We start from the raw sequence: 55,987 nt of genomic DNA, 5'->3' as shown, positions 1-55,987 counted from the left end.
TGGGCTCAGACGGTTTCGTGAGGGCTGGCCGGCAGCAACGAGTCGGCCGGCGCCTGGCCCGCGGGGGCTGCAGGTTCGGCGGCGTCCCCCGCCTGCAGCTGGCGCCAGAGCCGCCCGAGGTAGGGATCATCGACGCCGTTGGTGGCCAGCCCCAGCAGGGTTTGCTGCAGGTATTCGCGTGCCGGGCCGTAGAGGCCGGCGGCGTGGCGCAGCCGTTCCACCACGCTGGCGTCGGGCAGCCGGCCGGCGTAGGCCTCGTGGGAGCGGTTCATGACGAAGGCCAGCGCGCGCTGCTCCGGCGCGCCGGCGGCGCCGACGCGGATGCGCAGCCAGCGCGGATGGTAGGCGCCGGTCAGCATCTCGCGGCGCCACAGCACCCGGAACTCCTGCTCGACCACATGGCTGGGCACGCGGAAGGCCATGCCGTGGCAGCAGCCGCCGCGGTCCAGCCCGAGCACGAGCCCGGGATTGTCCCAGGTGCCACGGTTGATGCGGGAATAGAGGTAGAAGCCGCGGTGGTAGCCGTGCACCGTGGCGCGCTGGCGCTCGGTGTGCACCACCATCGGGTTCCAGATCAGCGAGCCGTAGCCGAATACCCAGACATCGCCGCCCAGCGCGGGATCGTCGGGGCGGTGCGCCAGCGTATCGGCAAGCGACTGCTCCAGCGCGGCCTCGGGCAACAGCGAGGACGCAACCGGGGTGCTGCACAGCGAGGTGCGCAGCCGGTCGGATTCGAGGTCCTGTCGCGTGATGCCCATGCTGCAAGCATAAATCAAAGCGGCGTCCCGGGCGGGCCGGGGAAATGCCACAAGTGGCACTTTTAATCGGAATTGTCCGAGTCAGCGGTCGCGGTGTGGGCGCCAGACAACGGTCGCAGCCGCGTGCCGCCGTTGCCACGCGCGACGGCCGTGCGGCGCCGCGCCTTGTCGTTGGTCAGGCCGGCGCGAAATGCCGGCAAGAATTGCGCGCCGCTGGCGCCGCCGAGTCCTTACAATGGGGCCTCATCCAACCCAGGGGGAACCTGCGATGGCACGTACGCTTACGGTGGTGTTCGGCAGCGGCAAGGAATATGACTTCACGATCGGCACGGACGAGCTGGCCGCGGTCACCGAGGATGCCGCCTGGCGCTGGTTCGACCGGGAATACACCGAGCTGGACTGCCAGGCATCGAGCCCGGTGGGCAAGGTGCTGGTGATCGACAAGATCCTGAATGTCGCCAAGTTCTCGGGAGAAGCACGCTTCTCCGGCAATGCTGCCTGGGCCCAGGACTATGCGCGCCATGCGGCGCGGCTGCTGGACCGGGACAAGGTCCGCGTCGACGTCGGCAACGCCGCCATCGGTTTCTGAGCGCGCCCGGGCAGGGCGCCCGGGCACTTGAATCGCCAGCTTCAGACCGCCAGCAGTTCCACTTCAAACAGCAGCGTCGCGTTCGGCGGGATCACGCCGCCGGCGCCGCGCGCGCCGTAGCCCAGGTCCGCCGGGATCACCAGGCGGCGCACGCCGCCGACCTTCATGCCCTGCACGCCCTCGTCCCAGCCGCGGATCACATGGCCGGCACCCAGCGGGAACACGAACGGGTCGTTGCGGTCCTTGCTCGAATCGAACTTGCGGCCGGCCTGGCCGTTCTCGTACAGCCAGCCGGTGTAGTGCACGGTGACGTGCTTGCCGGCGGTGGCTTCGGCGCCGGAGCCGACGGTGGTGTCTTCGTATTGCAGGCCAGAGGGCGTGGTTTGCATGGCGTGGTTTCCTTGCGATGGAAAAGACGTGGACAGGGAAGATGAGCGCAGCGCCGCTGCGCTCAGGCTTGGGCGCGCTGGAGCACTTCCAGCGTCAGTTGTACGTTGCGGTCGTCGTCGGCTACCCAGATATCGCCGTCCTGGATCGTCACCGACAGGCGCATGGCGCGTTGCGCCAGCGCGGCCAGCGCGTCGACGGCCTCTGCCGGGACATTGTAGACGGTGACGTTGCGCAGCTTGCCGGCCTTGCCTGCCATGCCCTTCCACCATTCGCGCGCGCTCGCGGCATTGTAGGTGTAGACGGTCACGCGCTCGGCGCGGGCCGCGGCGCGTTTCAGGCGGGCTTCGTCGGGCTGGCCCAGTTCGACCCAATGCGCGATGTCGCCTGTCAGGCGCTTGTCCCACAGGTCGGGCTCATCGGGTTCGTCGAGGCCGCGGGTAAAGGCCAGGGTTTCACTGGCCTCGCAGGCAAAGGCGAGCAGGCGCACCATCATGCGCGCGTCGTTCTCTGACGGGTGCTGGGCGATGGTCAGGCTGTGGCTGCCGTAGTAAGGCCGGTCCATGTCCGACACGGACAGTTCGGCCTTGAAGATGGTGGATTTGAGCGCCATGAGGTGAGGTGAGCGGCAGGCGCCCCGGGCTGGGGTGCGTACGACGCAAAAGGCCGCATCATACGCGATTCAATGCCGGCGATTCAAAGCCGGCGATTCAAGGCCCGCGCCTCAGCGCTTGCGGTATTCCTTCAGGTAGAAGCGTAGCAGCGCCGACACCAGCAGCGTGCCGAGGAAAGCCGCCGCCACCACCAGCGCCTGGCCCGGCGGGGTATCGATCTGGCCCGCCAGCCCGAGGCGGAACAGCCAGGTGCCGACCATCATCGCCAGGAACGGCATCAGCAGCGCGCCGCGCCCGTAGGTGCGCACCGCCCACAGCGGGAAGCGGCGCAGGAAGTCGCCCGGAATGCTGCAGGCCAGGCAGGCCCCGGCAGCTGCCAGCGCGGCGGCCACGATGTCGCCGGAATGAATCTCGAACATGGTCTCTGTCTCGCGTCGCCGCACACGCGCACGAAGCGTGGCAGGGATTTTGCAAAGCGCTGATTCTACAAGAGAAATTTGTGGCGCAGGTGACGAGTAGGGTAAGCGCGGGGTTGGCGGCCGGCTAGCGCGGAACGCTTGCCGCGGGCGATGCCTCGACCGCCACTTGCAGCGTCACGAGGTCGCCGACCTCGGGCAGGAAGCGGGTCATGCCGAAGGCACTGCGCGGCACTTCGGCGCGGAAGTCGCCGCCGCAAACCTGCCGGCTCACGCCGAACAGTGTGACCTCGCCGCAGCGGAAGCGCTCGGCCAGCAGGCGCACCGGGCGGGTCACGCCATGCAGCGTCAGTTCGCCCTCCACGGCGGCGAGGCGGCCGGCTTCGGTCAGGAACCGGTCGGCGCGCAGCCGTGCCACCGGGTGCTCGGCAATATCGAAGAACTGCGCCGAGCGCAGCACGCCGTCCAGCGTGCGGTTGCCGGTATCGACCGAGCCCAGGTCCACGGTCACGTCGATGGCGCCGGCACCGCTGTCCGCGTCATAGAGCAGGCGGCCGTCGATCTTGCCGAAGCGCCCGCGCACCGAGCTGCGCTCGAAATGGCTCGCCGAGAAATAGACGGTGGTATGGGCCGGATCCAGGGTGTACTCGACCGGCGCCGCGTGGGCGGCGGTGATCCCGGTGGCGGCCATAAGCACCAGCGCGCGCAGGGCCATGGGCATCAGTGGACAAAGACCGGCAGCAGGAAGATCCCCACCACGGTCAGGTAGCCGATGGTCCAGCACAGCGTGCGCAGCGTGGCGCGGTCGGTGATGTAGCACAGGGTGTAGAGCACGCGCACCGCGATAAAGGCCATCGCCAGTTCGTCGACGCGGGCCTGCGGCGCCTGCAGGTAGGTGGCGCTCAGCACCGCCGCGGCAAAGAAGGGGAAGGCCTCGAAATGGTTGCGGTGCGCGAGGTCGGCGCGGCGTGCGCGACCGGATTGCCGGTCCAGCCAGCCGCGCGGGTCATGGTTGTCGTAGCCCGGCGCGCTGGCCTTGGCGATGGCCACCGTCGCCAGCGGCAGCACGCCGGCCAGCAGCACGCACCAGAAAGCGATCGGCATGGTCATCCTTTCGGTTGCTGTGCCGGCGCCGGCCGCAATGGGCGGCGCGCCGGCCTTCCGCGGGCTCAGGCGGCGACCACGCGGATCTCGATGCCGGCCAGGCGCACCACCTGCCCGGCGCGGATCTTCGCAGTCTTGCGCGATTCGGGCGCGCCGTCCACCGAGACTTCGCCGGCCGCGACCAGCGCCTTGCCGGCGCCGCCGCTGTCGCACACGCCCGCCAGCTTGAGCAGGTCATTGAGGGCGATGAACTCGCCCTCGAGCGGGAAGGTGATGGTCTGCACCGTTGCCTTGCCAGCTCTTGCCATCACTTGCCCCAGCTGTCTTTGAGGCCGACGATGCGGTTGAACACCGGCTTGCCCGGCATCGAATCGCTGCGGTCGGCGACGAAGTAGCCATGGCGCTCGAACTGGAAGCGGTCTTCCGGCTGCGCCTCGCGCAGGCCCGGCTCCAGGTAGGCGGTGATCACCTGCTTGGAATCCGGGTTGAGCGCATCGAGGAAGTTCTTGCCGCCGGCATCCGGGTTGGGATCGCTGAACAGGCGGTCGTACAGGCGCACCTCGGCTTCATACGCATGCGCCGCGCTGACCCAGTGGATCACGCCCTTGACCTTGACGCTGTCGGCGCCCGGCGTGCCGCTCTTGGTGTCGGGCAGGTAGTTGGCGTGCACCGCCACGACGTTGCCGTCGGCATCCTTGTCCACGCCGGTGCACTCGATCACATAGCCGTACTTCAGGCGCACCTTGTTGCCGGGGAACAGGCGGAAGTAGCCCTTGGGCGGGGTCTCGTTGAAGTCCTCGCGCTCGATCCACAGCTCGCGCGACAGCGGGAACACCCGCTTGCCCAGTTCCGGCTTCTTGGGGTGGACCGGCGCCGAGCATTCCTCGCTCTGGCCTTCGGGATAGTTGTCGATGATCAGCCTGAGCGGATCCAGCACGGCAACGCCGCGCGCGGCGCGGCCGTCGAGATCGTCGCGCACCGAGCCTTCGAGCGTGCTCATGTCGATCCAGCTGTCGGCCTTGGCCACGCCGACGCGGTCGCAGAACAGCTGGATCGATTCCGGGGTGTAGCCGCGGCGACGCACGCCCACCAGCGTGGGCATGCGCGGATCGTCCCAGCCGTCGACGCGCTTTTCGTCGACCAGCTGCTTGAGCTTGCGCTTGCTGGTGATGGCGTAGGTCAGGTTCAGCCGCGCGAATTCATACTGGTGCGGCAGCGGGTCGCGGAACACGCCGCTGTCGCGCAGGTGCTCCAGCACCCAGTCGTACAGCGGGCGGTTGTTCTCGAACTCCAGCGTGCACAGCGAGTGGGTGATGTTCTCCAGCGCGTCCGAGATGCAGTGCGTGAAGTCGTACATCGGGTAGATGCACCACTTGTCGCCGGTGCGGTGGTGATGCGCGTGGCGGATGCGGTAGAGCACCGGGTCGCGCATGACGATGTTGGGCGCGGCCATGTCGATCTTCGCGCGCAGCACGTGTTCGCCGTCGGCGTACTTGCCGGCGCGCATGTCGCGGAACAGCTGCAGGTTTTCCTCGACGCTGCGGTCGCGGTAGGGCGAGGGCTTGCCCGGCTCGGAGAAATTGCCGCGGCTGGCGGCGATCTGCTCGGCCGACTGGCTGTCGACGTAGGCGGCGCCGCGCTCGATCAGCGTCTCGGCGAAGGCGTAGAGCTGGTCGAAGTAGTCGCTGGCGTAGTACAGGTGCGGCTGCGCGGCGCCGTCCTTGCCGGTGCTGTCCCAGGAGAAGCCGAGCCAGTGCACGGCGTCGATGATGGAGTCGACGTATTCGGTGTCTTCCTTGACCGGGTTGGTGTCGTCGAAGCGCAGGTGGCAGCGGCCGCCGTAGTCGCGCGCCAGCCCGAAGTTCAGGCAGATGCTCTTGGCATGGCCGATATGCAGGTAGCCGTTGGGCTCCGGCGGGAAGCGGGTGATGACGGTCGGCAGCGGCTCGCCTTGCTTGTCCTGGCGGCCGGCGTAGGTGCCGGCGGCGAGGTCCTGGTCGATGATGCTGCGCAGGAAGTTGGAGGCGGCTGGGGTGCTGTCGGTAGGCTTGTTGTCGTGGCTCATGATGGCGCCGGTTGGCCGGCCGCAAGCGCCTGCAAGCGCGCCTGCAGGGCGTGGGGCCGGGTCTTCGGATTGCGTGGCGGAATGCCAATAGCGGGATTTTACCGTGCCGGCGGCGCCGCACGCCGTGAGCATCGGCTCATTTTGTGGTCTTGTCCGTTGCCGGCACGAGTTGCGCGCACCGAAAGTGATGTGTCGGAGTAGCATGGAGACCCGTGCCGGCCACGGCCGGCAGTCACCCCATCGCAGCAGGAACGCCCAGGAACGACCATGACCGCCCCCACCGCTGCGGCACAAGTGCCGCCCATGCCCCTCGATGTCGTTGGCGCGCTGTGGCGCGATGCCGGCCTGCCCGCCGAGGCACTGGCCCACCTGCGCCTCGATGGCACCGAGCCGGTGCTGCCATCGAGCTTTGCCGTGGGCACCGCGGCGCAAGCCAGCGTGGCCGCGTCGGCGCTGGCCGCGGCCACGCTGTGGCAAGGCCGCAGCGGCCGCTGGCAGCAGGTCGGCGTCGACATGCGCCATGCCATCACCGAGTTCCGCAGCGAGCGCTACCTGCGCGTCGATGGCGGCCCGGCACCGGAGCTGTGGGACAAGATCGCCGGCATCTACCGTTGCGGCGACGGCCGCTGGGTCCGCCTGCACACCAATTTCCCGCATCACCGCGACGGCGTGCTGCGCCTGCTGGGCTGCGCCCATGACCAGGCGGCGGTGCAGGCGGCCCTGGAAAAATGGGAAGCCGAGGCGTTCGAAACGGCCGCGTCCGACGCCGGCCTGGTGGTCGCGGCGCTGCGCAGCTTCGACCAATGGGACCGCCACCCGCACGCTGCGGCGCTGCGCGGCCTGCCGCCGGTGACGCTGGAGCGGATCGGCGACGCCCCGCCGCAGCCGTTGCCGGCGCCAGGGTCGGCGGATGCGCAGCCGCTCTCGGGCGTGCGCGTGCTCGACTTCACCCGCATCATCGCCGGCCCGGTGGCGGGCCGCACGCTGGCCGTGCATGGCGCCGACGTGCTGCTGGTGACCGCGCCGCACCTGCCGTCGATCGCGCCGCTGGTGATCGACACCGGCCGCGGCAAGCGCAGCTGCCAGCTGGACCTGCGCGACGCCGACGACAAGCGCACGCTGCACAAGCTGCTGCACGGCGCCGACGTGCTGGTGCAAGGCTACCGGCCCGGCGGCCTGGCCGGACTGGGCGTAGGCCCGGAGGCCGCGGCGCGGGCCCGTCCGGGCATCGTCTATGTGTCGCTGAGCGCGTACGGCCACGTCGGGCCGTGGGCACACAAGCGCGGCTTCGATTCGCTGGTGCAGACCGCCACCGGCTTTAACCACGCCGAGGCGGAAGCCGCGGGCAGCGACACGCCGCGCCCGTTGCCGGCCCAGGTGCTGGACCACGCCGCGGGCTACCTGCTGGCCTTCGGCGCCATGGCCGCGCTGCACCGGCGCGCGGTGGAGGGCGGCAGCTGGCATGTGCGCGTGTCGCTGGCGCAGGTGGGGCAGTGGCTGCGCGGGCTGGGGCGTGTGCCCGACGGGCTCGGGGCGCCCGAGCAGAAGATCGACGACGTGGCCGACCTGCTCGAAGCGGTGCCGTCCGGCTTCGGCATGCTGACGGTGGTGCGCCACGCCGCGCACCTGTCCGAAACGCCGGCGCGCTGGACGCTGCCGTCCGAGCCGCTCGGCACGCACGCGCCGGAGTGGCTGCCGCGCTAGTAGAGGGTGGTGCGCTGCCGCTCGGGCAGCTCGCGGTCATAGGCGGCGCCGTCGATGGCGTTGCCGCTCAGCGTGGCCAGGATCTCGCCGTTGCTGGGCAGCGACTGGCGCGCGACCTGCGACTGCGCGGCCCACAGCCGCGAGCGGATCAGCGCGCGGGCGCACTGGAAGAACACCGCCTGCACCGTGATCACCAGCACCGTGGTCGGGGCCTTGCCGTCGACCACGCAGCGCGCGATCAGCGCCGGGTCGACGCTGATCTGTGCGGTGCCGTTGACGCGGATGGTCTCGTTGATGCCGGGGATCACGAACAGCAGGCCCACGCGCGGATCGGCAACGATATTGCGCAGGCTGTCGATGCGGTTGTTGCCGCGCCGGTCCGGCAGCAGCAGCGTGCGCGGGTCCAGCACCTGGACGAAGCCGGGGGCGTCGCCGCGCGGCGAGCATTCGGCCCAGTCCTGCCCCACCGTCGACAGCAGGCAGAACGGCGCCGCTTCGATAAAGGCCTGGTAGTGCGGGTGCAGGTAATCGACTTGCTTGGACAGCGACGGCGCCGCCGGTTGCGCGTAGAGCGCTTCCAGTTCGGCCAGCGTGGTGATGGCGTGCGAGGTCATGGCAGGCTGGGCAGTGGGGGCGAAAGCGTCAATGTAACGCACAATTTTCGCGATGCCGCTTGCAGCAAGCTCCCCTCGCCCGCTTGCGGGAGGGGCGGGGGAGAGGGCGGGAGCGTCAATGGCTGATGCCCGTGGGTGAAAACCGAAGGCTTCGCTTGATGGGGCTCGTTGCTAGCCCACCCCTCACCCCGGTCCCTCTCCCCATGAGGGGAGAGGGATAACACCTTGCTCAGGCGAGTTCGGGCGGCTTGGGAGCACGCAAAACCGCGCTCCTTTTTTTGGCTTTAGAACCCCACCGCCTGCCCGTCGCGCCGGCTGTCGCTGGCGGCGACGTAGCCATGCTCGGCGTCGTCCGACAGGCGCCAGATGAACTGGCCCGAGCCGAAGTCCATGTACGGGTCGTCCACCGACTTGAGCTGGTGGCCGCGCGCCTTCAGGCCCTCGACCGTGGCCGGGTCCATGGTGCCTTCGACGTCCAGCGTGAAGTCGCGGTTGACCTTCCAGCGCGGCGCGCAGCAGGCCGCCTGCGGCTGCTGGTTGTAATCGAGCATGCGCACCACGGTCTGCACGTGGCCCTGCGGCTGCATGTCGCCGCCCATCACGCCGAAGCTCATCACCGGCTGGCCGTTCTTGGTCAGGAACGCCGGGATGATGGTGTGGAACGGACGCTTGCCGCCCGCGACCACGTTGGCGGACCTGGGATCCATCGAGAAGCCGACGCCGCGGTTCTGCAGGCTGATGCCGGTGCCCGGCACCACCACGCCCGAGCCGAAGCCCATGTAGTTCGACTGGATGAACGAGATCATCATGCCGTTCTCGTCCGCCGCGGTCAGGTAGATGGTGCCGCCGACCTTGGGCATGCCGAAGTTGAAATGCGTGGCGCGCTGCATGTCGATCAGTTTGGCGCGCGACTTCAGGTAGGCGTCGTCCAGCATCTGTTCGGGCGTGACCTCCATGCTGCGTGGGTCGGCCACGTACTGGTACAGGTCGGCGAAGGCCAGCTTCATGGCCTCGATCTGCAGGTGCTGCGAATCGACCGAATCCACCGGGATCGAGGCCAGGTCGAACTGGTCGAGGATGCCCAGCGCGATCAGCGCGGCGATGCCCTGGCCATTGGGCGGGATCTCGTGCAGTTCATAGCCGCGATAGGACTTGCTGATCGGCTTGACCCAGTCGGGCTGGTAGTTGCGCAGGTCGTCGAGCGTCATCGCGCCGCCGCACTGCTTGCTGAAGGCGGCGATCTTCTCGGCGATCGCGCCTTCGTAGTAGGCACGGCCGCGGGTCGCGCCGATCTGGCGCAGGGTCTCGGCGGCGTCCTTCATGGTGAACTTCTCGCCCACCGCCGGGGCGCGGCCGTTGGGCATGAAGGTGTCGGCGTAGCCGGGTTGGTCTTTCAGTTCCGGCACCGCGGCGGCCCACTTGTGCGCCACCACCGGCGGCACGGCGTAGCCGCGCTCGGCGATCTCGATCGCGGGTTCCATCAGGTCGGCGAACGGCAGCTTGCCGAAGCGCTCGTGCAGCGCGGCCCAGCCGGCGACCACGCCGGGCACGGTGACCGAGTCCCAGCCGCGGATCGGGCGCTTGGCGAGGCCGTTGGCGTCGGTGCCGTACTTGGCCTTGAAGTATTCCGGGCTCCATGCCGCCGGCGCCACGCCCGACGAGTTCAGGCCATGCAGCGACTTGCCATCCCACAGGATGGCGAAGGCGTCGCTGCCCAGGCCGCACGACACCGGCTCGACGATGGTGATCGCGGCGGCCGCGGCGATGGCGGCATCGACGGCATTGCCGCCCTTGAACAGCATGCGCAGGCCGGCCTGCGCGGCCAGCGGGTGCGAGGTCGAGACCACGTTGCGCGCAAACAGCGGGATGCGCACGGACGGGTAGGGGTTGGTCCAGTTGAAGTTCTGCATGGATGAGTCCTTTGTTCTCGGTGCGCCGGGGCGCCCGGTGGCGTTCGGTGGCGTTCTTATTCTGCCGTGATCTTGCGATCCCTGATCAGCTTGCCCCAGCGCGCGCTGTCCTGCTTCACCATGGCGGCGAACTGGGCGGGCGTGCCGCCCACCGGTTCGGCGCCCAGCTTGGCCAGCCGTTCCTTCACCTCGGGCGACTGGATGGCCTTGTTGAACTCGGCATTGAGGCGGTTGACGATATCGGCCGGCATGCCCTTGGGGCCATAGATGCCGAACCAGGTATCGGAGACGAAGCCCGGCAGGCCCGATTCGCTGACGGTGGGGATTTCCGGCGCCAGCGGCGAGCGCTTCGCGCTGGTCACCGCCAGCGCCTTGAGCTTGCCGTCCTTCACATGCGGCAAGCCCGACACGATGCTGTCGAACAGCACCTGCACCTTGCCCGAGATCAGGTCAGGCACGGCCAGCGCGGTGCCGCGGTAGGGGATGTGGGTGATGAACACGCCCGCCTGCGTCTTGAACGCCTCGGTGGTCAGGTGCACCACGGTGCCGTTGCCGCTCGAGGCGTAGTTCAGTTCGCCGGGATGCTTCTTGGCATAGTCGACCAGCTCGCGCACGTTCTTCACCGGCAGGCTGTTGGGCACCACCAGCACGTTGGTGGCGATCGCGACCTGGCCCACCGGCGTGAAATCGGTCTCGGTCTGGTACGGCAGGCGGGGATTGATATGCGGCCCGATCGAATGCGTGCTGGTGGTGGCGATCAGCAGCGTATAGCCATCGGGCGCGGCCTTGGCGGCCATGTCGGAGCCGATCGCACCACCGGCGCCGGGGCGGTTGTCGACCACGATCTGCTGGCCCATGTTGCTGCCCACCTTCTGCGCGATGGCGCGGGCCAGCAGGTCGGTCGCGCCGCTGGCGGGGAAAGGCACGAGCAGCCGGATCGGCTTGCTCGGGTAGCTGTCGGCCAATGCCGGAGTGGCGGCCAGGCACAGGCCGATGCCAAGGCCGGTGCCGAGGCGGCGCAGCCAGGATGTCATGGGTGTCTCCGAGAATCAGGTGGGGGCGGATTGATGATCGGCTTTCATTATTCCGTGCTGCCGGTCACAAAGAAAGCTAATATTTCTTTCCAATGTCGCAAGAAATTTTTAAGTATCGAACGCCATGGCGACAGGGCGTTTGCCTAGCTGGTGTGCATCATGAGCACTGTCCGTTTCCTTCGCACTTTCGTCGCCGTGGCCAAGCACGGCTCGTTCGCTGCCGCCGCGGCCCAGGTGGCGCTTACCCAGGCCGCGGTCAGCCTGCAGATGCGCGCGCTGGAGACCGAGCTGCGCCGGGAACTGTTCGACCGCAACGGCCGCGTGGCGGTGCTCAATGCGGATGGCCGCGCGCTGCTGCCGCAGGCGCGCAAGCTGCTGGCGCTGTATGACGAGATGCGGCTGCCGCTGGCATCGGCCGAAGCCATGGCGGGCGCGGTCGCGGTGGGCGCGGTGGTCTCGGTGATGGGCGGCCTGTCGCACGCGGTGGCGCGCATGAAGCGCACCTATCCGGCCCTGGACGTGCGCCTGGTCGGCGCCAAGTCGATCGAGCTGGCGGCGCAGGTGGAGGCCGGCGAGCTCGACGCCGCCATCCTGGTGGAAGGCGCGGCACGCGTGCCGGGCACGCTGCGGTGGACGCCGCTGTACCAGGAGCCGCTGGTGGCCATCGCCGCGCGCGGCAGCCCGGGCCGCGACGCGCGCGAGGCGCTGGCGGCCAACCCCTACCTGCGCTTCGACCGCAGCCAGCGCACCGGCGTGCTGGTGGAGCGCACGCTGCGCCGCGCCCACCTGAAGGTCAACGAGTTCCTGGAGCTGAACGCAATCGAGGCGCTGGTCGAGCTGGTGCGGCAGGAGGTGGGGGTGACGGTGGTGCCGCTGCTGCGGCGGGCGCGCTGGCGCGACGACGACGCCTTGCGGGTGCTGCCGCTGCTGGTCAACGGCGAGCCGGTGATGCGCCAGATCGGCATGCTGGAGCGGCGCGACCATGGCCGCGGGCGGGTCACGGCGGCGGTGCGGGCGGCCTGCAGCGAATTGTTCGGGGCCTAGCGGCCACGGGCGACTGGCGGCGGACGAAAAAAAGGGCACCTTGCGGTGCCCTTCAGCTTTGTTGCCGCCGGCGCCAGGCCGGCGATGTTCCCTGCTTATTCTTCCTGGAACGCTTCTTCGCGCTTGGCCTTGATCGACGGCAGCGCCACGATCACGACCAGCACCGCGGCGGCGATCAGCAGGCCCAGCGACAGCGGACGCGTCACGAACACGCTGAAGTCACCACGCGACAGCAGCAGCGAGCGGCGGAAGTTTTCTTCCATCATCGGCCCCAGCACGAAGCCGAGCAGCAGCGGTGCCGGTTCGCAGCGCAGCTTGATGAACAGGTAGCCCACCACGCCGAAGGCGGCCGTCTGGAACACGTCGAAGGTGGTGTTCTGGACCGAGTACACGCCGATGCAGCAGAACGTCAGGATGGCCGGGTACAGGTAGCGGTAGGGCACCTTCAGCAGCTTCACCCAGATGCCGATCAGCGGCAGGTTCAGCACGATCAGCATCAGGTTGCCGATCCACATCGAGGCGATCAGGCCCCAGAACAGCGCCGGGTTGCTGGTCATCACCTGCGGGCCGGGCTGGATGTTGTGGATGGTCATCGCACCCACCATCAGCGCCATCACCGCGTTGGGCGGAATGCCCAGCGTCAGCAGCGGGATGAACGAGGTCTGCGAAGCGGCGTTGTTGGCCGATTCCGGACCCGCCACGCCTTCGATCGCGCCCTTGCCGAATTCCTGCGGGTACTTGGAGGTCTTCTTCTCCAGCGAGTACGCCGCGAAGGAAGCCAGCGAGGCGCCGCCGCCCGGCAGGATGCCCAGGGCCGAACCCAGCGCGGTGCCGCGCAGCACCGCCGGGATCATGCGCTTGAAGTCTTCCTTGGTCGGGAACAGGTTGGTGATGTGGTCGGTGAAGGTTTCGCGGTGCTCCTTCTGCTCCAGGTTGGCGATGATTTCGGCAAAGCCGAAGATGCCCATTGCCACCGAGACGAAGTTCAGGCCGTCGGTCAGTTCCGGCACGTCGAACGAGAAGCGCGCGGCGCCCGAGTTGACGTCGGTGCCGACCAGGCCCAGCAGCAGGCCCAGCACGATCATGGCGATGGCCTTGACCAGCGAGCCCGAGGCCAGCACCACGGCGCCGATCAGGCCCAGCACCATCAGCGAAAAGTACTCGGCCGGGCCGAACTTGAACGCCAGTTCCGACAGCGGCGCGGCAAATGCGGCCAGGATCATGGTGGCGACGCAGCCGGCGAAGAACGAGCCCAGGCCCGCTGTCGCCAGCGCCACCCCCGCTCGCCCTCGCCTGGCCATCTGGTAGCCATCGATGGTGGTCACCACCGAAGACGATTCACCGGGCAGGTTCACCAGGATGGCGGTGGTCGAGCCGCCGTACTGGGCGCCGTAGTAGATGCCGGCCAGCATGATCAGCGCGGCCACCGGCGGCAGCGTGTAGGTCACCGGCAGCAGCATGGCGATGGTGGCCAGCGGCCCCAGGCCCGGCAGCACGCCGATCAGGGTACCCAGCACGCAGCCCAGGAAGGCGTACGCGAGGTTCTGGAAGGTCAGGGCGGTGGAGAAGCCCAGACTCAGGTTGGTAAGTAGTTCCATGTTGGCGGCCTCCTTAGCTTGCCAGGAAAGCCGGCCACACCGGCATCTGCAGGTTGATGCCGTACACGAACGCGCCCAGGCTGATCAGCACCAGGATGACCGCGTTCAGGATGGCGCCCTTCCAGCTGAACTCGTGGCTGGCCATCGACGACACCAGCACCAGCACCAGCACCGACAGCACCATGCCCAGCGGCTTCAGCAGCAGGCCGAACAGCACCACCGAACCGAGGATCCACAACAGCGTCTTGATGTCCCAGCGGGCCAGGCTGTCTTCTTCCGACTTGGACGACAGCGAGCCGAACAGCACCAGCGCGCCCAGCAGGGCGAGCACGATGCCGAGCCAGAACGGGAAGTATCCCGGTCCCATTTTTGCGGCGGTTCCCATGGAATAACCGCGCGCGACCCAGGAAAAGCCGAATCCGACCAGGATGAACATCAGGCCGGAGGCAAAGTCCTTTTGGCTACGTATGCGCAAAGTGAATCTCCTCGATAAGACTGCTTGAAATCTGCGGCGGGCCTCGGTGTTGCGTTTGTTGCGTTGCATCAATGCAGCGAATTCCGGAGGCCTTCCGGCGGGCAGGGTGGAAGGTAAGGGGGCGACCTTTCAGCTACCTTTCAGATGTCTGCAAATGGGGTCATGGTTCGGGTATCCCCTAGTGAGAGCACGCTTAAAAGTGCCGCTGCGCCAAGCTGCAGGCGGCCTGGCGGGTAGCGGCCCGGGCCGCTGCGCTATCATCCGGAACGGTCTGGCGCGCCGCCGCGGCCGCTGCGGCGGAAGGGTTCTGAAAGGTTCTGAAAGTTCCTGAAAGCTTCCGCAGGCGCATCCCCCCGGGCAACACAAGGAGCGTTTTGGAAAGCATCGACCATGTCATCCTGCTCGGCGCCGTCGTGATGTCGCTGGGCATCGTGCTGGGCGCGTTCTCGGCGCGCTTTGGCGTGCCGTTCCTGCTGGTGTTTCTGGCCGTGGGCATGCTGGCCGGCGTCGACGGCCCCGGCGGTATCCGCTTCTCCGATACCTGGCTCAGTTTCCTGGTGGGCAACCTGGCGCTGGCCATCATCCTGCTCGATGGCGGGCTGCGCACCCGGCTTGCCACCTTCCGCGTGGCGCTCAGGCCGTCGCTGTCGCTGGCCACGGTCGGGGTACTGGTGACGGCCGCGTTGGTGGGGTTCTTCGCCGCCTGGCTGCTCGGCATCGACTGGCGGCTGGGGCTGCTGCTGGGGGCCATCGTCGGCTCGACGGATGCCGCCGCGGTGTTCTCGACGCTCAACAGCAGCGGCATCCGGCTCAAGGACCGGGTCGCGAGCGTGCTGGAGATCGAGTCCGGCATCAACGACCCGATGGCGATCTTCCTGACGCTGACGCTGATCGAATGGCTGACCGCGCCCGAGGGCCTGACGCCGCTGGGCCTGGTGCTGCGCCTGCTGGTGCAGTTCGGCGTGGGCGGCGTACTCGGGCTGGGGCTTGGCTATTGCCTGGCCAATGTGCTGGAGCGCACGCGCGTGGCCGAAGGGCTGCAGTCGATCCTGCTGTGCTCGGGCGGCGCGATGGTCTTTGCCATCGTGCAGACCGCCGGCGGCAGCGGTTTCCTGGCGGTGTACCTGACCGGCATGCTGATCGGCAACCGCGAGCGCGCCGTCACCGCCGACACCATGCGCGCCATGGACGGCATGGCGTGGCTGGCGCAGTCCGCCATGTTCCTGCTGCTGGGCCTGCTGGTGGCGCCGCACCGGATCTGGGAAGTCGCGGGCCCCGCGGTGGCGGTGGCGGCGTTCCTGATGCTGGTGGCACGGCCGGTGGCGGTGTGGCTGGCCTTGCTGCCGTTCCGCTTCAATGCGCGCGAGACCGGCTTTATTGCCTGGATGGGGCTGCGCGGCGCGGTGCCGATCGTGCTGGCGCTGTTCCCGCTGCTGCGCGAGGTGCCGCAGTCGGGCCTGCTGTTCCGCCTTGCCTTTGCGGTGGTGCTGGCCAGCCTGCTGTTCCAGGGCACCACCGTGGCGGTGGCGGCGCGGCTGGCGCGCGTGCTGCGCCCTGGCTACCCCGAGCCGCTGGCGCGCTCGCGCCTGCGCGGCACGCGCGCGCCGATCCTGGAAGTGATGCAGTTCGAGGTCGGCCCCAACGCGCCGGTCGAGAGCGTGCGCGCCGACCAGCTGGAACTGCCGCCGCGCTGCCGCCTGCTGACGGTGGCGCGCGACGACGCGCTGGCCGACCCGGCCCAGACGGTCTTGCGCGCCGGCGATGCAGTCTGCGTGCTGGGACCGACGGTCTCGTTGCCGCTGCTGTCGGCGCTGTTCCAGACGCCGGGCCGGGCACCCACCTGGGAACAGGTCTCGCACGATTTCCTGCTGTCGGGCGACGCGCCGCTGCGCGACGTGGCCGCGCTCTACGGCACGCGCGAACTGACGCCGGACGAAGAGCCGCTGACGCTGGAAAGCGCGATGCAGCGCGCGTTCACGTCGCCGCCGGTGGAGGGCGACAGCGTCGAGATCGCCGGACTGCCGCTGACGGTGACGCGCATGGAGGGCGCGCAGATTGTGCAGGTGGGATTGCTGCTGCCGCGGCTGGAGGGGGATTCCGGCGGGAAGCTGTGGGGGCGGCGGCGCAAGGGGGAGCGGAGCAGAGAGCGCGCGTGATCGCGCGCTCCCTCTTGATGGCGGAGGTCAGTCGACCTTCGCTCCCGACACCTTCACGATCTGCGCATACTTCTTCAGTTCCTTCTGGATCAGCGCGGCGAACTGCTCCGGCGTGGTCGGTGCCGGCTGGGCGCCGATGCGGGCCAGGCGGGCCTTCATGTCGTCGGTCTTCAGGATCGCCACGATGTCGTGGTTGAGCCGTTCGACGATTTCGCGCGGCGTGTTGGCCGGCGCGAACACGCCGAACCAGGTCGAGATGTCGAAGCCTTCCAGCCCCAGTCCCTTGCCGGCCTCGGCAATGGTCGGCAGGTCCGGGAACGATGCGGCGCGGCCGGCGGTGGTGACGGCGAAGGCCTTGAGCTTGCCCGCCTTGATATTGGCCGAGGCCGAGGCCAGGTTGTCGAAGATCAGGTCGGTCTGCCCCGACAGCACCGACAACTGCGCCGGCGACGCGCCGTTATAAGGGATATGGACCATGCTGACTTTTGCCATGCTCTTGAACAGCTCGCCCGACAGGTGGCCGGCGCTGCCGTTGCCGCCCGAGGCGTAGTCCAGCTTGCCGGGGTTCTTGCGCGCATACGCGACAAGGTCGCGCACGTTGTTGATCTGCAGCTCGGCGGCCTTGCCCGGGTGCATCACCAGCACGTTGGGCACGTCGGCAACCAGCGTGACCGGCGCGAAGTCCTTCACGGGGTCATACGGCATCTTGCTGAACAGCGTCGGGTTGATCGCGTGCGTGGCCACCGCGCCCATCACGATGGTGTAGCCGTCGGCGGGCTGCTTGGCAACGTAGTCCGCGCCCAGGTTGCCGCCTGCGCCGGGCTTGTTTTCCACGATCACGGGCTGGCCCAGGCTGTCGCGCAGCTTGTCGCCGATGGCGCGCGCCACGGTGTCGAGCGGGCCGCCGGCCGGGTAGGGCACCACGAAACGGACCGGCTTGGTCGGGTAGGCATTGGTGGCGGCAACGGCGGCGGCCGGCACCAGGGCCGCGGTCAGCGCGGCGGCAAGCAGTTTCTTCAGCATGTTGCGGAGTACAGGAGGATAGGATTCTCAGCGGGCCCCGATGCCGCGCGCCATCATCACGGCGCACAGCGGCAGCAGGATCACCAGGTGCGATTCGATCATGACCCAGCGCCGTGCCGCCTTGATCTCGGACGGCGGCGGCACGTAATCGGGCAGCCTGCGCGCCTGCTTGCGCCAGCGCGCGATGGCGAAGGTCGGCGGCAGCGAGCACAGCGCGATCAGCACGAACACGCCCATCTTGGCGTGGAACCACGGGTTGTGCAGGTAAAAGTCCGCGCCCTTGGCGCCGTAGAACAGGCGCAGCAGGCCGGTGGCCAGCGCCAGCATCGCCGACAGGAAATAGAACAGGTCGTACAGCGACAGGCGCCGCACGGTGGCCGGGGTCAGGTCCGGGCGCAGCGCCACGGCCTCGGCGGCCATCAGCGTGATCAGGACGAAGATCGCCAGGAAATGCAGGAAGGCGAGGACGGCGTCGGTCAGCATGGGTTCTCCTTCGCTTTGCACGGGCGCGCGCAAAGGCGCGGGCCGGGGAAAGTACTTCAGTGGGGACTGGACTTCCGGAAAGCACCCGCGGCCGGCTGGCCCGCCGCGGGCAGGAGGAGAATCTTACAGCACCCCTTTTGCGCGAAGTGCGGCGATCTGCGCCGCGCTGTAGCCCAGGGTCTCGGCCAGCACCGTGTCGGTGTGCTCGCCCAGCAGCGGGGGATGGCGCAGCGCCTGCGGCGGTGTCGCACTCATCTTGATCGGGCTGCCGACCAGCTTGACCTCGCCCGCGCTCGGGTGCGGCAGGTCCACGCGCAGCCCCCGCGCCTTGACCTGGTCGTCCTCGAACACGTCGTCGAGCGTGTTGATCGGACCGCACGGCACGCCCGCGGCTTCGAGGTCGCGGATCCATTGGGCGCGGGTGCGCGGGCGCACCATCTCGGCCAGGATCGGCACCAGCACGTCGCGGTTGGCCACACGCTGCGGGTTGGTGGCAAAGCGCGGGTCGTCGGCCAGCTCGGGCTTGCCGCCGTCGGTGACGAACTTGCGGAACTGCCCGTCGTTGCCGACCGCGACGATGATCCAGCCATCGGCGGCCTGGAAGGTCTGGTAGGGCACGATGTTCGGATGCGCGTTGCCCCAGCGGCGCGGCGCCTGGCCGCTGGCCAGGTAGTTGGTGTTCATGTTGGCCAGCATCGCCACCTGCACGTCGAGCAGCGCCATGTCGATGTACTGGCCTTCGCCGGTGCGGTCGCGGTGCGCCAGCGCCGCCAGCACGGCGATGGTGGCGTACTGGCCGGTCATCAGGTCGGAAATCGCCACGCCGGCCTTCTGCGGGCCGCCGCCGGGCAGGTCGTCGCGCTCGCCGGTCAGGCTCATGAAGCCGCCCATGCCCTGGATGATGAAGTCGTAGCCCGGGCGCGCGGCGTAGGGGCCGGTCTGGCCGAAGCCGGTGACCGAGCAATAGATCAGGTCCGGCTTGACCTGCTTCAGCGAGTCGTAGTCCAGGCCATATTTCTTCAGCTGGCCGACCTTGTAGTTCTCCAGCACCACGTCGCTCTGCGCCGCCAGGTCGCGCACGATCTGCTGGCCTTCCGGGGTGCTGATGTCGCACGTGACCGAGCGCTTGTTGCGATTGGCGGCCAGGTAGTAGGCGGCCTCGGCGGTGTCGCGGCCGTCTTCGTCCTTCAGCCAGGGCGGGCCCCAGGTGCGGGTGTCATCGCCGGCGCCGGGGCGCTCGATCTTGATCACGTCGGCGCCGAAGTCGGCAAGGTTCTGGGCGCACCACGGCCCTGCGAGGACGCGGGTCAGGTCAAGGACGCGGAGATGGCTTAAGGCTCCCATGGCGGTATTCGAGGCAGAGGTAAGGCGGGGATCGGATCCGGAATGCGGGTGGTCGGCACGCCCAGGAAACGGGGCGGCGCGGGCTGGCTGCACTGTACCACCGGCAAACCGGCGTTGATGCCGCAAGTGATTTATGCGTATCCCAAGATCATGGGATTCAGGGCGATAGCCGGCCGCTTCCCGGACGCCGTGGCTGACCTGCCCGACGGCCTGCCTTGCCCGTATAATCAACGGTTTGCAAATCCCATACTGATTCGTCGCGCCCGGCCACACCGGGGCAAGCGTCCGCCATCCCATGAAAGTCTCAGACATTCGCAGCAAGTTCCTGCAGTTCTTCGAATCGAAGGGCCATACCGTGGTCCGCTCGTCCAGCCTGGTGCCGGCGAACGACCCGACGCTGCTGTTCACCAATTCCGGCATGGTGCAGTTCAAGGACGTGTTCCTCGGCACCGACAAGCGCCCGTACAGCCGCGCCACCTCGTCGCAGCGCTCGGTGCGCGCCGGCGGCAAGCACAACGACCTCGAGAACGTGGGCTACACCGCGCGCCACCATACGTTCTTCGAGATGCTGGGCAACTTCTCGTTTGGCGACTACTTCAAGCGCGAAGCGATCCAGTACGCATGGGAACTGCTGACCAAGACCTACCAGCTGCCCGCCGAAAAGCTGTGGGTCACGGTCTATGCGGAAGACGACGAGGCCTACGACATCTGGGCCAGGGAAGTCGGCGTGCCGGCCGAGCGCATCGTGCGCATCGGCGACAACAAGGGCGCGCGCTACGCCTCGGACAATTTCTGGCAGATGGCCGACACCGGCCCGTGCGGCCCGTGCTCGGAGATCTTCTATGACCACGGCCCCGACGTGTGGGGCGGCCCGCCGGGATCGCCCGAGGAAGACGGCGACCGCTACATCGAGGTGTGGAACCTGGTGTTCATGCAGTTCAACCGCGACGAGCAGGGCAACATGACGCCGCTGCCCAAGCCGTGCGTCGACACCGGCATGGGCCTGGAGCGCATTGCCGCGGTGCTGCAGCACGTGCACAGCAACTACGAGATCGACCTGTTCCAGGCGCTGATCAAGGCCGCCGCGCGCGAGACCCATATCGACAACCTGAACCAGAACTCGCTGAAGGTCATCGCCGACCATATCCGCGCGTGCGCGTTTCTGATCGTCGATGGCGTGATCCCGGGCAACGAAGGCCGCGGCTATGTGCTGCGCCGGATCATCCGCCGCGCCATCCGCCACGGCTACAAGCTGGGCCAGAAGACCCCGTTCTTCCACAAGCTGGTGCCGGACCTGGTCGAGCAGATGGGCCAGGCCTATCCGGAACTGGCCGAGGCCCAGTCGCGCGTGACCGAAGTGCTGAAGGCCGAGGAAGAGCGTTTCTTCGAGACCATCGAGAACGGCATGGCGATCCTCGACGCCGCGCTGGCCGACCTGAAGCTCAAGGGCGGCAAGACGCTGGACGGCGAACTCGCCTTCAAGCTGCACGACACCTTCGGTTTCCCGCTGGACCTGACCCAGGACGTGTGCCGCGAACAGGAAATCGGCGTGGACGAGGCCGCCTTCGACGCCGCCATGAACCGCCAGCGCGAGCAGGCGCGCGCCGCCGGCAAGTTCAAGATGGCCGCCGGCCTGGAGTACACCGGCGACAAGACCGTGTTCCATGGCTACGAGAAGCTGGAACTGCCGCAGGCAAAGGTCACGGCGCTGTATGTGGATGGCGCCGCGGTCGACACCATGCAGCCCGGCCAGACCGGCGTGGTGGTGCTCGACAACACGCCGTTCTACGCCGAGTCCGGCGGCCAGGCCGGCGACCAGGGCTTGCTGAAGGCCGGCAATGCAGTCTTCGCCGTGGCCGACACCACCAAGGTCCAGGCCGACGTGTTCGGCCACCAGGGCACGCTGGCGGGCGGCGCGCTCAAGGTGGGCGATGCCGTGTCGGCGCAGGTCGACGCGCTGCGCCGCGCGCGCACCGTGCGCAACCACTCGGCCACCCACCTGATGCACAAGGCGCTGCGCGAAGTGCTGGGCAGCCACGTGCAGCAGAAGGGCTCGCTGGTCGATGCGGACAAGACCCGCTTCGACTTCTCGCACAACGCCGCGCTGACCGACGAACAGATCCGCCGGGTCGAAGAGATCGTCAACGCCGAGATCCTGCGCAACGAAGACACGCAGGCCGAGATCATGCCGTTCGACGACGCGGTCAAGAGCGGCGCGATGGCACTGTTCGGCGAGAAGTACGCCGACGACGTGCGCGTGCTGTCGATCGGCACCTCGAAGGAACTGTGCGGCGGCACCCACGTGCACCGCACCGGCGATATCGGCCTGTTCAAGATCGTGATGGAAGGCGGCGTCGCCGCTGGCATCCGCCGTGTCGAAGCCATCACCGGCGACAATGCGCTGCATTACCTGCAGGGCCTCGACGCCAGGCTGAACGAAGCCGCCGCCGTGCTCAAGGCGCAGCCTTCCGAGCTGGTGCCGCGCATCGGCCAGGTGCAGGACCAGGTGCGCGCGCTGGAGAAGGAGCTGGAGCGCCTGAAGAGCAAGCTGGCCGCCTCGCAGGGCGACGAGCTGGCGGCGCAGGCGGTCGACGTGAAGGGCCTGAAGGTGCTGGCCGCGCAGCTGGACGGCGCCGACGTGAAGGCCCTGCGCGAGACCATGGACAAGCTCAAGGACAAGCTGCAGAGCGCCGCCATCGTGCTGGGCGCGGTCGCCGACGGCAAGGTCAGCCTGATCGCCGGCGTCACCGCCGATGCCACCGGCAAGGTCAAGGCCGGCGAACTGGTCAACTTTGTCGCCCAGCAGGTGGGCGGCAAGGGCGGCGGCCGCCCGGACATGGCGCAGGCCGGCGGCACCGAGCCGGCCAAGCTGCCGCAGGCGCTGGCGGGCGTCAGCGAATGGGTGGCGGCGAAGATCTGATGCGCTAACGTTTGTGAAGCCAAGCAGAAGGGGCGCCAGCGGGCGCCCCTTCTGCTTTCCTACTTCTCCGTATTTCCCGTGGCGCTCCGCAGCGTCGTCAGCAAATCGATCGGCAGCGGAAACACGATGGTCGAACTCTTGTCCCCCGCAATCTGCGTCAGCGTCTGCATATAGCGCAGCTGCATCGCCTGCGGCTGCCGCGCCAGCATCTGCGCCGCTTCCAGCAGCTTCTCCGAGGCCTGCAATTCGCCTTCGGCATGGATCACCTTGGCGCGCCGCTCGCGTTCGGCCTCGGCCTGGCGGGCGATGGCGCGGATCATGGTTTCGTTCAGGTCGACATGCTTGATCTCGACGTTGGAGACCTTGATGCCCCAGCCGTCGGTCTGCGCGTCGAGCGCCTGCTGGATGTCGAGGTTGAGCTTTTCGCGCTCGGCCAGCATCTCGTCGAGCTCGTGCTTGCCCAGCACCGAGCGCAGCGTGGTCTGCGCCAGCTGGCTGGTGGCCTCGAGGAAGTTCGCCACCTGGATGATGGCCAGTTCGGGATCGACCACGCGGAAGTACACCACCGCATTGACCTTGACCGAGACGTTGTCGCGCGAGATCACGTCCTGCGGCGGCACATCCATCACCACCGTGCGCAGGTCGACCCGGACCATCTGCTGTACCGCCGGGATCAGCAGCACCAGTCCCGGGCCCTTGACCTTCCAGAACCGTCCGAGCATGAACACCACACCGCGTTCGTATTCGCGCAGCACGCGGAACGAGGTGATCACCAGCAGTGCCAGAAGGAAGATCACACCGCCGAAGCTGAATCCGTAGGCCATGGTCAGGCTCCCTTGTCGGGGGTCGGTTGGGAAGAGGAGGCCGGCGCACTGCCGGCGGCGATGACTTCGAGCACCAGGCCACTGCGTCCCGTGACCAGCACCGGCGTGCCGCGCGCCAGCGGCGTGGCGCTGCGCACGCGCCAGGTCTCGCCGCGCACGCTGGCCCAGCCTTCCTCGCGCAGGTCGTCGAGCAGCTCGCCGCGGCTGCCGACCAGGGTGTCGGCGCCGCTGACCACCGGCCGCTTGCGCGAGCGCACCAGCATCGCCGACATGCCGAACACGAACACCGCCGACAGCGCCGACATCGCCGCCACCATCGGCAGCGGCACGCCGAAGCCCGGCACGTCGGTGTCGATCAGCATCACCGCGCCGAAGGCGAAGGCGATGATGCCGCCGACCCCCAGCGCGCCGAAGGTAGGCAGGAACAGCTCCGCCACCATGCAGCCGATGCCCAGCGCCACCAGCGCCAGCCCGGCGTAGTTGACCGGCAGCATGTGCAGCGCGAACAGCGCCAGCAGCAGGCAGATCGCGCCGACGATGCCGGGCACCACCATGCCCGGCGTGGAAAACTCGAAGATCAGCGCGTAGATGCCGATCATCATCAGCAACAGCGCCACGCTGGGCTCGGTGATCACGGCCAGGAAGCGGTTGCGCCAGTCCGGCTCCAGCGTCACCGAAGGGGCGTTGCGGGTCTGCAGCGTGCTGGCCTTGCCGCCGGCGGTGGTCAGCTTGCGCCCGTCGAGCTGGCGCAGCAGCGCCGGCAGGTCGGCCGCGACCACATCGATCACGCGCTGCGCCAGCGCTTCGTCGGCCGACAGGCTGACCGATTCGCGCACCGCGCGCTCGGCCCATTCGGCGTTGCGCCCGCGCAGCTGCGCCAGGCCGCGGATATAGGCCGAGGCGTCGTGCAGCTGCTTGCGCGCCATGGCGTCGCCGCTGGCGGGCGCGCTGGCGGGTGCCGAGGCGGGGCTGGCGCCGGGCAGGGCGTCGGGTTTCTGCGGGCCGCCGATGCCGACCTGCACCGGCGTCGCCGCGCCCAGGTTGGTGCCCGGTGCCATCGCCGCGAGGTGGCTGGCGTAGAGAATGTAGGTGCCGGCGCTGGCCGCGCGCGCGCCGCCGGGAGAGACATAGCTGGCCACCGGCACCGGCGAGGCCAGGATCGCCTGGATGATGTCGCGCATCGACGCATCCAGCCCGCCGGGCGTGTCCATTTCCAGCACCACCAGCTGCGCGCCGGCTTCGCGGGCGCGCGCCATGCCGCGCAGGATAAAGCTGGCGCTGGCCGGGCTGACCGCACCTTTCAGCGGGATCACGTACACCGGCGCGGTGGCGGTGGCCGTGCCAGCCGGCGGGGCCGCGGCGCCGCTGCCGCCGAAGGCAAGCGCGCAGCATGCCAGCGCCAGGCTGGACAGCAGCCGGAAAGCCCGCAGCAACGCGGAGGCAGGGTTCATGGCAGGAGCAGGGCAGGCAAGGTGCCGTGGTGGCGCCACTTCAAGTGTAGGCCACCGGGCACATCTTGCACGCGCCGCGCAGGCCAGCGCGCTCAGGCCGCCGCCAGTTCAGGCCCGGCCGAGCCGGGCGGTGCGGGCGTGAGTTCGGGCAGGGCCTCGACCAGCGCATGCAGCGCGGCGCTGGCCATCGACGGGTGCCACGCCAGCAGCGTGCGCACTCGGCCCGCGGCGCCCAGGCTGTGCTGCCGGATGGCGGGCAGGTCGCGATACAGGCCCAGCACCGAGCGCGGCACGATTGCCGCGCCGATGCCGGCCGCGACGCAGGCGACGATGGCATGGTAGGAGCTGAGCTGCAGCACGCGCGGCGTGGGCGCGGGGCCGCTGCCGTACCAGGTCTCGAGCCGCGCGCGATAGTTGCAGCCCGGCTCGAACGCCAGCAGCGTCGGCACCTCCAGGTCTGCCGCGCCGCGCACCGGGCGATGGTGCTCGCGCGTGATCACCACCAGCTCCTCCTCGAACACCGGCGCCGCGCGCAGCGCCGGGTCGGCCAGTGGCTCGGCGACAAAGGCGCAGTCGACCTCGAAGCGCGCCAGCGCGTCGAACGCCTGCCGCGTCGCCAGCGTCACCAGTTCCAGCTGCACCTCGGGCCAGGCCTGGTGATACGCGGCCAGCACCTGGGGCAGGCGGCTGGCGGCGGTGCTTTCCATCGAGGCAATGCGCAGCCGGCCGTGCGGACGGGCCGGCAACACCGCGTGGCGCGCCTCTTCGGTCAGCGTCAGGATGCGGCAGGCGTAGTCGAACAGGGTCTGCCCCGACGGCGTCAACACCATGCGGCGGCCGTCGCGCACGAACAGCTCGACCCCCAGCGACTGCTCGAGCTGGCGGATGCGGGTGGTGACATTGGACTGCACCCGGTGCAGCCGCTCGGCCGCGCGGGTGACGCCGCCGGCTTCGACGACGGCGCGGAAAATTTCAAGCGCGGCAAGATCCATGGCCCGGCCCCACAGTTTTTCATCAGATTTCAGAATGGCTGGCATCTTGATAATTCATGTTTCAAGATGCTTATGGCAGCGTAGCATACAGAAATCGCAGCGCAACCGCTGCCACCACCGTCCATTGCTCATGCCGACCCCCCGCCCCCTCGAGCCCGAACACCCCGCCCCGCGCGTGGCGGCCGCCGCGCCACGCCGAGAGGCCGGCCCGCTCGCGGTGGCGCTGGCCGGGCTGGTGTCGCTGGCGGTGGCGATGGGCATCGGCCGCTTCGCCTTCACCCCGTTGCTGCCGATGATGTTGCATGACGGCACGGTCACGCTGGACCAGGGCGGCTGGCTGGCGACGGTGAACTACATCGGTTACTTCGTCGGCGCCGCGGTGTGCATGTTTATCCAGCCCGATGCGGCGCGCATGGTGCGCTGGGGCCTGGTGGCCACGGTGCTGCTGACGCTGGGCATGGCCTTGCCGGGCGGCATGCCGGCGTGGTCGCTGTGGCGCGCGGCCGCGGGCGTGGCCAGCGCCTTGGCGATGGTCTACACCGCCGCCTGGTGCCTGCAGCGGCTGGCCGAGCTGGGCCGGCCGGAGCTGGCCGGGCTGATCTTCTGCGGCCCCGGCCTGGGCATCGTGGTCACCGGGCTGGGCGTATCCGGCATGGTCGGCGCGGGCTGGCATGCGGACCATGGCTGGCTGGCCTTCACCGCGCTGGCGGTGGTGCTGGTGGCGGCGGTCTGGCGCATTTTCATCGCGCCGGCCGCGGTGACGGCAGCGGTGCCGTCTGCGGGGGAGGCCGGGGCCGATATCGATACCGGCACGGCACGGCTCGATGCCGAGGCCTGGATGCTGACGCTGGCCTACGGCCTGGCCGGCTTCGGCTACATCATCACCGCGACCTTCCTGCCGGTGATCGCGCGCCAGGCGCTGCCCGGCACGGTGTGGGCCGACCTGTTCTGGCCGATCTTCGGCGCGGGCGTGGCAGTGGGCGCGTTCCTGGCGACGCGCGTCAGCATGGGGCACGACAATCGCAAGCTGCTGGCGCTGCTGTACGGCATGCAGGCGCTGGGCGTGGCGCTCGCGGTGGTGTCGCCGAGCGTCGCCGGTTTTGCCCTCAGCAGCCTGCTGGCGGGGTTGCCGTTCACCGCGCTGGTGGCGTTCGCGATGCGCGAGGCGCGGCGGCTGTGGGGGCCGCAGGCACCGCGGCTGATGGGCCTGATGACCGCGTCCTACGGCCTCGGCCAGATCGCCGGCCCGCCGCTGGCGACCGCGCTGGTGGCGCGCAGCGGCGGCTTCGCCGGTTCGCTGGCGTGCGCCGCGGCGGCACTGGCGCTGGGCGCGCTGGTATTCGCCTGGATGCGCCACGCGTGGCCGCTGCCGGCGGCCGGGGAGTCGGCAGGCAGCGGCCCGAGCCCGGCCGCCAAGGTGCGCTAAAGTATCGCCTTTGCCGTCCGGCGCGCCGCGCGAGGGATTGCGGCCGGGTCACCGGCATCGCGGTCCAGCGGCGCGGCACAGAAGGCCGGGCCGTACCCGGCACGCCAGACCGGGCGGCGCAGGAGCGACCCCATGTCTTTTGCCTTGCAGCCCGCGCGCGCCGCGGGCGCTTCCCATCCCGTCTCAGCCGAGGAGCAGCGCGTGCGCGTCGACCTGGCCGCGGCCTATCGCCTGGCCGCGCGCGAGGGCTGGGATGACCTGATCTACACCCATATCTCGGCCACGGTGCCGGGCGAGCCGGATCACTTCCTGATCAACCCGTTCGGCTTTGCCTTCGACGAGATCCGCGCCGGCGACCTGGTCAAGATCAACGGGCGGGGCGAGGTCGTCGGCGACACCGTGCATCCGGTCAACGTGACCGGCTTCGCGCTGCACGCCGCGGTGCATGCCGCGCGTGCCGACGCGATGTGCGTGATGCACCTGCATAACACCGCGGGCATCGCGGTGTCGGCGCAGGCGGCGGGGCTGCTGCCGCTGTCGCAGCATGCCATGCGTTTCCATGGCCGCATCGCCTACCACGACTACGAGGGCCTGGCCTTCACCCCGGCCGAGGGGGCGCGGCTGACCGCATCGCTGGGCACGCATCCGGCCATGCTGTTGCGCAACCACGGCACGCTGACGGTGGGCCGCACCGTGGCCGAGGCCTATGTGCTGATGGCGACGCTGATCAAGGCCTGCGAAGTCCAGATCGCGGCGCAGGCCGGCGGCGCGCTGGTGCAGCCCGATGCCGCCGTGGCGGACAAGACCTCAGCGCAGCTCCATGACGACGGCGCGGTCGAGGGCGTGCTGGAATGGCCCGCGCTGCTGCGCAAACTGGATAGAATCGATCCTTCCTACCGGGACTGAGGGGAAGAATTTTTCCGCCCGGACCACAACAATCAATCAAGCACAGGAGCAATGTATGCCGACTTTCCACGTCGAAATGTTTGAAGGCCGCACCATCGAGCAGAAGCGCAAGTTTGTCGAGGAAGTGACCCGCGTCAGCTGCGAAACGCTGGGCTGCTCGCCGTCGGCGGTCGACATCATCATCACCGACATCAAGCGCGAGAACTGGGCCACCGGCGGCGAGCTGTGGGCCGACAAGAAGTAAGGCGCCGGGCCGCTCCACACTGAACACCATGCAGCACTTCGCCTCCGACAACTACGCCGGCTTCTGCCCGGAATCGCTCAAGTATTTCCTGGAAGCCAACGGCAGCGGCCATGAGCAGGCCTATGGCGACGACAGCTGGACGCAGAAGGTCTGCGACCGCATCCGCGACCTGTTCCAGACCGATTGCGAAGTGTTCTTCGTGTTCAACGGCACCGCGGCCAACTCGCTGGCGCTGTCGGCGCTGTGCCAGTCGTACCACTCGGTGATCTGCCACGAACTGGCGCATATCGAGACGGACGAATGCGGCGGGCCGGAATTCTTCTCCAACGGTTCCAAGCTGCTGACCGCGCCGGGCGAGCACGGCAAGCTCACGCCCGATGCGGTCGAGGCGCTGGTCACGCGCCGCGCCGACATCCATTACCCCAAGCCCAAGGTGGTGTCGCTGACGCAGTCGACCGAAGTCGGCACCGTCTACAGCGTCGAAGAGGTGCGCGCCATCGCCGCCATCGCCAAGCGCCGGCAGCTGCGCGTGCATATGGACGGCGCGCGCTTTGCCAACGCGGTGGCGTCGCTGGGCGTGCATCCTTCCGAGATCACCTGGCGCGCGGGCGTCGACGTGCTGTGCTTCGGCGGCACCAAGAACGGGCTGCCGGTGGGCGAGGCGGTGGTGTTCTTCGACCGTCGCCTGGCCGAGGACTTTGCCTACCGCGTCAAGCAGGCCGGACAGCTGGCGTCGAAGATGCGCTTTATCTCGGCGCCGTGGCTGGGTTTGCTCGAGAACGACGTGTGGCTTGCCAACGCGCGCCATGCCAATGCGATGGCGCAACTGCTGCAGCAGCGCATCCGCGAGATCCCGGGCGTGCGCATCATGTTCCCGACCCAATCCAATGCGGTCTTCGCCGAGCTGCCGCTGCCGGCGATCGAGGCGCTGCGCGCAAAGGGCTGGCGCTTCTATACCTTTATCGGTGCGGGCGGCTGCCGTTTCATGTGTTCGTGGGACCTGCAGCCGCAGACCGTGGAGGCGCTGGCCGCGGACATGCGCGTTGCCTGCGGCGCGTAGCGGGGCCGCATCCCGCCATCCTCATACAGATAACGACGAGATACAGGAGCCCCCATGACCTACCGATTCTGCCCGCAGTGCGGCGCGCCGCTCGAGGTGCTGCCGCTGTCCGGGCGCGAACGCCACGCCTGCGTGCAGCAGGACTGCGGCTTCGTGCACTGGAACAATCCGCTGCCGGTGCTGGCGGCGGTGGTGGAGTACCAGGACAAGCTGCTGCTGGCGCGCAACGCCGCGTGGCCGGAGAAGATGTTTGCGCTGGTGACCGGCTTCCTGGAGCGCGACGAGCCGCCCGAGCTGGGCGTGGCGCGCGAGCTGAAGGAGGAGACCAACCTCGATACCGAGTCGGTCGCGCTGATCGGTGTCTACGAGTTCATGCGCAAGAACGAGCTGATCATCGCCTATCACGTCAAGGCGACCGGCACCGTCGAATTGTCCGAGGAGCTGGCCGAATACAAGCTGGTGGCGCCCGAGGACGTGCGCGTGTGGTCGGCCGGAACCGGCTTCGCGGTCGCCGACTGGCTTGCCGCGCGCGGCTACGCGGTGCGCTTCTTCGACCGACAGACCGGGGCCGACATTCCGGATCCGCGCCGCCCCCATGACTTCAGCCAGCTCGGGGCTTCGCTACAATACCGCTGGTAAGGCCGGTTTTTCAGCCGGCCTCCAGCCCCCAAGCATCAGAGGAAGAGACGAATGGAGTTCCAGAAAGAAGTGGACGCGCGCGGCCTGAACTGCCCGCTGCCGATCCTGCGCACCAAGAAGGCCCTGGCCGACATGGCCAGCGGTGACGTGCTCAAGGTGCTGGCCACCGATCCCGGCGCCACGCGAGATTTCCAGGCCTTTGCCAAGCAGACCGGCAACGAGCTGCTGTCGCATTCGGAAGTCGACAAGGTGTTCGTGTTCTACATGCGCCGGCGCTGAGTTTGCGTAGCGATCCGATTACTCTTCTTGTCATTCCCGCGCAGGCGGGAATCCAGCGTCTTTGAAAGCCACTGGGTTCCCGCCTGCGCGGGAACGACGGTAAAGAAAAAGCCGCTCGAAAGCGGCTTTTTCTTCGTGCGAGGGACGGCGAACTCAGCGGCCCAGGCCGTTCAGGTGTTCGCGCGATTCCAGGTAGGCGCTGAAATCGGTGCCCACTTCGGGGTGCTTCAGCGCGAACTCGACGGTCGCCTTCAGGTAGCCGAGCTTGCTGCCGCAGTCATAGCGGCGGCCCTGGTAGCGGTACGCCAGCACCTGTTCCTGGCCGAGCAGCGACTGGATCGCGTCGGTCAGCTGCAGCTCGCCGCCGGCACCGGGCTTGAGCTCGCGCAGGTGGTCGAAGATGCGCGGCGTCAGGATGTAGCGCCCGACTACGCCGAGGTTGGACGGCGCGTCTTCCGGCGCCGGCTTCTCGACGATGCCCGAGACCTTGATCACGTCGTCGTCCCATTCGCGGCCATCGATCACGCCGTAGGAGCGGCTCTGCTCGGGCGTGATTTCCTCGACGCCCAGCACCGAGCAGTTGTAGTGGTTGAAGGCATCCACCATCTGCTTCATCACCGGCGGGTTGCCGTCGATCAGGTCATCGGCCAGCATCACCGCGAACGGGGTATCGCCCACCAGCTTGGCCGCGCACAGCACCGCATGGCCCAGGCCCAGCGCCTCGGGCTGGCGCACGTAGTAGCACTCGACGTTGGCCGGCTTGATCGAACGCACCACGTCCAGCAGCGCCTGCTTGTTCTTGGCCTCGAGCTCCACTTCCAGTTCGAAGGCCTTGTCGAAATGGTCCTCGATGGCGCGCTTGGAGCGGCCGGTCACAAAGATCATCTCGGTAATGCCGGCGGCCATGGCTTCTTCCACGGCATACTGGATCAGCGGCTTGTCCACCACCGGAAGCATTTCCTTGGGGCTGGCCTTGGTGGCTGGCAGGAAGCGGGTGCCCAGGCCCGCAACCGGGAACACAGCCTTGGTGACGCGATTTTCCATATCAGGTGTACCTCTCAGATTCCAGTCCATAACCCTGCCAGCCAGCGTGGGCGCCGTCTGTCCGGTTCTGTCCGACGATGCCGCACAGAACCCCCGGCCGGCAGGGGCGTGATGCAGGCCGCCTGACTGACCCTGGGGTCAGGCCGGCAGCCGCTGCAGCTGGCCCTGCAGCTTGGCCAGCGTCTGCTCGAAATCGGACAGGCGCTGCGTCTCTTGCGCCACCACCGCGGGCGGTGCCTTGGCGACAAAGCTCTCGTTCGACAGCTTGGCGCGGCACTTGCCGATTTCGCCACCGATGCGTTCGACTTCCTTCGACAGGCGCGCGCGCTCGGCGGCGACATCGATCTCGATCTTCAGCAGCAGGTGGTTGCCCCCGGCAATGGCGACCGGCGCACCGGCGCCCTCCGCTTGCAGGGTGGCCTCATCTTCGAAGACGCGCACCTCCGAAAGTTTCGCCAGCGCCTGGATATGTGCGCTCGCCGCCTTCAGGAAGGCGCTGTCGCCCTGCGCATACAGCGGGATGCGCTGTGCCGGCGAGATGTTCATTTCGCCGCGCAGGTTCCGGCAGGCGTCGATCACCTCCTTCAGGCGCGCGACCCACTGTTCGGCATTTTCGTCGATCTTGGCGACCGCGGGCAGCGGATATGGCTGCAATGCGATGGTTTCCGCACCATCGCCGCTGGTGCGGCCGGCAAGCGGCGCGACCTTCTGCCACAGTTCCTCGGTGATGAACGGGATGATGGGGTGCGCCAGGCGCAGCACGGTCTCGAGCACGCGCAGCAGGGTGCGGCGGGTGGCGCGCTGCTGGGCCTCGGTGCCGTTCTGGATCTGCACCTTGGCCAGTTCCAGGTACCAGTCGCAGTACTCGTCCCAGACGAACTTGTAGATGGCGTTGGCGATATTGTCGAAGCGGTATTCGGCAAAGCCCTTTTCGACGTCGGCCTCCACGCGCTGCAGCAGCGACACGATCCAGCGGTCCGCCTGCGAGAAATCGAGGTAGCCGTCAGGGCCGCAATCGTTGTTGCACGGGCCCATGCCGCAGTCATGGCCCTCGGTGTTCATCAGCACGAAGCGGGTGGCGTTCCACAGCTTGTTGCAGAAGTTGCGGTAGCCCTCGCAGCGGCCGGTATCGAAGTTGATGTTGCGCCCGAGCGTGGCCAGCGAGGCAAAGGTGAAGCGCAGCGCGTCGGCGCCGAAGGCCGGAATGCCGTCGGGGAATTCCTTCTTCGTCTTCTTCTCGATCTTGGGCGCGTCCTTGGGACGGCGCAGGCCGGTGGTGCGCTTCTTCAGCAGCGTGTCGAGGTCGATGCCGTCGATCAGGTCGACCGGGTCGAGCGTGTTGCCCTCGGACTTGCTCATCTTCTTGCCTTCCGAATCGCGCACCAGGCCGTGCACGTAGACGGTGTGGAAGGGCACCTTGCCGGTGAAGTGCTTGGTCATCATGACCATGCGCGCCACCCAGAAGAAGATGATGTCGTAGCCGGTGACCAGCACCGACGACGGCAGGAAGTGCTTCAGTTCAGGCGTTTCCTCGGGCCAGCCCAGCGAGGAGAAAGGCACCAGCGCCGACGAGAACCAGGTGTCGAGCACGTCTTCCTCGCGGCGCAGCGCGCCGGTGCTGCCGGCGGCCTTCGCCTTGGCAAGCGCTTCCTCTTCGGTGCGGCCGACGAAGCAGTTGCCGGCATCGTCATACCATGCGGGAATCTGGTGGCCCCACCACAGCTGGCGGGAGATGCACCAGTCCTGGATATTGCCCAGCCACTGGTTGTAGGTGCTGATCCAGTTCTCCGGCACCAGCTTGATCTCGCCGCTCTGCACGGCCTCGAGCGCAACCTCGGCGATCGAACGGCCCGGGTAGAAGGTGCCTTCCGGCGCCGGCTTGCTCATGGCGACGAACCACTGGTCGGTCAGCATCGGCTCGATCGCGCTGCCGGTGCGCTCGCTGCGCGGGGTCATCAGCTTGTGCTTCTTGACGTCTTCCAGCAGGCCCTGCTTGTCGAGATCGTCGACGATGGCCTTGCGCGCGTCGAACCGGTCCAGGCCGGCATAGGCGGCAGGGGCGTCGGCAACGATCTTCGCGTCGAGCGTCAGGATCGACAACTGCGGCAGGTTGTGGCGCAGGCCCACCGCATAGTCGTTGAAGTCGTGGCCCGGCGTCACCTTGACCACGCCGGTGCCGAACTCGCGGTCGACGTATTCGTCGGCGATCACCGGGATCTGGCGCCCGGTCAGCGGCAGGTGCACCGACTTGCCGATCAGGTGCGCGTAGCGCTCGTCTTCCGGATGCACCATCACCGCGACGTCGCCCAGCATGGTCTCGGGACGCGTGGTGGCCACGGTCAGGTGGGTCAGGCCGCCCTTGGCGTCAGCCTCGACCAGCGGATAGCGGATATGCCACAGCGAGCCTTCTTCCTCGACGCTGTCGACTTCCAGGTCCGACACCGCGGTGCCCAGCACCGGGTCCCAGTTGACCAGGCGCTTGCCGCGGTAGATCAGGCCCTGCTCGTACAGCCGCACGAACACCTCGGTGACCGCCTTCGACATCTCGGGCGACATGGTGAAGTACTCGCGGCTCCAGTCGATCGACGCGCCCATGCGCCGCACCTGGCGGGTGATGGTCGAGCCCGATTCTTCCTTCCAGGCCCACACTTTCTCGGTGAACTTCTCGCGGCCGAGGTCATGGCGCGACACGCCCTGGCCCTCGAGCTGGCGCTCCACCACGATCTGGGTGGCGATGCCGGCGTGGTCGGTGCCCGGCACCCACAGCGTGTTGGCGCCCAGCATGCGCGCATGGCGTGCCAGGCCATCCATGATGGTCTGGTTGAAGGCATGGCCCATGTGCAGCGTGCCGGTCACATTAGGCGGCGGCAGCTGAATCGCGAAGTCCGGGCGGGCGGGATCGAAGGTCGGCTTGGCGATGCCGCGCTTCTCCCACTCGGGGCCCCATTTCGCCTCGATGGCGGCGGGTTCGAAGCTCTTGGCAAGCGATTGGTCTTGGGCGGTCATGCTGGGATGTCGAGGTTGGCGTCTGGGTGCGTGGCAGGTGCGGTGCCCTGCGCCTGGCGGTCGCTGGCGGCCTGCGTCGGCCGGCCTGGCGCCAGTGAAACGTCAAATTATACGGGGGCGGGCCGCCGGTGCCTATTTCGTGGCGGCGGCCGCCCGCCCGCGCGCTAACGGGCACGCTTCGGCGGCGAGCCGGATGTGACTTGTGGAACAGGGCCCCCCGGTATAATTGCGGCGATTCCACTAGGCCCCTCCGATGTCCGACCTGCTCGCCAACCTGAACGCCGAACAACTAGCCGCCGTCACCCTGCCCGACGAACCGGCGCTGATCCTGGCGGGCGCGGGCAGCGGCAAGACCCGCGTGCTGACCACGCGCATCGCGTGGCTGATCCAGAACGGCCATGTCTCGCCCGCGGGCATCCTGGCGGTAACCTTCACCAACAAGGCCGCCAAGGAGATGCAGACACGGCTGCAGTCGATGCTGCCGATCAATACCCGCGGCATGTGGATCGGCACCTTCCACGGCCTGTGCAACCGCATGCTGCGCGCGCATTTCCGCGACGCCGGGCTGCCGCAGACCTTTGCCATCCTCGACAGCCAGGACCAGCTGTCGGCGCTGAAGCGGCTGCTCAAGTCGCTCAACGTCGACGACGAGAAGTACCCGGCCAAGAACCTGCAGTACTTCATCAACAACGCCAAGGAGCAGGGCCTGCGCCCGGCCGACGTCGAGGCCAACGACGATTTCAACAAGCGCTTCGTCGACCTCTACGCCGCCTATGACATGCAGTGCCAGCGCGAGGGCGTGGTCGACTTCGCCGAGCTGCTGCTGCGCTGCTACGAGCTGCTGCGCTACAACGACGCCATTCGCCAGCACTACCAGCACCGCTTCCGCCATGTGCTGGTCGACGAGTTCCAGGACACCAACGTGCTGCAGTACCAGTGGCTCAAGCTGCTGGCCGGCTACGGCACGCAGAACCCCGCCGCGGTCTTCGCGGTAGGCGACGACGACCAGAGCATCTACGCCTTCCGCGGCGCCAATGTCGGCAACATGCGCGACTTCGAGCACGAGTTCCGCGTGCGCCGGATGATCAAGCTGGAGCAGAACTACCGCTCGCACGGGCATATCCTCGATTCGGCCAACCACCTGATCTCGCACAACGCGCGCCGCCTCGGCAAGAACCTGCGCACCGACGCCGGCCACGGCGAGCCGGTGCGCGTGTTCCAGGGCGGCTCCGACGGCCAGGAAGCCGCCTGGATCATCGAGGAAATCCGCGACCAGATCGCGCAGGGCGCCAGCCGCGCCGAAATCGCGATCCTGTACCGCAGCAACGCGCAGTCGCGCGTGATCGAGCATGCGTTGTTCTCGGCCGGCATCCCGTACCGCGTCTACGGCGGCCTGCGCTTCTTCGAGCGTGCCGAAATCAAGCACGCGCTGGCCTACCTGCAACTGCTGGAGAACCCGCGCAACGACGCCGCCTTCGGCCGCGTGGTCAACTTCCCGGCGCGCGGCATTGGCGCGCGTTCGCTCGAAGTGCTGCAGGACATGGCGCGCCAGTATGACTGCGCGCTGGCCGAGGCAGTGGCCTACGTGCCCGGCGCGGCCGGCAGCAAGCTGGCCGCGTTTACGCGGCTGATCGACCAGATGCGCGCGGACACGCGCCGCCTGACGCTGGCCGAGACCGTCGAATACGTCATCAACCACAGCGGCCTGATCACGCATTACCAGGGCGAGAAAGAGGGCCAGGACCGCATCGAGAACTTGCAGGAACTGGTGACCGCGGCGCAGGCGTTCGTGGTCGAGGAGGGCTACGGCCTGGAAGCGCTGGCCGCGGTGATCCCCGCCGACCGCGGCCCCGCCACCCCGGCGCTGGCCGACGGCGACCAGTCCCAGCAGCTGCTCGATCCCGAGGCGCTGCCGGTGGTGATGACGCCGCTGGTCGCGTTCCTGACCCACGCCTCGCTCGAGGCCGGCGACAACCAGGCCCAGGCCGGCCAGGACGCGGTGCAGATGATGACCGTGCACGCGGCCAAGGGGCTGGAGTTCGACGTGGTCTTCATCAGCGGGCTGGAGGAAGGGCTGTTCCCGCACGAGAACAGCATGATGGACCCCGATGGCCTGGAGGAAGAGCGCCGGCTGATGTACGTGGCGATCACGCGCGCGCGCAAGCGGCTCTACATGTCGTTCGCGCAAAGCCGCATGCTGCACGGCCAGACCCGCTACCACGTGCGCTCGCGCTTCTTCGAGGAACTGCCCGAGACCTCGCTCAAGTGGCTGATCCCGCCGGCGCAGAGCTACGGCGGCGTGCGCCGCCAGGAACGCGACAATGCCTGGGGCCGCGACTGGTTCCGCAAGCCGGAGGACGTGCCCTATACCGGCACCAAACCCACCGGCGGCATGGACAACGGCAACGGCTATGCCGACGCCAGGCGCGAGGCCGGCACCGGCTTCCGCGTCGGCCAGTCAGTCTTCCACAACAAGTTCGGCGAAGGCGTGATCACCGCGCTGGAAGGCGAGGGCGCCGATGCGCGCGCCAATATCAACTTCAAGCGCCATGGCGCCAAGTGGCTGGCGCTGTCGGTGGCGAAGCTGGACGCGATTGATTGAGGTAGCGAGCGCGGTCTCGCGTGCCGCTGGTTTGCTCCCTCTCCCGCTTGCGGGAGAGGGAGCAAACAATAGGGTGGCGAACTCCTGTGGTCAGACGCCCGGCGTAGCCGGCGCTGCCGGCTCGACCCCCGGCGGGGTCACGTTGAAGCAGCCGCGGTACGTCGCATAGAACGAGCAGTACAAGATCGCCAGCATCAGCAGCGAATACGGCGTGACCAGGAAGGACAGCACTGTCTCGGCGCCGAAGGCGCTGAACACCGCCTCCAGGAAGAACGGGATCGCCACCAGCAGCATCGCGAACAGCACCGCGTAGGTGAAGAACGCGCCGCGGTTGCGCCAGCATGCGGTCCAGCTGAAGAACAGCGCCTTGACCGGCGGCACGCCGTGCCACGCCGCCAGCAGCGGCGCGAACCAGAACATCATTGCAATCGGCGTGTACAGCAGCGCGCCGATCAGCATGGCGTAGTACAACTGGCGCACCGCCTCGGCGGTCGGCGCCTCTTCCTTCAGCACGATCGGCACCAGCGCGCTCATGTCGACCACCGCGCCGGCGATCAGCCCAAGAATGAACACCAGCCCGGCATAGATGCCGCCAAGCACCAGCAGGTTGCGCGTGGCTTCCTTGCCGTTGGCGCGGAAGCCCGCCAGCAGCACGGTGGGCAGCACCCGCTTGTTCTGGATCACGTCGCGGCAGGCGGTCATCACGCCGACCGACAGGCCTGGCGTGACCACCAGCAGCGCGATGATGCCGACCAGCGGCACCACGATGGCCAGCTGCGCGGCGATCAGGTAGACGAACAGCAGCATCAGGAAGGTCAGCGGGTTCTTGCGGAACAGCCAGATGCCCTGGCGGAACCAGGTGTAGCCTTCCTTGGCAGGGACTTCCAGTAGTTGCATACGGGTCAGATCCAGGGGAGCGGGGCGCTCTCGGGGTTCGCGGGTTGTGCGTCCAGGCGCCGGCGCAGGATGCGTTCGAAATGGGTGGGATCGTGCGGCTGCAGCATATCGGCCTCGCGCGGCAGGTAGAAGTCCCACAGTCGCGACACCCAGAAGCGCAGCGCGCCCGCGCGCAGCATGTCCTGCCAGTGCGCGGCCTCGGTCTCGGTCAGCGGCCTGACCGCATGATAAGCCCGCAGCAGCGCCTGCGCGCGCGCGGGGTCGAGTTCGCCGGTGGCCAGGTCGATGCACCAGTCGTTGACGGTGACCGCCACATCGAACAGCCACTTGTCGTTGCCGGCGAAGTAGAAGTCGAAGAAGCCGCCCAGCCGGTGGCGGCCGCTGGCGTCTTCCTCGAACAGCGCATTGTCGCGGAACAGGTCGCAGTGGCACGGGCCTTCGCCCAGGCTGGCGTACGCCGCGCTGGCGAAGAACGCCGCCTGGTGAGCGATTTCCCGTTGCAGCAGCGTGCGCTGGCCGGCATCGAGGAAGGGCAGGATCTCGCGCTCGGTCTGCTGCCACCACGGCAAGCTGCGCAGGTTGGGCTGGCGGCGCGGGTAATCGGCGCCGGCCAGGTGCATGCGCGCCAGCATGTCGCCGACTTCGGCGCAGTGCTGCGCGTCGGGCGCAAGCTGCGACGCGCCGGGCAGGCGCGTGACGATGGTGGCGGGCTTGCCCTTGAGCGGGCGCAGGATCTCGCCGTCGCGCGCCGGGATCGGCGCGGGCACGCGGATGCCGCGCTCGGCCAGATGCGCCATCAGGTGCAGGTAATAGGGCAGCTGCGCGAACGACAGCCGCTCGAAGATGGTCAGCACGTACTGGCGCGTCTGGCCCTCGTGCTCCATGGTGAGGAAGAAATTGCTGTTCTCGATGCCCGAGGCGATGCCGCGCAGCTCGCGCACTTCGCCAAGGTCGAAATCCAGCAGCCAGCGTGCGATCTCGTCCTGCGAGACCGTGGTAAATACGGCCATACTCGTTGTGTGATGCGAATCGGAAAGCGGCGGGCGCCAGTTCCGGACAAAGTCCGGGCCGCCGCCGCGGCATGACTGCCGGAGGGCCGGCGCGGCCTGGCGTTCAGGCCAGGCCGTGGGCAAGCGGGTTCAGAACTTCAGGTTGACCGAAGGCACGCGATTGACGTCATGCTCGCGGATCTTGGGCGAGCTGTCTTCTGGCTTGCTCATCTCGTACCTGGTGCCGAAGCCCGACCTGACCTGGATGTCGGTGGCGCGTCCCTTGTCGCGGTATTCCCGCACCTGGGTGCCATCGCGTTCGTTCAGCTGGAAGCTCGGCTCGCGCGGCTGGTTCAGCTGCGACCTGGCGGCCGGGGCGATCGGCTGGTTGTTGATCTGGTTCAGTTCCTGCTGGGTCAGCGCATTGCTTTCCTGCGCGACGGCCCAGCCGGACGCCAGCGCCAGTGCGGCGGCCACTGCCGCGGCCAGGCCGGACACGGGCCGCCTGGCAGGCGATTCAGGCTCGCCGGCCACGGCGGGGGCGCGCGTGGACCGGACCGGGCGGACGGGAGAAGGGGAGGTCATCAGGTGCTCCTGTGCGGGCTGCGGCGCAAGCGGCACGCAGCGCCGCGGCATGCGGCGGTTGGACTGCAACCCGGCGGCGCCGGGCTTGGCAGACGGACAGGTTCCATTCTAGCAATTCCTGTCCCGCACAGGCCGCCGCCGTGCCCCGGGGGGCACCTGCGCCACGGGCCTGGGTGGCGCATGCGTGGCCGCGGCACCCCGGCGGGCCCGTGACTCCGCGACCAGACCGTGGCCTTACAAGTAGAACATCTCTTCCTTCGGCGGGATCGGCTTGTCGCCGCCGCGCTGCTCGTAGTAGTCGTAGACCGCTTCCAGCACTTCGTGCGGCTCGTCGACGATCTTCATCAGGTCCAGGTCGTGCTCGGCGATCAGGCCCATCGGCAGCAGCGTGAAGCGGAACCAGTCCAGCAGGCCCTTCCAGAAGCGGCTGCCGAACATGATCACCGGCACCGAGCGCGACTTGCCGGTCTGCACCAGCGTCAGCACCTCGGCCAGCTCGTCGAGCGTGCCGAAGCCGCCCGGCATCACGATAAAGGCGTCCGAATTCTTGACGAAGGTGACCTTGCGCGTGAAGAAGTGGCGGAAGCGCATGGCAATGTCCTGGTACGGATTGCCCTGCTGCTCGTGCGGCAGTTCGATGTTCAGGCCGACGCTGGCGGACTTGCCCGCGTGCGCGCCCTTGTTGGCCGCTTCCATGATGCCGGGGCCGCCGCCGGAGATCACGGCAAAGCCGGCGTCGGAGAACAGCCGCGCGATCTCGATGGTGCGCTGGTAGTACGGGGAGTCCTCGCGCAGGCGCGCGCTGCCGTAGATCGACACCGCCGGGCGGATCTCGGACAGGTACTCGGTGGCCTCGATGAACTCTGCCATAATCGTGAACATTTGCCACGAGGCGCGCGCCTTCTTTGCGGTAGCGCGGTCTTCGTCGGCCAGCGCACGCAGGCTGGGGATCATCTTGCGCGGATTGGCGCGCGCCGCCGCCTCAGCAGCCTTTTCAGCAGCAACTTCAGGCGGGTTGCCCGCGGCAGCGGCATCGGCCGCAGCGGCAATGGCCGCGGCGTGCTCGGAGGCAGCCTCCGGCGGGGGTTGTACGGTATCGCCGGAGATATCAGCAACATCCGGGTCAGCAAGGGGGGCGGTCGAGGCACCGCCTGCAGCGGCACCAGTCAATTTTGAGTCCATGGGAATGTCGGATAGTCCAAAAACACTCTTGCTCGTCGATGGATCGAGCTATCTGTATCGCGCTTATCACGCTTTGCCGGACCTGAGGAATGGGGAGGGTCTGCCCACAGGGGCAATCTACGGCATGATCAACATGCTGCGCAAGTTGCGCAACGACTACCCGGCAGAGTATAGCGCCTGCGTGTTCGACGCCAAGGGCAAGACCTTCCGCGACGACATGTATCCGGCGTACAAGGAACACCGCCCGTCGATGCCCGAGGACCTCGCGCGCCAGATCGAGCCGATCCACGAGGCCGTGCGCGCGCTGGGCTGGCCGATCGTGGTGGTCGACGGCGTCGAGGCCGACGACGTGATCGGCACATTGTCGCGCCAGGCCATGGAGCAGGGCGTGCGCACGGTGGTGTCCACCGGCGACAAGGATCTGGCGCAGCTGGTCAACGAGCAGGTCACGCTGGTCAATACCATGAGCGGTGAGGTGCTCGATCCTGCCGGCGTGGTGGCCAAGTTCGGCGTGCCGCCGGAGCGCATCATCGACTATCTGTCGCTGATCGGCGATGCCGTCGACAACGTGCCGGGCGTGCCCAAGGTCGGCCCCAAGACCGCGGTCAAATGGCTGGCCGAGCATGGCTCGCTCGACGGCGTGATCGCGGCCGCGCCCGGCATCAAGGGCGTGGTCGGAGAGAACCTGCGCAACACGCTGGAATGGCTGCCGATGGCGCGCCGCCTGGTGACGGTCAAGACCGACTGCGACCTGAGCAAGTCCGTCGCCGATTTCCACGCGCTGCGCGAGACCGGCGAGGACAAGGAACAGCTGGTGGCGTTCTTCCAGCGCTATGGCTTCAAGACCTGGCTGCGCGAGGCCACCGGCGAAAGCCTGCCCGATGCGCGCGCCCAGGCCCGCGCCCGCGCCGCGGCCAGCGCGCCCGCGCAGGGCGGCCTGTTCGATGCGCCGGCACCGTCGACGGACGCCGGCGCGGCGCCGGCCGAGGACGCGGCGCCCACCGAGATCCGCTACGAGACCGTCACCACCGCGGGCATGCTGGAAGACTGGCTGCGGCGCATCGAGTCCGCGCCGCTGGTGGCGATCGATACCGAGACTACCTCGCTGGATCCGATGCAGGCGCAGCTGGTCGGCATCTCGCTGTCGGCGGCGCCGGGCGAGGCCTGCTATATCCCGGTGGCGCACCGCGGCCCCGACGTGGCCGGCCTGCCCGAGCACGGCCAGCTTGCGCGCGAGGTCGTGCTGGAACGCATGCGTGCCTGGCTGGAAGATGCCAGCCGCCCCAAGCTCGGCCAGAACCTGAAGTACGATGTCCACGTGTTCGCCAACCACGGCATCAAGCTGCGCGGCATTGCACACGACACCATGCTGCAGAGCTACGTGCTGGCCTCGCACCGCAACCACGGCATGGACAGCCTGGCCGAGCGCCTGCTGAGCCTGAAGACCATCACCTATGAAGAGGTGTGCGGCAAGGGCGCGAGCCAGATCGGCTTCGACCAGATCGACCTCGCGCGCGCCACCGAGTACGCCGCCGAGGATGCCGACGTCACGCTGCGCTTGCACCGCAGGATGTTCCCGCAGGTCGAGGCCGCGGCCGGGCTGCGCCGGGTCTATGAAGAGATCGAGATGCCGGTCTCGGTGGTGCTGCAGAAGGTCGAGCGCAACGGCGTGCTGATCGATGCCGAACGCCTGGCCGCGCAGAGCGCCGAGCTGGGCCAGCGCATGCTGGCGCTGGAGCAGTCGGCCTACGAGGCCGCGGGCCAGCCGTTCAACCTCGGTTCGCCCAAGCAGATCGGCGAGATCCTGTTCAACCAGATGAAGCTGCCGGTGGTGAAGAAGACCGCCAGCGGCGCGCCGTCGACCGACGAAGAGGTGCTGCAGAAGCTGGCCGAGGACTACCCGCTGCCCAAGCTGCTGCTGGATTACCGCGGCCTGTCCAAGCTCAAGTCCACCTACACCGACAAGCTGCCGAAGATGGTCAACCCGCAGACCGGACGCGTGCACACCAGCTACGGTCAGGCCACCGCGGTGACCGGGCGGCTGGCGTCGACCGAGCCTAACCTGCAGAACATCCCGGTGCGCACCGAGGAAGGCCGCCGCATCCGCGAGGCCTTTATCGCCGAGCCGGGCAGCGTGATCGTGTCGGCCGACTATTCGCAGATCGAGCTGCGCATCATGGCCCATATCTCGGGCGACGAGAACCTGCTGCGCGCTTTTGCCAACGGCGAGGACATCCACCGCGCCACCGCCGCCGAGATCTTCGGTGTCGAGCGCGACGCCGTCAGCAGCGAGCAGCGCCGCTACGCCAAGGTGATCAACTTCGGCCTGATCTACGGCATGAGCGCGTTCGGACTGGCCAGCAACCTGGGCATCGAGCGCGAGGCCGCCAGGCACTACATCGACCGCTACTTCATGCGCTATCCGGGCGTGGCCCACTACATGGAAGAGACGCGCCAGACCGCGCGCGAGCAGGGCTATGTCGAGACCGTGTTCGGCCGCCGGCTGTGGCTGCCCGATATCAACGGGGGCAGCGGTCCGCGCCGCCAGGCCGCCGAGCGCGCCGCCATCAACGCGCCGATGCAGGGCACCGCGGCCGACCTGATCAAGCTGTCGATGATCGCGGTGCAGGACTGGCTGGAACGCGACGGCCTGCAGACCCGCCAGATCATGCAGGTGCACGATGAACTGGTGCTGGAAGTGCCCGAGCACGAGCTGGAGCTGGTCAAGGCGCGCCTGCCCGAACTGATGTGCACGGTGGCCGAGCTGCGCGTGCCGCTGGTGGCCGAAGTCGGCAGCGGCGCCAACTGGGAAGAAGCGCACTGACGCTTCCCCGGGGCCTCCCGGTGAGCCGACGCCCCGGCCGGCTCGCTGCCCTGCGTGGTGGTATCGAATGAAGCGACTGCTGAGTCAGCGTGCGGCGCTTGCCAGCCATGCTGCAATGCAGCAGACTGTGGTAAACGCCTCAGGCAAGAATTTATAAAAACGCAGCAGGTAGACCATGACAGAAACAAGAGCGCACCGCATCGTCGTCGTCGGCGGCGGAGCAGGGGGGCTGGAACTGGTAACGAAGCTGGGCGACAAGCTCGGCCGCAAGGGCGCGGCGCAGGTGGTGCTGGTAGACCGCCTGCCTACCCATATCTGGAAACCGCTGCTGCATGAAGTCGCCGCCGGCAGCATGGATCCCAACACCCACCAGCTCGAATACGCGGCGCAGGCGCGCTGGCATCATTTCGAGTTCCAGCAGGGCGAGCTGACCGGCATCGACCGTGCCCGCAAGACCATCTCGGTATCGGCTTGCGTCGACCAGGACGGCGCCGAGCTGCTGCCCGCGCGTGAATTGCCGTATGACACGCTGGTGCTGGCGATCGGCTGCGTCACGCATTTCTTCGGCGTGCCGGGCGCCGACGAGCACGCTATTGCGCTGGACACCGTGGCCCAGGCTGAGCGCTTCCGCAAGCGGCTGATCGCCGCCTGCGTGCGCGCCCAGAACGGGCGCGCACGCGTCGGCGATGACGGCCGGCCGCGCGTGGACGTGGCCATCATCGGCGCCGGCGCCACCGGCGTCGAGCTGTCGGCGGAGCTGCGCAACACCGCGCATGTGCTCAGCGCCTATGGCCTGCATCGGCTCGATCCGCGCCGTGACGTGCGCATCCACGTGATCGAGGCCGGTCCGCGCATCCTGCCGGCGCTGTCCGAGCGGGTCTCGGCCGAGACCGCCAAGCTGCTCCGGAAGCTGGATGTCGACGTCTTCACCAGCGAGCGCGTGACCGAAGTCACGCCGCAGGCCGTGCTGACCGCCAGCGGCAAGACCATCGATGCCGACCTGACGGTGTGGGCCGCCGGCATCACCGCGCCCGCGGTGCTGGCCAGCCTGGGCCTGCCGGTCAGCCGGCAGGGCCAGATCGTGGTGGGCCCGACGCTGCAGAGCGAGGGTGACCCGGACATCTTTGCCTTTGGCGATTGCGCCAGCTGTCCGTGGCCGGAGAAGCAGACCTCGGTGCCGCCGCGCGCGCAGGCCGCGCACCAGCAGGCCACCTTCCTTTACGAAGCGCTGTGCGCGCGGCTGGCGGGGCGGCCGCTGCCGAAGTTCGCCTTCAAGGACTTCGGCTCGCTAGTGTCGCTGGGGCACTTCAGCGCGGTGGGCAGCCTGATGGGCGGGCTGATCGGCGGCTCGATGTTCATCGAAGGGCTGATGGCGCGCTTCATGTACACCTCGCTGTACCGGATGCACGTAATGGCGCTGCACGGCGCGGTGGGGATGGCGCTGGACACCGTCTCGCACTGGTTGCGCAGCAAGACCAGTCCGCGCGTCAAGCTGCACTGACGCATGGCCCGGGCCCCCCGCTTGTGGGTGGGGGCGCCGGCAGGCCTGCGCCGCCATGTTTTCTCCATGTCTGCTTAAAATCTGGCGCTGGCACCGCATCGCGGCCCAGCCACCAACGATCCTGGAGACAAGCATGCTCAAACCAGAAGTGGACAGCCTGGTCCCCGGCCAGGCCTTCGACCGCCGCGGCTTTGTCAAGACCGCGCTGGGTTCGGCCTTTGCGGCCGCTGCGCTGCCGGTGATGGCGCAGCAGGCCATCAAGACCGATTTTGCAGGCCTCAACGCCGGCGAGGTCACGATCCCGTCGGGCGGTTTCAGCATGCCGGCCTACCGGGCCCAGCCGGAAGGCAAGAAGAACCTGCCGGTGGTGCTGGTGGTCAGCGAGATCTTCGGCGTGCACGAATATATCGCCGATGTGTGCCGGCGCTTTGCCAAGCTGGGTTACCTGGCGATCGCGCCGGAACTGTTCGCGCGCCAGGGCGATCCGGAGAGCTTCGGCACCATCCAGGAGTTGCAGCGCGAAGTCATCGCCAAAGTGCCCGACGCCCAGGTGATGGGCGACCTGGACGCCGCAGTAGCCTGGGCCGGCGCCAACGGCGGCGATGTCTCGCGCCTGGCCATCACCGGTTTCTGCTGGGGTGGCCGCATGACCTGGCTCTACGCGGCGCACAGCCAGCGCCTGAAGGCCGGCGTGGCCTGGTACGGCCAGCTCTCGCCCGAGCCGACGCCGATCAAGCCGAAGAATCCCGTCGACCTGGTCGGCCAGCTCCATGCGCCGGTGCTGGGCCTGTACGGCGGCAAGGACAGCGGCATTCCGCTGGCGCATGTGGAAAAGATGAAGGCCGCGCTGGCGTCGTCGTCCGACCCGGACGCCAAAGCCTCGCGCTTTATCGTCTATCCCGAGTCCGGCCACGCCTTCCATGCGGACTACCGGCCCAGCTACCGCGAGGCCGATGCCAGGGACGGCTGGCAGAAGTGCCTGGACTGGTTCCGGCAGCACGGCGTCGCCTGACCTGGCACCCGGCCCCGCCCGTGGGGCCGGCCGACGGCAGGATTGCAAAGTCCCGGCGGATACGTACAATGCGGCCTTTGAGTTATTGCAACATTGTTGCGTTTGCCGCCCGGCGCGATGCGGGCGGAACGGCGGGGCCGCCCGGCACCGCCACCCCGGGAGCCCATCATCCATTCGACGCTTTTGTATATCCTGCTCGCCGCCACGATCTCGGGGGTGGGCAGCATCTTCGGGGCGGCGCTGCTGTCGCTGACGGTGGCGTCCCGCGTGGTCGAGCGCATGGTGAGCTTCTCGGTGGGCGTGCTGCTGGCCACCGCGCTGCTGCATTCGCTGCCGGAGGCGTTCGAGTCGGGCGCCGATCCGCGCGCGCTGTTCGGCACCTTGCTGGCCGGGCTGCTGGGTTTTTTCCTGCTGGAAAAGCTCTCGCTGCTGCGCCATTCGCACCATCACGAGGGCGACGGGCACCACCACCACCACGGCCATGACCGCGAGGAAGCGGGCCGCAGCGGCCTGACCATCCTGGTCGGCGACACCTTCCACAACTTTGCCGACGGCATCGTGATCGCGGCGGCCTTCCTGGCCGACCCGCATATCGGCGTGGTCACCGCGCTGGCGATCGCGGCGCACGAGATCCCGCAAGAGGTGGGCGACTTTATCGTGCTGCTCAACGCCGGCTTCTCGAAGGCGCGCGCCTTTGCCTTCAACCTGCTGTCGAGCCTGGCGGCGATTGCCGGCGGGGTGGTCGGGTACTTCCTGCTCGACCAGCTGAGCGGGTGGATTCCGTACGTGCTGGTGATCGCGGCCAGCAGCTTTATCTATATCGCCGTCAGCGACCTGATGCCGCAGATGCAGCGCAGGCCGCGCTGGCGCGAGTCGGCGATCCAGGTGGTGCTGGTAGCCGCGGGGATCTCGGCCATCGTCTTCATCACCAACGGCGTGCACGAGAGCCACAGCCACGGCCACGACGGGCACAGCCACGCCGCGCCGGTCGCGTCGTCACGCTAGCCGGCTCAGGCCGGCCCGGTGGCCCCAGTGGCAACAGGGCGCGCCGGATCCGCGCACCATTCGCTCCACGAGCCCGGGTACAGCGCCGCGCCGCGCAGGCCGGCGGCTTCCAGCGCCAGCAGGTTGTGGCAGGCCGTGACGCCCGAGCCGCACTGCATTACCGCCTGCGCGGCGGCGTGCGTGCCCAGCACCGCGCCGAATTCCGCGCGCAGGGTCGAGGCCGGCTTGAAGCGGCCTTCCGCGTCCAGGTTGTCCTTGAAGAATCGATTGACCGCGCCCGGGATATGGCCGCCGACCGGGTCCAGGGTCTCGTTTTCGCCGCGGAAGCGGTCGGGCGCGCGCGCATCGACCACCAGCAGCCGCCGCTGGTCGAGATTGGCAACCAGCGCGTCCGCGTCGACCGTCGGCACAAGCGACTTGCCGCGGCGTATCGTGCCCGGCACCTCGGGCTCTGCCGCGGCATCGTGCTCCAGCGGCAGGCCGGCCTTGACCCACGCGTCCTTGCCGCCATCGAGCACGGCCACGGCATCGTGGCCGATCCAGCGCAACAGCCACCACAGCCGCGCGGCGAACATGCCGCCCTGGGCGTCGTAGGCGACCACCGGGGTGTCGTTGTCGATGCCCAGCGCCTGCAGGCGCGCGACCAGGTCGTCGGCGTCCGGCAGCGGATGGCGGCCGTTGCGGCCGGTCTTGGGACCGGACAGCTCGTTGTCCAGGTGCAGGTAGAAGGCGCCGGGCAGGTGGCCGGTGCGGTAGGCTTCGCGGCCGGCGGCCGGGTCGGCCAGGTCGAAGCTGCAGTCGATGACGACGCAGCGGCCGGGGCCGGCCAGCAGAGACTGCAGTGCGGTGACGGAAATCAGCGGTTTCTGCATGGGAATCCTGTAGCGAGCGGAGAATGAAATCCGGAGCGGTCGGGCTTACCGAATGCTACACCTCGGGGTGCACTTCCGCCTCCGGCGACTTGACCGGCGTGGCGGGCGTGGGCTTGGCGTCGGTGCCCTGGCGTGCGCGCATCAGCGTGGTGGCGATGCCGCTGGCGATAATCAGCCCCATGCCCAGCCACGACAGCCAGTTCAGGCGGTCGGACCAGATCAGCATGCCCCACACGCTGGAGAAGACGATGCCGGCGTATTGCAGGTTGGCGGTGAGCAGGGTGTTGCCGCGCTTGTAGGCGCGCGTCATCGCGGTCTGGCCCAGCGTGGCCAGGATGCCGATTGCCAGCAGCAGGCCGGCGCCGTACCAGGTGTGCGGGCTGGTGCCGCCCAGCAGCATCCACACCAGCCCGGCGATCATGCCCACCAGCGAGAAATAGAACACGATGCGGCCCTCGGGCTCGCCTAGCTGGCCGAGCTGCCGCACCTCGACATAGGCCAGCGCGGTGAACATGCCCGAGATCAGCCCGACCAGGCCGCCGGTCAGCTGGTCCTTGCCCACCGACGGCTGCAGCAGGCAGATCACGCCGGCGAACGACAGCAGGATGGCCAGCACCAGGCGGCGGTCGGCGTTGCCGCCGGTTCCGGCCAGCGCCGCGCTGGCGCCCAGGATCAGCGCGATCCACACCGGCGACATGTAGTTCAGCGTCATCGCGGTGGCCAGCGGCAGCAGCGAGATCGAGGTGAACCACAGCATCAGCGAGGTCACGCCGAACACGCTGCGCTTGATATGCGACAGCATGTACGGCGTGCGCACCGAGACCCCGCGCGAGGACAGCAGCACCCACATGATGACCACGCTGATCAGGCCGCGGTAGAACACGATCTCGCCGGTGGTGTAGAGGTCGGACGCCAGCTTGACGCCAACCCCCATCAGCGAAAAGGCGAAGGCGGCGAACAGCATCCAGAGCGATTGCATGGCGAGGGCGCGGTGAAGCGGGCAGGGAGCGAAGGAGAGAGGGTGCCGGCGCGCGAGCGGGGCTCTGCGGCCTCGCGTCGATCGCGCCGGACAATGATTCTAGCAGCGCACATGGCTGGCCAAAACAAAACGGACCGCCGTGGCGGTCCGTTTCAGGTTGCGTTGTGCGCTGATCGCACTAGCCTGCGTAGGCCATGGCGCGGCGGTACCACTCATGGAAGTGCTGCATGCCGTCTTCCATCGGCGACTGGTACGGGCCGACCTCGCTGGTGCCGCGCTTGAACAGCGCCAGTCGGCCGGCGTCCATGCGCTCGGCGATCTCGTCGTCCTCGATGCAGGTTTCCATGTAGGCGGCGCGCTCGGCCTCGACGAACTCGCGCTCGAACAGCGCGATTTCCTCGGGGTAGTAGAACTCCACCACATTGCGGGTCTTGCGCGGGCCGATCGGATGCAGCGTCGAGATCACCAGCACGTTCGGGTACCACTCCACCATGATGTTGGGGTAGTAGGTCAGCCAGATCGCGCCGTGCTTGGGCAGCACGCCGTTGTTGAAGCGCAGCACCGCGTCATGCCATTTCTGGTACGTCGGGCTGCCGGGTCGCTTCAGGCCGGCGTGCAGGCCCACGGTCTGCACGCTGTGCCATTCGCCGAACTCCCACTTGAGGTCGTCGCACGAGACGAAGCTGCCCAGCCCCGGGTGGAACGGCACCACGTGGTAGTCCTCGAGGTAGACCTCGATGAAGGTCTTCCAGTTGTAGTCGCACTCGTGCACCTCGACGTGGTCTAGCATGTAGCCGTCGAAGTTCAGGTCCTGCGCCACGCCCAGGCGGGCCAGGTCGGCGCGCACGTCGCGCGGGCCCTCGAACAGCAGCCCGTTCCAGTTCTGCAGCGGCGAGCGCTTCAGGTGCAGGCAGGGCTGCTTGTCGAAGTGCGGCGCGCCCAGCAGTTCGCCCTTGAGGTCGTAGGTCCAGCGGTGCAGGGGGCAGACGATGTTCTGCTTGTTGCCACGGCCGTTCAGCATGATGGCCTGGCGATGGCGGCAGACGTTGGACATCAACTCGACGCCGGCGGCGTTGCGTACCAGCATGCGGCCTTCGTCCTCGGCCTTGAGCGTGTGGTAGTCGCCGGTTTCCGGGACCATCAGTTCATGGCCGACATAGCCCGGGCCATTCCGGAACAGCAGTTCGAGTTCTTGATGATGCAGCGCTTCGTCGAAGTAGACGCCGACGGGCAGTTGCGAATCAGCCGGCGCCAGGTTGAGCGCGGTGCTGAGATTGGACATTATCCCCACTCCCAGATGAACAGGTGAAAGCAGTGAACAACCCAACCATCGAAAATGGAATCGATTTGGGAAAGACTGTCGCCCGGCGGGACGCTTGCAATCCCTGTCGGCGAACGAAAGATTGTACCCGACCCGAAAAGTTAAGGGACTGATTTTTTTGCCTTTTTAGCGAAAAAGTCGACCCGGGTCGTCATCGGGGTGCCGTACCGGCCGCATTCGGAAAGACGACCCGAGCGCACAAGTCACTTCTGCATTGGAAGCACCCGGTCGGGGCGCGGTATCCCCCTGCAAGATGGGGGCATGGCCGCGCTTTGGCGTAAAATCCGGGCTTCCCCATCCGGGTTTCCCCCGGTTCCAGATTCCAGGGCCTGATATGCCAAAACCCACGACCGCTCCGGTCCAGACCGACAATCCCGCCGACGCCCCCTCGGCGCCGCCCGCTTCCTACGAGGCGGCGATGGCCGAACTGGAGACGCTGGTGGCCAGCATGGAAAGCGGCGAGCTGCCGCTCGAGGCCTCGCTGGCGGCGTACCGCCGCGGCGCCGAGCTGGTGCGCTACTGCCAGCAGAAGCTGGAGCGGGTCGAGCAGCAGGTGCGGGTACTGGAGGGCGACGCGCTCAGGCCGCTGGCGGGCGAGGGCAATGGCGGCAATGGATCGCAGGAGACGGACGAGGCATGAGCGACTTCGCACAATGGATGCAGGCGCAGGGCGTGCGCACCGAGGCCGCCCTGCAGGCGGCGCTGCCCGACGCCGGCACGGTGCCGCATACGCTGCATGAAGCGATGCGCTATGCTGCGCTGGGTGGCGGCAAGCGCGTGCGCCCGCTGCTGGTCCATGCCGCCGGCGAGGTCAGCGGCGCGGCCCCGGCGGCCTGCGACGCGGCCGCGTGCGCGGTGGAGATGATCCACGCCTACTCGCTGGTCCACGACGACATGCCGTGCATGGACGACGACGACCTGCGCCGCGGCCGCCCGACCGTGCACAAGGCCTATGACGAGGCCACCGCGCTGCTGGTAGGCGATGCGCTGCAGACCCAGGCCTTCATCGTGCTGGCGGAGGCCGGGCCGATCGCGCCCGCGGTGCGGCTGCAGCTGGTGGCGGAACTGGCGCGGGCGTCGGGGTCGGCCGGCATGGCCGGCGGCCAGGCGATCGACCTGCAGAACGTGGGCCGCGCCATGACGCGCGACGCGCTCGAAGCCATGCACCGCATGAAGACCGGCGCGCTGCTGCGCGCCAGCGTGCGCATGGGCGCGCTGTGTGGCGAGATCGATGCCCCGGGGCTGGCCGCGCTGGACCGCTACGCGGCGGCGGTGGGATTGGCGTTCCAGGTCGTAGACGATATTCTGGACGTCACCGCGGATACCGCGACGCTGGGCAAGACCGCCGGCAAGGACGCCGCCCACGACAAGCCCACCTACGTGTCGCTGCTGGGGCTGGACGCGGCTCGTGAACTGGCCGGGTCGCTGCGCGCCGAGGCCTACGAGGCGCTGGCCGGCTTCGGCGAGCGCGCCGCGCGCCTGCGCGACCTGGCGGACCTGATCGTGCTGCGCACGCATTAAACTAGAGCCGGCCGAACGGACATCATGACCTACGCACTCCTCAATAAGATTGACGCCCCCGCGGACCTGCGCAAGCTCGACCGGCGCGAGCTCCAGACCCTGGCCGACGAACTGCGCGCCTATGTGCTGGAGTCGGTCTCGCAGACCGGCGGCCACCTGTCGTCCAACCTGGGCACGGTCGAACTGACCATCGCGCTGCACTATGTCTTCAACACCCCCGACGACCGGCTGGTGTGGGACGTGGGCCACCAGAGCTATCCGCACAAGATCCTGACCGGGCGCCGCGAGCGCATGCGCACGCTGCGCCAGTGGGGTGGCATCTCGGGCTTCCCGCGCCGCAGCGAAAGCGAATACGACACCTTCGGCACCGCGCACTCGTCGACCTCGATCTCGGCCGCGCTGGGCATGGCGCTGGGCGCGCGCACGCTGGGCGAGAAGCGCGTCTCGGTGGCGGTGATCGGCGATGGCGCGATGACCGCGGGCATGGCCTTCGAGGCGCTGAACAACGCCGGCGTCTACAAGAACCTGCCGCTGGTGGTGGTGCTCAACGACAACGACATGTCGATCTCGCCGCCGGTGGGCGCGCTCAACCGCCACCTGGCGCGGCTGCTGAGCGGCCAGTTCTACGCCGCCACCAAGAAGGGCATCGAAAAGGTGCTGTCGGTGGCGCCGCCGGTGCTGGAGTTTGCCAAGCGCTTCGAGGAACATGCCAAGGGCATGATGGTGCCGGCGACGCTGTTCGAGGAATTCGGCTTCAATTACATCGGCCCGATCGACGGCCATGACCTGAACTCGCTGGTGCCGACGCTGCAGAACATCCGCGAGCGCGCGCTCGAGGGCGGCGGCCCGCAGTTCCTGCACGTGGTCACCAAGAAGGGCCAGGGCTACAAGCTGGCCGAGGCCGACCCCATCCTCTACCACGGCCCGGGCAAGTTCAATCCGGCCGAAGGCATCCGTCCGGCCGCCAAGCCCGCGCGCAAGACCTACACCCAGGTGTTCGGCGACTGGCTGTGCGACATGGCCGCGGCCGACAGGCGCCTGGTCGGCATCACCCCGGCGATGCGCGAGGGCTCGGGCATGGTCGAGTTCGAGAAGCGCTTCCCGGACCGCTACTACGACGTCGGCATCGCCGAGCAGCATGCGGTGACCTTTGCCGGCGGCCTGGCGTGCGAGGGCCTGAAGCCCGTGGTGGCGATCTACTCGACCTTCCTGCAGCGCGGCTACGACCAGTTGATCCACGACGTGGCGCTGCAGAACCTGCCGGTGGTGTTCGCGCTGGACCGCGCCGGCCTGGTCGGCGCCGACGGCGCGACCCATGCGGGCGCCTACGATATCGCCTACCTGCGCTGCATCCCCAACATGATGGTGATGACGCCGTCCGACGAGAACGAGTGCCGCCAGTTGCTGACCACGGCGTTCCAGCAGGACTGCCCGGGCGCGGTGCGCTATCCGCGCGGGTCCGGCCCGGGCGCGGCGATCGCCGCCGACCTTGCGCCGGTGCCGGTGGGCAAGGGCGTGGTGCGCCGCGAGGGCGGCGCGCGCGCCGGACACCGCGTCGGCTTGCTGGCGTTCGGCTCGATGGTGCAGCCGGCGCTGGGCGCGGCCGAGGCGCTGGACGCCACGGTGGCGGACATGCGCTTCGTCAAGCCGCTCGACGTGGCGCTGGTCAAACGCCTGGCCGCCGACCACGACTACCTGGTGACGGTGGAAGAGGGCAGCGTGATGGGCGGTGCCGGCAGCGCCGTGCTCGAAGCGCTGGCCGAGGCCGGCATCGACAAGCCGGTGCTGACGCTGGGCCTGCCCGACCGCTTCGTCGACCATGGCGACCCGGCCTTCCTGCTGCAGCAATGCGGCCTCGACGCGGCCGGCATCGAGCGCTCGGTGCGCGAGCGTTTCGGGCTCGACCAGCCCCAGGTCACGGTCGCCTCGCGCGTGGCCTGACCGCCTGCCATCCCAGAGGGGAATTCGGGCCGCTGCACCACGGGTGCGTCCGAATTCCCTTACACTCCGTTTTTTGTGTTCGCAGCTGCGGGTCGGCACGCCAGTGCCGGGTCCCGTGGTTTCACACTCGTTGCGCGGCATGGAGGGACTGCGAAAATGCCGCGACCGTAAGGGCTTGCGCCTGCCTGGCGCGACCCTGGAGGAAACCGTAGATGAATGACATCAACCCCGCCTTCGTGATGCCCGACGTCCAGTCGAGCCCCGACAACCGCCAGATCCCGATCCAGCGTGTCGGCGTGAAGGGCGTGCGCTATCCCGTGACCCTGAAGACCCCGGCCGGCATCGTGCCGACCGTTGGCACCTTCAACCTCGACGTGCACCTGCCCGCCGAGCAGAAGGGCACGCATATGTCGCGCTTCGTGGCGTTGCTGGAGGAAGAGCGCGCGCCGCTGGAGCTGGCCAGCTTCCGGCTGATGCTGGACAAGATGCTGGAGAAGCTCGAAGCCGAGGCCGGCCGCATCGAGGTTACGTTCCCGTACTTCATCAGCAAGATCGCGCCGGTGTCGGGCGTGGAGTCGCTGCTGGACTACGAGGTCACGCTGACCGGCGAGGTGCGCAACGGCGCCACGCGGGTGTTCCTGAAGGCGCTGGTGCCGGTGACCAGCCTGTGCCCGTGCTCGAAGAAGATTTCGCAATACGGTGCGCACAACCAGCGTTCGCATATCACCATGAACGTCGAGCTGGCCGGCGAGCTGCCGGTGGAAGCGCTGGTGCGCATGGCCGAAGAAGAAGCGTCGTGCGAGCTGTGGGGACTGCTCAAGCGGCCCGACGAAAAGTTCGTCACCGAGCGTGCCTACGAGAACCCCAAGTTCGTCGAGGACTTGGTGCGCGACATCGCCATGCGGCTCAATGCGGATGAGCGCATCGTGGCCTATGTGCTGGAGGCGGAGAACTTCGAGTCGATCCACAACCACAGCGCGTATGCGGTGATCGACCGGGACAAGCGCGTCGGTTGATCGCGTCCGTCGCAGGCACAAAAAAGCCACCAGAATTTGGTGGCTTTTTTGTTGCCTGCGAGCCTTTGCGTGGTGTCGTGGCAAGCTCAGGCTGCCGACGGCAACCGGATATCCGCCAGATCCCAGCGCGGCGTCACGCCATAACCGTATTCGCGCCGCGCCAGTTCGGGAGCGGCCTGCAAGCGCATCGCGCCAGCAAATGCGATCATCGCGCCGTTGTCGGTGCAGAACGCCAGGTCAGGGTAGTAGACCTCCAGCTTGCGCTGCCTGCCGAGCTGGTCCAGCCGTTCGCGCAGCTGCCGGTTGGCGCCGACGCCGCCGGCAACCACCAGCCGCTTGTGTCCGGTCTGTTTGAGCGCCGCCATCGACTTGGCGGCCAGCACGTCGACGATCGCATCGACGAAGGCGCGCGCGAGGTTGGCGCGATCCTGCTCGCAGGTATTGGCCAGCTTGCGGGTTTGCGTCAGCACCGCGGTCTTCAGGCCGGCGAAGGAAAAATCCAGGTTGCCCGAATGCAGCATCGGCCGCGGCAGCTCGAACGCGCCGGGGACGCCGAACTCGGCCAGGCGCGACACTTCCGGCCCGCCCGGATAGCCCAGGCCGAGCAGCTTGGCGGTCTTGTCGAAGGCTTCGCCGGCGGCATCGTCCAGGGTTTCGCCCAGCAGCGCGTAGTCGCCGATGCCGCGCACTTCCATCAGCTGCGTATGCCCGCCCGACACCAGCAGCGCCACGAACGGGAATGGCGGCGGCTCGCGCGTCAGCAGCGGTGACAGCAGGTGGCCTTCCAGGTGGTGCACGCCCACCATCGGCACGTTCAGTGCGAAGCCCAGCGCATTGGCCACCGAGGCGCCGACCAGCAGCGCGCCGGCCAGACCGGGCCCCTGGGTGAAGGCAATGGCGTCGATGTCCTGGCGAGTGCGGCCGGCGTCGGCCAGCACCTGCTCCAGCAGCGGCAGCACGCGGCGGATATGGTCGCGCGAGGCCAGCTCGGGGACCACGCCGCCATAGTCGCGGTGCATGGCGATCTGCGAGTGCAGCGCATGCGCGAGCAGGCCGGCGCCGGTGTCATAGAGGGCGAGGCCGGTTTCGTCGCAGGAAGATTCGATGCCGAGGACAAGCATGGGAGCCATGACGCCGTCTCCGGTCAGGGAAACAGCCGTCGGAACAAGGGTTTGCGGGAAGCGCGCAGGGTAGCACAGCGGCGCGCGGCGCGCTTTTCGCTACAATCTGCCCTTTCTCAGGCGGTGGCAAGACACATGGATTCGCGAGGCGTGCAATGAGCGGGGCAGCCCAGGCCCGGACCGGCCGGTATGACGTGGCGGTACTGGGCGCCGGCGCCGCGGGCATGATGTGCGCCGCGGTGGCGGGGCAGAAGGGCGCGCGCGTGGTGCTGATCGACCATGCCACCCGGCTCGCCGAGAAGATCCGCATCTCGGGCGGCGGCCGCTGCAACTTCACCAACCTGCAGGCCGGGCCCGCCAACTACCTGTCGTCCAATCCGCACTTCTGCCGCTCGGCGCTGGCGCGCTACACGCCGCAGGATTTCCTGGCACTGATGCGCCGTCATGGCATCGACTGGCATGAGAAACACCGCGGCCAGCTGTTCTGCAACGACAGCGCCGAAGACGTGA

At 68.2% G+C, this 55,987-nt stretch carries 50 protein-coding genes (1 of these 50 cut by a window edge); 21 read left to right on the top strand and 29 right to left on the bottom strand.

Annotated elements, in window-relative coordinates; translation table 11 throughout:
- Positions 1-5 precede the first annotated feature (5 nt).
- Positions 6-758 carry a gamma-glutamylcyclotransferase gene (locus tag ACEI37_RS22675; protein WP_373378245.1) on the bottom strand — a complete coding sequence of 251 codons (753 nt, stop codon included), beginning with the start codon at positions 756-758 and terminating at the stop codon, positions 6-8.
- A 268-nt stretch (positions 759-1,026) separates the two neighbouring features.
- Here ACEI37_RS22675 and ACEI37_RS22670 point away from each other — a divergent pair, with 268 nt between their 5' ends.
- The gene (locus ACEI37_RS22670) at positions 1,027-1,347 is read left to right on the top strand and encodes a hypothetical protein (protein WP_373378244.1); all 321 of its coding nucleotides are present in this window, start codon (positions 1,027-1,029) and stop codon (positions 1,345-1,347) included.
- A gap of 41 nt (positions 1,348-1,388) precedes the next feature.
- Here ACEI37_RS22670 and ACEI37_RS22665 read toward each other — a convergent pair whose 3' ends face one another.
- From ACEI37_RS22665 to ACEI37_RS22635, 7 genes are all read right to left on the bottom strand, one after another.
- A complete protein-coding gene (locus ACEI37_RS22665; RefSeq protein ID WP_018008195.1) occupies positions 1,389-1,736 on the bottom strand; it encodes an FKBP-type peptidyl-prolyl cis-trans isomerase in 348 nt (115 codons plus the stop codon).
- A 62-nt stretch (positions 1,737-1,798) separates the two neighbouring features.
- The gene (locus tag ACEI37_RS22660) at positions 1,799-2,347 is read right to left on the bottom strand and encodes a YaeQ family protein (RefSeq protein WP_012353517.1); all 549 of its coding nucleotides are present in this window, start codon (positions 2,345-2,347) and stop codon (positions 1,799-1,801) included.
- 111 nt (positions 2,348-2,458) lie between these two features.
- Positions 2,459-2,767 carry a hypothetical protein gene (locus ACEI37_RS22655; protein WP_373378243.1) on the bottom strand — a complete coding sequence of 103 codons (309 nt, stop codon included), beginning with the start codon at positions 2,765-2,767 and terminating at the stop codon, positions 2,459-2,461.
- A 124-nt stretch (positions 2,768-2,891) separates the two neighbouring features.
- A complete protein-coding gene (locus ACEI37_RS22650; protein WP_373380303.1) occupies positions 2,892-3,479 on the bottom strand; it encodes a YceI family protein in 588 nt (195 codons plus the stop codon).
- 5 nt (positions 3,480-3,484) lie between these two features.
- Positions 3,485-3,868: an MAPEG family protein gene (locus ACEI37_RS22645; protein ID WP_116295823.1), complete on the bottom strand. Its 384-nt coding sequence runs from the start codon at positions 3,866-3,868 to the stop codon at positions 3,485-3,487.
- A 65-nt stretch (positions 3,869-3,933) separates the two neighbouring features.
- Positions 3,934-4,176 (bottom strand): RNA-binding S4 domain-containing protein, encoded by a 243-nt coding sequence (locus ACEI37_RS22640; protein WP_373378242.1) that lies wholly within the window; start codon positions 4,174-4,176, stop codon positions 3,934-3,936.
- Positions 4,176-5,933, bottom strand: coding sequence for a glutamine--tRNA ligase/YqeY domain fusion protein (locus ACEI37_RS22635; protein WP_373378241.1), 1,758 nt, complete (start codon positions 5,931-5,933; stop codon positions 4,176-4,178). The genes ACEI37_RS22640 and ACEI37_RS22635 overlap by 1 nt, the downstream gene beginning before the upstream one ends.
- A 267-nt stretch (positions 5,934-6,200) precedes the next feature.
- On the opposite strand from ACEI37_RS22635, the gene ACEI37_RS22630 reads away from it, so the two are divergent.
- Positions 6,201-7,637 carry a CoA transferase gene (locus ACEI37_RS22630; RefSeq protein WP_373378240.1) on the top strand — a complete coding sequence of 479 codons (1,437 nt, stop codon included), beginning with the start codon at positions 6,201-6,203 and terminating at the stop codon, positions 7,635-7,637.
- On the opposite strand, the gene ACEI37_RS22625 is transcribed toward ACEI37_RS22630, so the two are convergent.
- From ACEI37_RS22625 to ACEI37_RS22615, 3 genes are all read right to left on the bottom strand, one after another.
- Complete coding sequence (locus ACEI37_RS22625; RefSeq protein WP_373378239.1) at positions 7,634-8,251, bottom strand: pyridoxamine 5'-phosphate oxidase family protein; 618 nt, start codon at positions 8,249-8,251, stop codon at positions 7,634-7,636. The genes ACEI37_RS22630 and ACEI37_RS22625 overlap by 4 nt on opposite strands.
- Before the next feature lie 284 nt (positions 8,252-8,535).
- The gene (gene ggt / locus ACEI37_RS22620; protein ID WP_373378238.1) at positions 8,536-10,161 is read right to left on the bottom strand and encodes a gamma-glutamyltransferase; all 1,626 of its coding nucleotides are present in this window, start codon (positions 10,159-10,161) and stop codon (positions 8,536-8,538) included.
- 56 nt (positions 10,162-10,217) lie between these two features.
- The gene (locus tag ACEI37_RS22615) at positions 10,218-11,195 is read right to left on the bottom strand and encodes a tripartite tricarboxylate transporter substrate binding protein (protein WP_111519498.1); all 978 of its coding nucleotides are present in this window, start codon (positions 11,193-11,195) and stop codon (positions 10,218-10,220) included.
- 159 nt (positions 11,196-11,354) lie between these two features.
- Here ACEI37_RS22615 and ACEI37_RS22610 point away from each other — a divergent pair, with 159 nt between their 5' ends.
- Positions 11,355-12,239 carry a LysR substrate-binding domain-containing protein gene (locus ACEI37_RS22610; protein WP_373378237.1) on the top strand — a complete coding sequence of 295 codons (885 nt, stop codon included), beginning with the start codon at positions 11,355-11,357 and terminating at the stop codon, positions 12,237-12,239.
- A gap of 95 nt (positions 12,240-12,334) precedes the next feature.
- Here ACEI37_RS22610 and ACEI37_RS22605 read toward each other — a convergent pair whose 3' ends face one another.
- Positions 12,335-13,837, bottom strand: coding sequence for a tripartite tricarboxylate transporter permease (locus tag ACEI37_RS22605; protein ID WP_227313940.1), 1,503 nt, complete (start codon positions 13,835-13,837; stop codon positions 12,335-12,337).
- Between the two features lie 13 nt (positions 13,838-13,850).
- Positions 13,851-14,312, bottom strand: a complete 462-nt coding sequence (locus ACEI37_RS22600) for a tripartite tricarboxylate transporter TctB family protein (RefSeq protein ID WP_062801349.1) — start codon at positions 14,310-14,312, stop codon at positions 13,851-13,853.
- A 374-nt stretch (positions 14,313-14,686) separates the two neighbouring features.
- On the opposite strand from ACEI37_RS22600, the gene ACEI37_RS22595 reads away from it, so the two are divergent.
- Positions 14,687-16,468, top strand: a complete 1,782-nt coding sequence (locus ACEI37_RS22595) for a potassium/proton antiporter (protein WP_373378236.1) — start codon at positions 14,687-14,689, stop codon at positions 16,466-16,468.
- A gap of 27 nt (positions 16,469-16,495) precedes the next feature.
- Here ACEI37_RS22595 and ACEI37_RS22590 read toward each other — a convergent pair whose 3' ends face one another.
- From ACEI37_RS22590 to ACEI37_RS22580, 3 genes are all read right to left on the bottom strand, one after another.
- Positions 16,496-17,491, bottom strand: coding sequence for a tripartite tricarboxylate transporter substrate binding protein (locus ACEI37_RS22590; RefSeq protein ID WP_373378234.1), 996 nt, complete (start codon positions 17,489-17,491; stop codon positions 16,496-16,498).
- 27 nt (positions 17,492-17,518) lie between these two features.
- Positions 17,519-17,974, bottom strand: a complete 456-nt coding sequence (locus tag ACEI37_RS22585; protein WP_373378233.1) for a DUF2214 family protein — start codon at positions 17,972-17,974, stop codon at positions 17,519-17,521.
- A gap of 123 nt (positions 17,975-18,097) precedes the next feature.
- Complete coding sequence (locus tag ACEI37_RS22580) at positions 18,098-19,318, bottom strand: CaiB/BaiF CoA transferase family protein (RefSeq protein ID WP_373378232.1); 1,221 nt, start codon at positions 19,316-19,318, stop codon at positions 18,098-18,100.
- A gap of 295 nt (positions 19,319-19,613) precedes the next feature.
- On the opposite strand from ACEI37_RS22580, the gene alaS reads away from it, so the two are divergent.
- Positions 19,614-22,238, top strand: coding sequence for an alanine--tRNA ligase (alaS, locus tag ACEI37_RS22575; protein WP_373378231.1), 2,625 nt, complete (start codon positions 19,614-19,616; stop codon positions 22,236-22,238).
- A 59-nt stretch (positions 22,239-22,297) separates the two neighbouring features.
- On the opposite strand, the gene ACEI37_RS22570 is transcribed toward alaS, so the two are convergent.
- From ACEI37_RS22570 to ACEI37_RS22560, 3 genes are all read right to left on the bottom strand, one after another.
- On the bottom strand, positions 22,298-23,062 hold the full coding sequence (locus ACEI37_RS22570; protein ID WP_111521980.1) for a slipin family protein: 765 nt from the start codon (positions 23,060-23,062) through the stop codon (positions 22,298-22,300).
- Positions 23,063-23,064: 2 nt separating this feature from the next.
- Positions 23,065-24,513 carry a nodulation protein NfeD gene (locus tag ACEI37_RS22565; protein WP_373378230.1) on the bottom strand — a complete coding sequence of 483 codons (1,449 nt, stop codon included), beginning with the start codon at positions 24,511-24,513 and terminating at the stop codon, positions 23,065-23,067.
- 92 nt (positions 24,514-24,605) lie between these two features.
- On the bottom strand, positions 24,606-25,505 hold the full coding sequence (locus ACEI37_RS22560; protein ID WP_373378229.1) for a LysR substrate-binding domain-containing protein: 900 nt from the start codon (positions 25,503-25,505) through the stop codon (positions 24,606-24,608).
- Between the two features lie 130 nt (positions 25,506-25,635).
- Here ACEI37_RS22560 and ACEI37_RS22555 point away from each other — a divergent pair, with 130 nt between their 5' ends.
- The 6 genes from ACEI37_RS22555 to ACEI37_RS22530 all read left to right on the top strand — a co-directional run bounded on the left by ACEI37_RS22555 (position 25,636) and on the right by ACEI37_RS22530 (position 30,059).
- Positions 25,636-26,931 (top strand): YbfB/YjiJ family MFS transporter, encoded by a 1,296-nt coding sequence (locus ACEI37_RS22555; RefSeq protein ID WP_373378228.1) that lies wholly within the window; start codon positions 25,636-25,638, stop codon positions 26,929-26,931.
- A 132-nt stretch (positions 26,932-27,063) separates the two neighbouring features.
- Positions 27,064-27,837, top strand: a complete 774-nt coding sequence (locus ACEI37_RS22550; protein WP_373378227.1) for a class II aldolase/adducin family protein — start codon at positions 27,064-27,066, stop codon at positions 27,835-27,837.
- A 55-nt stretch (positions 27,838-27,892) separates the two neighbouring features.
- On the top strand, positions 27,893-28,081 hold the full coding sequence (locus ACEI37_RS22545) for a 4-oxalocrotonate tautomerase (protein ID WP_012353493.1): 189 nt from the start codon (positions 27,893-27,895) through the stop codon (positions 28,079-28,081).
- Positions 28,082-28,109: 28 nt separating this feature from the next.
- Positions 28,110-29,141 (top strand): low specificity L-threonine aldolase, encoded by a 1,032-nt coding sequence (locus tag ACEI37_RS22540; protein WP_373378226.1) that lies wholly within the window; start codon positions 28,110-28,112, stop codon positions 29,139-29,141.
- A gap of 54 nt (positions 29,142-29,195) precedes the next feature.
- A complete protein-coding gene (locus tag ACEI37_RS22535) occupies positions 29,196-29,780 on the top strand; it encodes an NUDIX domain-containing protein (RefSeq protein ID WP_373378225.1) in 585 nt (194 codons plus the stop codon).
- A 51-nt stretch (positions 29,781-29,831) separates the two neighbouring features.
- Positions 29,832-30,059, top strand: coding sequence for a sulfurtransferase TusA family protein (locus tag ACEI37_RS22530; protein ID WP_010813669.1), 228 nt, complete (start codon positions 29,832-29,834; stop codon positions 30,057-30,059).
- A 153-nt stretch (positions 30,060-30,212) separates the two neighbouring features.
- On the opposite strand, the gene galU is transcribed toward ACEI37_RS22530, so the two are convergent.
- Positions 30,213-31,103, bottom strand: a complete 891-nt coding sequence (gene galU, locus ACEI37_RS22525) for a UTP--glucose-1-phosphate uridylyltransferase GalU (RefSeq protein WP_025585208.1) — start codon at positions 31,101-31,103, stop codon at positions 30,213-30,215.
- A 138-nt stretch (positions 31,104-31,241) separates the two neighbouring features.
- Entirely contained in the window at positions 31,242-34,109 is a 2,868-nt protein-coding gene (locus tag ACEI37_RS22520; RefSeq protein WP_373378224.1) for a valine--tRNA ligase, read from the bottom strand.
- 253 nt (positions 34,110-34,362) lie between these two features.
- Between ACEI37_RS22520 and ACEI37_RS22515 the strand changes: the two genes are divergently transcribed.
- Positions 34,363-36,711 (top strand): UvrD-helicase domain-containing protein, encoded by a 2,349-nt coding sequence (locus tag ACEI37_RS22515; RefSeq protein ID WP_373378223.1) that lies wholly within the window; start codon positions 34,363-34,365, stop codon positions 36,709-36,711.
- 90 nt (positions 36,712-36,801) lie between these two features.
- Here ACEI37_RS22515 and ACEI37_RS22510 read toward each other — a convergent pair whose 3' ends face one another.
- The 4 genes from ACEI37_RS22510 to ACEI37_RS22495 form a co-directional block, all read right to left on the bottom strand.
- Positions 36,802-37,608, bottom strand: coding sequence for a BPSS1780 family membrane protein (locus tag ACEI37_RS22510; protein ID WP_373378222.1), 807 nt, complete (start codon positions 37,606-37,608; stop codon positions 36,802-36,804).
- A 5-nt stretch (positions 37,609-37,613) separates the two neighbouring features.
- Positions 37,614-38,618, bottom strand: a complete 1,005-nt coding sequence (locus ACEI37_RS22505; protein ID WP_373378220.1) for a homoserine kinase — start codon at positions 38,616-38,618, stop codon at positions 37,614-37,616.
- 129 nt (positions 38,619-38,747) lie between these two features.
- On the bottom strand, positions 38,748-39,182 hold the full coding sequence (locus tag ACEI37_RS22500; protein ID WP_373378219.1) for a hypothetical protein: 435 nt from the start codon (positions 39,180-39,182) through the stop codon (positions 38,748-38,750).
- 234 nt (positions 39,183-39,416) lie between these two features.
- Complete coding sequence (locus tag ACEI37_RS22495; RefSeq protein ID WP_373378218.1) at positions 39,417-40,364, bottom strand: TIGR00730 family Rossman fold protein; 948 nt, start codon at positions 40,362-40,364, stop codon at positions 39,417-39,419.
- A 4-nt stretch (positions 40,365-40,368) separates the two neighbouring features.
- Here ACEI37_RS22495 and polA point away from each other — a divergent pair, with 4 nt between their 5' ends.
- The 4 genes from polA (at position 40,369) to ACEI37_RS22475 (ending at position 46,706) form a co-directional block, all read left to right on the top strand.
- Entirely contained in the window at positions 40,369-43,188 is a 2,820-nt protein-coding gene (gene polA / locus ACEI37_RS22490; RefSeq protein ID WP_373378217.1) for a DNA polymerase I, read from the top strand.
- A gap of 175 nt (positions 43,189-43,363) precedes the next feature.
- Positions 43,364-44,689, top strand: a complete 1,326-nt coding sequence (locus ACEI37_RS22485) for an NAD(P)/FAD-dependent oxidoreductase (protein ID WP_373378216.1) — start codon at positions 43,364-43,366, stop codon at positions 44,687-44,689.
- 133 nt (positions 44,690-44,822) lie between these two features.
- Positions 44,823-45,701 (top strand): dienelactone hydrolase family protein, encoded by an 879-nt coding sequence (locus tag ACEI37_RS22480; RefSeq protein WP_373378215.1) that lies wholly within the window; start codon positions 44,823-44,825, stop codon positions 45,699-45,701.
- Positions 45,702-45,818: 117 nt separating this feature from the next.
- A complete protein-coding gene (locus ACEI37_RS22475) occupies positions 45,819-46,706 on the top strand; it encodes a ZIP family metal transporter (RefSeq protein WP_373380302.1) in 888 nt (295 codons plus the stop codon).
- Between the two features lie 5 nt (positions 46,707-46,711).
- Here ACEI37_RS22475 and ACEI37_RS22470 read toward each other — a convergent pair whose 3' ends face one another.
- From ACEI37_RS22470 to ACEI37_RS22460, 3 genes are all read right to left on the bottom strand, one after another.
- On the bottom strand, positions 46,712-47,578 hold the full coding sequence (locus ACEI37_RS22470; protein WP_373378214.1) for a sulfurtransferase: 867 nt from the start codon (positions 47,576-47,578) through the stop codon (positions 46,712-46,714).
- A gap of 55 nt (positions 47,579-47,633) precedes the next feature.
- Complete coding sequence (locus ACEI37_RS22465) at positions 47,634-48,557, bottom strand: DMT family transporter (RefSeq protein WP_116312884.1); 924 nt, start codon at positions 48,555-48,557, stop codon at positions 47,634-47,636.
- A gap of 178 nt (positions 48,558-48,735) precedes the next feature.
- On the bottom strand, positions 48,736-49,839 hold the full coding sequence (locus tag ACEI37_RS22460; protein ID WP_373378213.1) for an aromatic ring-hydroxylating dioxygenase subunit alpha: 1,104 nt from the start codon (positions 49,837-49,839) through the stop codon (positions 48,736-48,738).
- A 373-nt stretch (positions 49,840-50,212) separates the two neighbouring features.
- Here ACEI37_RS22460 and ACEI37_RS22455 point away from each other — a divergent pair, with 373 nt between their 5' ends.
- The 4 genes from ACEI37_RS22455 (at position 50,213) to folE2 (ending at position 54,356) form a co-directional block, all read left to right on the top strand.
- Positions 50,213-50,518 carry an exodeoxyribonuclease VII small subunit gene (locus tag ACEI37_RS22455; RefSeq protein WP_373378212.1) on the top strand — a complete coding sequence of 102 codons (306 nt, stop codon included), beginning with the start codon at positions 50,213-50,215 and terminating at the stop codon, positions 50,516-50,518.
- Positions 50,515-51,399: a polyprenyl synthetase family protein gene (locus tag ACEI37_RS22450; RefSeq protein WP_373378211.1), complete on the top strand. Its 885-nt coding sequence runs from the start codon at positions 50,515-50,517 to the stop codon at positions 51,397-51,399. Before ACEI37_RS22455 ends, ACEI37_RS22450 begins: the two co-directional genes overlap by 4 nt.
- A gap of 24 nt (positions 51,400-51,423) precedes the next feature.
- Positions 51,424-53,340, top strand: coding sequence for a 1-deoxy-D-xylulose-5-phosphate synthase (dxs, locus tag ACEI37_RS22445; protein ID WP_373378210.1), 1,917 nt, complete (start codon positions 51,424-51,426; stop codon positions 53,338-53,340).
- A gap of 212 nt (positions 53,341-53,552) precedes the next feature.
- Positions 53,553-54,356 carry a GTP cyclohydrolase FolE2 gene (gene folE2, locus ACEI37_RS22440; protein WP_373378209.1) on the top strand — a complete coding sequence of 268 codons (804 nt, stop codon included), beginning with the start codon at positions 53,553-53,555 and terminating at the stop codon, positions 54,354-54,356.
- A gap of 86 nt (positions 54,357-54,442) precedes the next feature.
- Here the strand turns inward: folE2 and tsaD are convergent, their stop codons facing one another.
- Positions 54,443-55,477 (bottom strand): tRNA (adenosine(37)-N6)-threonylcarbamoyltransferase complex transferase subunit TsaD, encoded by a 1,035-nt coding sequence (tsaD, locus tag ACEI37_RS22435; protein ID WP_111521384.1) that lies wholly within the window; start codon positions 55,475-55,477, stop codon positions 54,443-54,445.
- Between the two features lie 155 nt (positions 55,478-55,632).
- On the opposite strand from tsaD, the gene ACEI37_RS22430 reads away from it, so the two are divergent.
- On the top strand, positions 55,633-55,987 hold the beginning of the coding sequence (locus ACEI37_RS22430; protein ID WP_373378208.1) for an NAD(P)/FAD-dependent oxidoreductase. Its footprint extends 905 nt past the window's final position; the window shows 355 of its 1,260 coding nt (coding positions 1-355); it begins with the start codon at positions 55,633-55,635; its stop codon lies off the right edge, out of view.

Origin of the sequence: Cupriavidus nantongensis, assembly GCF_041726985.1 — a bacterium.
In the GTDB taxonomy this organism is placed as follows: Bacteria; Pseudomonadota; Gammaproteobacteria; order Burkholderiales; family Burkholderiaceae; genus Cupriavidus; species Cupriavidus nantongensis_A.
The sequence above is the reverse complement of the archived record's forward strand: the minus strand, read 5'-3'. Positions and strand labels throughout refer to the sequence as shown.

Coding starts and splice junctions, on each gene's coding strand:
- tsaD (WP_111521384.1), bottom strand. CDS start 55,477: ATGCTTGTCCTCGGCATCGAATCTTCCTGCGACGAAACCGGCCTCGCC.
- ACEI37_RS22535 (WP_373378225.1), top strand. CDS start 29,196: ATGACCTACCGATTCTGCCCGCAGTGCGGCGCGCCGCTCGAGGTGCTG.
- ACEI37_RS22520 (WP_373378224.1), bottom strand. CDS start 34,109: ATGACCGCCCAAGACCAATCGCTTGCCAAGAGCTTCGAACCCGCCGCC.
- ACEI37_RS22470 (WP_373378214.1), bottom strand. CDS start 47,578: ATGCAGAAACCGCTGATTTCCGTCACCGCACTGCAGTCTCTGCTGGCC.
- ACEI37_RS22675 (WP_373378245.1), bottom strand. CDS start 758: ATGGGCATCACGCGACAGGACCTCGAATCCGACCGGCTGCGCACCTCG.
- ACEI37_RS22515 (WP_373378223.1), top strand. CDS start 34,363: ATGTCCGACCTGCTCGCCAACCTGAACGCCGAACAACTAGCCGCCGTC.
- ACEI37_RS22590 (WP_373378234.1), bottom strand. CDS start 17,491: ATGCTGAAGAAACTGCTTGCCGCCGCGCTGACCGCGGCCCTGGTGCCG.
- ACEI37_RS22475 (WP_373380302.1), top strand. CDS start 45,819: ATGCGGGCGGAACGGCGGGGCCGCCCGGCACCGCCACCCCGGGAGCCC.
- ACEI37_RS22650 (WP_373380303.1), bottom strand. CDS start 3,479: ATGGCCCTGCGCGCGCTGGTGCTTATGGCCGCCACCGGGATCACCGCC.
- ACEI37_RS22455 (WP_373378212.1), top strand. CDS start 50,213: ATGCCAAAACCCACGACCGCTCCGGTCCAGACCGACAATCCCGCCGAC.
- ACEI37_RS22585 (WP_373378233.1), bottom strand. CDS start 17,974: ATGCTGACCGACGCCGTCCTCGCCTTCCTGCATTTCCTGGCGATCTTC.
- dxs (WP_373378210.1), top strand. CDS start 51,424: ATGACCTACGCACTCCTCAATAAGATTGACGCCCCCGCGGACCTGCGC.
- ACEI37_RS22555 (WP_373378228.1), top strand. CDS start 25,636: ATGCCGACCCCCCGCCCCCTCGAGCCCGAACACCCCGCCCCGCGCGTG.
- ACEI37_RS22540 (WP_373378226.1), top strand. CDS start 28,110: ATGCAGCACTTCGCCTCCGACAACTACGCCGGCTTCTGCCCGGAATCG.
- galU (WP_025585208.1), bottom strand. CDS start 31,103: ATGGAAAATCGCGTCACCAAGGCTGTGTTCCCGGTTGCGGGCCTGGGC.
- polA (WP_373378217.1), top strand. CDS start 40,369: ATGTCGGATAGTCCAAAAACACTCTTGCTCGTCGATGGATCGAGCTAT.
- ACEI37_RS22660 (WP_012353517.1), bottom strand. CDS start 2,347: ATGGCGCTCAAATCCACCATCTTCAAGGCCGAACTGTCCGTGTCGGAC.
- ggt (WP_373378238.1), bottom strand. CDS start 10,161: ATGCAGAACTTCAACTGGACCAACCCCTACCCGTCCGTGCGCATCCCG.
- ACEI37_RS22450 (WP_373378211.1), top strand. CDS start 50,515: ATGAGCGACTTCGCACAATGGATGCAGGCGCAGGGCGTGCGCACCGAG.
- ACEI37_RS22655 (WP_373378243.1), bottom strand. CDS start 2,767: ATGTTCGAGATTCATTCCGGCGACATCGTGGCCGCCGCGCTGGCAGCT.
- ACEI37_RS22610 (WP_373378237.1), top strand. CDS start 11,355: ATGAGCACTGTCCGTTTCCTTCGCACTTTCGTCGCCGTGGCCAAGCAC.
- ACEI37_RS22485 (WP_373378216.1), top strand. CDS start 43,364: ATGACAGAAACAAGAGCGCACCGCATCGTCGTCGTCGGCGGCGGAGCA.
- ACEI37_RS22570 (WP_111521980.1), bottom strand. CDS start 23,062: ATGGCCTACGGATTCAGCTTCGGCGGTGTGATCTTCCTTCTGGCACTG.
- ACEI37_RS22545 (WP_012353493.1), top strand. CDS start 27,893: ATGCCGACTTTCCACGTCGAAATGTTTGAAGGCCGCACCATCGAGCAG.
- ACEI37_RS22565 (WP_373378230.1), bottom strand. CDS start 24,513: ATGAACCCTGCCTCCGCGTTGCTGCGGGCTTTCCGGCTGCTGTCCAGC.
- ACEI37_RS22465 (WP_116312884.1), bottom strand. CDS start 48,557: ATGCAATCGCTCTGGATGCTGTTCGCCGCCTTCGCCTTTTCGCTGATG.
- ACEI37_RS22505 (WP_373378220.1), bottom strand. CDS start 38,618: ATGGCCGTATTTACCACGGTCTCGCAGGACGAGATCGCACGCTGGCTG.
- ACEI37_RS22500 (WP_373378219.1), bottom strand. CDS start 39,182: ATGACCTCCCCTTCTCCCGTCCGCCCGGTCCGGTCCACGCGCGCCCCC.
- folE2 (WP_373378209.1), top strand. CDS start 53,553: ATGAATGACATCAACCCCGCCTTCGTGATGCCCGACGTCCAGTCGAGC.
- ACEI37_RS22495 (WP_373378218.1), bottom strand. CDS start 40,364: ATGGACTCAAAATTGACTGGTGCCGCTGCAGGCGGTGCCTCGACCGCC.
- ACEI37_RS22630 (WP_373378240.1), top strand. CDS start 6,201: ATGACCGCCCCCACCGCTGCGGCACAAGTGCCGCCCATGCCCCTCGAT.
- ACEI37_RS22665 (WP_018008195.1), bottom strand. CDS start 1,736: ATGCAAACCACGCCCTCTGGCCTGCAATACGAAGACACCACCGTCGGC.
- ACEI37_RS22530 (WP_010813669.1), top strand. CDS start 29,832: ATGGAGTTCCAGAAAGAAGTGGACGCGCGCGGCCTGAACTGCCCGCTG.
- ACEI37_RS22615 (WP_111519498.1), bottom strand. CDS start 11,195: ATGACATCCTGGCTGCGCCGCCTCGGCACCGGCCTTGGCATCGGCCTG.
- ACEI37_RS22560 (WP_373378229.1), bottom strand. CDS start 25,505: ATGGATCTTGCCGCGCTTGAAATTTTCCGCGCCGTCGTCGAAGCCGGC.
- ACEI37_RS22510 (WP_373378222.1), bottom strand. CDS start 37,608: ATGCAACTACTGGAAGTCCCTGCCAAGGAAGGCTACACCTGGTTCCGC.
- ACEI37_RS22645 (WP_116295823.1), bottom strand. CDS start 3,868: ATGCCGATCGCTTTCTGGTGCGTGCTGCTGGCCGGCGTGCTGCCGCTG.
- ACEI37_RS22670 (WP_373378244.1), top strand. CDS start 1,027: ATGGCACGTACGCTTACGGTGGTGTTCGGCAGCGGCAAGGAATATGAC.
- ACEI37_RS22460 (WP_373378213.1), bottom strand. CDS start 49,839: ATGTCCAATCTCAGCACCGCGCTCAACCTGGCGCCGGCTGATTCGCAA.
- ACEI37_RS22640 (WP_373378242.1), bottom strand. CDS start 4,176: ATGGCAAGAGCTGGCAAGGCAACGGTGCAGACCATCACCTTCCCGCTC.
- ACEI37_RS22550 (WP_373378227.1), top strand. CDS start 27,064: ATGTCTTTTGCCTTGCAGCCCGCGCGCGCCGCGGGCGCTTCCCATCCC.
- ACEI37_RS22625 (WP_373378239.1), bottom strand. CDS start 8,251: ATGACCTCGCACGCCATCACCACGCTGGCCGAACTGGAAGCGCTCTAC.
- ACEI37_RS22480 (WP_373378215.1), top strand. CDS start 44,823: ATGCTCAAACCAGAAGTGGACAGCCTGGTCCCCGGCCAGGCCTTCGAC.
- ACEI37_RS22580 (WP_373378232.1), bottom strand. CDS start 19,318: ATGGGAGCCTTAAGCCATCTCCGCGTCCTTGACCTGACCCGCGTCCTC.
- ACEI37_RS22635 (WP_373378241.1), bottom strand. CDS start 5,933: ATGAGCCACGACAACAAGCCTACCGACAGCACCCCAGCCGCCTCCAAC.
- ACEI37_RS22605 (WP_227313940.1), bottom strand. CDS start 13,837: ATGGAACTACTTACCAACCTGAGTCTGGGCTTCTCCACCGCCCTGACC.
- alaS (WP_373378231.1), top strand. CDS start 19,614: ATGAAAGTCTCAGACATTCGCAGCAAGTTCCTGCAGTTCTTCGAATCG.